We start from the raw sequence: 53,991 nt of genomic DNA on the forward strand, positions 1-53,991 counted from the left end.
TCCCCGCCGGGAGCGCCTGCCTGCGCGAGCTGAATGCCTGCTTGCGAAGAAACGGATGCCGCCAGAACCGGAGCACTCGCCAAAAGCGGCAGCATGGCAATCGCCAGCGTCACTTTCCTCATTGGTTTCCTCATTCCCTTTTGCCCCTGCTAGTTCACCCATCCGGTTCACAATGAACAGGATGATCGAATGCCGCGCCTGAACAGGCGCTGAACATGGTTGCCGCACGCTTTTAGAATATTTCCAGCAAAAGTGCGAAGCGGTTTTGCGTCGGACAATGCGAAAAGCAAGGCCATTTGACGCTCACTATGACAGGCGCGACTTCGGCCAAAGTTTGTCAAAACGGCCAAACAATCGGCCAGAAACGAAAAAAGCGGCTCGAAAGCCGCTTTTCCGTAACACCTGAGCGCATCCCGAAAAGTGTGAAACGGTTTTCGGATCAAGATGCGCGTCAATCAAGAATGGAGCATTTCCGATAATTCGGGAAATGCTCCAGCTGTTGTCAGATCAGCTGCCTGCACCGTTGAGAACGGTGACGGCGCGGCGGTTCTGCGACCAGCACGAGTCGGCATCGCAGACTGCGACCGGACGTTCGTTGCCATAGGAGATGGTGCGCATACGGTTGGTCGGCACGCCGCGCGAAGCAAGGAAGTCGCGGGTGGCGGCTGCACGGCGCTGGCCGAGAGCGAGGTTGTATTCACGCGTGCCGCGTTCGTCGGCATGGCCTTCGATCGTGATCGAGTACTGCGGATAACGCTGCAGCCACTGGGCCTGCTTGGAAAGCGTCTGCTGTGCATCGGCGCGGATCAGCGACGAATCGAGATCGAAGAAGATGCGGTCGCCGACATTGACGGTGAAGTCCTGCGAGGAACCCGGCGTCGCAGCGCCTGCACCGAGACCCAGATCACCGGCATTGTTCGGAAGGTTCTTCTTGGACGCGCAACCGGCAACGGCGAGCGACATGAAAAGGGCAATAGCGATCGGGCTACGTGCAATCGACTGGATACGGCGCATGGGCCGGAGCTCCTTAAGATTTGATGTTCCTGCGTAACCATCCAATAATCATATTGAGGTTAAGACAGGCTCAAGAAGTATGGTTAATATTCTCTTGCTGCCTCAGCCCTTGGGGGCAAAATGCGGCAGAAACACGGCTTTCCGGCAAGGATTGTGGCAATTTGAGCATTTCCGGCAAAAGCGCGAAGCGGTTCTGCGTCAGGATAATGCGACAAAACAACAGGATAGAGCGGTTCCCCGTTTCAGGCCCAACCAAAACCGCTCCATGCATGAAAAAGGCGCGAAACCGGGAGTTTCGCGCCTTCAGCTTTGGTCAGTTTTCGCAAAAGCCTATTCGAGCAGCGGCGACCATGCCGGGTCGGAGGCGAAGTTCGGCGTCTGGATCTGGCGCTCGTTGCGGCCGGTCAGGTCGATGGTGAAGAGTTTTGGACCGCCTGCGCCTGCCGCCTTGCGGAAGAACATCAGCACGCGGCCATTGGGCGCCCAGGTCGGGCCTTCATTGTGGAAGCCGGAGGTCAGCAGGCGTTCGCCCGAACCGTCGGTCTTCATCACACCGATGGAGAACTGGCCCTGCGACTGCTTGGTGAAGGCGATGAGATCGCCGCGTGGCGACCAGACCGGCGTGGAATAGCTGCCGTCGCCCATGGAGATGCGGCGCGGATTGGAGCCGTCGGCACCCATGACATAGAGCTGCGGACGCCCGCCGCGGTCGGAGGTGAAGACGATCTGCGAGCCATCCGGCGAATAGGATGCGCCGGTGTCGATGGCCTGGCTGTTGGTCAGCCGCGTGGTCGAACGATTGCGCAGGTCCATCGTATAGATATTGGCGCTGCCATCGTCCTGGAGCAGGCTCATCACGACCTTCTGGCCATCGGGCGAGAAGCGCGGGGCAATCGTCATGCCAGGGAAATTGCCGACGAGTTCCCGCTGGCCGGTTTCGAGCTGCAGCAGATAGACCTTCGGCGAGCCGCCCTCGAACGACATATAGGTGACTTCCTGACGGTTCGGCGAGAAACGCGGCGTCAGCGAAATGGCGCGACCGTCGGAGATGTAACGCACATTGGCGCCGTCCTGATCCATGATGGCCAGACGCTTCACACGCTTCTGCGCTGGGCCGGATTCGTCGACGAAGACGACGCGCGTGTCGAAATAGCCCTTTTCGCCGGTCAGGCGCTCATAGATCGCATCGGCAATGATATGCGCCACGCGGCGCCAGTTGTCCGGCGTAGTGAAGAACTGCTGGCCGATCATCTGCTGGCCGCCGAACGTATCCCACAGGCGGAACTCGGCCTTGAGACGGCCATCCGGCTGCTTGGTGATGCGGCCCGTGACGAGCGCCTGCGCATTGATGACCTTCCAGTCCTCGAAACGCGGAGCCGCATCCGGATTGGAAATCTTCTCGATGAAAGCGCCCTTGTCGATCGGTGCGAAAAGGCCCGACCGCTCCAGATCGGCCGCGATGACCGATGTGATATTCGACCCAAGCTGATCGGCCGAAAGGAAATCGGTGATGGCGATCGGCAGCGGCTCGATCACACCCTTGTTGATGTTGATTTCCACGACGGCGCGCGCCGGCATGGTGCAGACAAGGCTTGCGGCAATCATACACGCGAAAGCCGAAAAGACCGTCCGGATCTTTGTATTGATGATGCCGATTTTCATGTCTTCTGGGACCTCTTTGTCCTTGCAGTGGTTGGCGACCGGAACCCCGGTCAGAACATTTCGCTCGGGTCGAAGTTGACGATCACTTCCGACCATGAATCATATTTGTCGACTGGCAGATTGTACGGTGCGCAGCGTGCAACAGCGCGCTTGGCGCTTTCGGCCGCGGCGCGCGCCACACCGTCGCCGCCGCCGCCCGATGTCACTTCCGGAACGCCCTGAATGGAGCCATCCTGGTTGAGCCTCATCTTGACGGTCACGACCAGCCCCGGCGCATCCGCCACACCGGCGGGCACGTTCCAGCACTTCGAGATCGCGCCGCGCAGCGCATCCATTTCGCTCTGGCTGAGCTTGGAGCCGCCAGTATTCTTCTTGCCGCCCAGCGACGCCTGATCGGTGGAGCGTTTCGCACCGCCGCCGGACGCCTTCTGCTTGTTGAGAAGGGCTGCAACCTCATCGGCAATCGCATCATTCTTCGACTGCGACGTCTGCGAGGCGCTCTGCGTCTTCTTCTTTTCTTCCGGCTGCTTGCGCTCGTTGGTCTTGGCCGTCTGCGCCTGCGGCGGTTTGGGCTTTGCCTCCGGCGCCGGCACCTTGTCCGGCAGCTTCGGCGCTTCGGCATCCGGTGCTTCGGCCTGTTTTTCGATGGCTTCTGCCACCGGATCAGGCTTCACCTCCTGCTTCGGCTCCGGCTTTGCCTGCATTTCCGTGGCGGGAACCGGCGTCGGTTTTTCTTCCGGCTTCTGTTCCGGTTTCGGATCGGGCTTCGGCTCCGGCTTCTTCACCGGTTCCGGCTGCGCCTTCGGCTCCTCAGCCGCCTCGATCGGCTTCGCCTTGGTGTCGGGCTTTGGAGGCGTGGTGGTGTCTACGTCCTGATCGCCGAAATTCTCGGCGTTTGGAACAGTCTGCGGTTTGGTTGTCGGCACGGGCGCCGACTTTTCCTTCATGGGCGCCTTCTTGTCGCCCTGCTGGATTTGCGTCAGCGACTCGATCGGTACGATATCGACCGGAAATGATTCCGAATCCTGCACGTCGAAAGCCTTCGGCGAGGAAAACGAAACCACTGCCAGCGCAACCGCAACGGCATGCAATGCAACAGAAGATGTCAGGCCAGCCTTCATGATGGCGTCAGCTATCCTGCTCCTGGAGGGTCACGAGGCCGATATTCTTGAAACCGGCGGCGGAAATGCGGGCCATGACTTTCATGACGGTGCCGTAATCGGCAGCCTTGTCTCCACGCACGAAAATGCGCTCTTCATAGCCCGTCTTGGCGATGGCCTGAAGTTTCGGCACCACTTCGTCGATCGGAACTTCGGTTTCCTGCAAATAGATCTTGCCTTCGCTGTTGACCGAAACGGTGATCGGCTGCGTATCGGCATTCATTGCCTTGGCCTGCGTATCGGGCAGGTCGATCGGCACGCCGACGGTGAGCAGCGGCGCGGAAACCATGAAGATGATGAGGAGAACGAGCATCACGTCGACGAAGGGCGTCACGTTGATTTCGCTCATGAGCGCCTTCTTGCGGCCGCGCCTGCGGCGCCCGCCCGACTGCATTCCCTGATTTCCGACCGACATGCCCATTGCAAGATTCCCGAAGGCTGAAATTACACTCGATGCTGATGCCGCTTAATTACGCGGCGTCAGCTTCTCATCAATTTGGCGCGACAGTATGGCGGAAAACTCGTCCGCGAAGCCTTCCAGCCGTCCGCCGATCTTGCCCGCATCCGCCGACAGCTTGTTATAGGCGATAACGGCAGGAATAGCGGCAAGAAGGCCGATTGCGGTGGCCAGAAGCGCTTCCGCGATACCGGGCGCCACAACGGCAAGGCTGGTGTTCTTGGAAGCGGCGATGGCCTGGAACGAGGTCATGATACCGACGACCGTGCCGAACAGGCCGATGAAGGGAGCCGCGGAGCCGATGGTCGCCAGAAAGCCCAGGCGCGAATCGAGCTTTTCACTTTCACGCGCCAGCGCGACATCCATGGCCTTGTCGATGCGCATCTGGAGGCCGATGGGCGAGCGGGCGCCCTTCTCGAATGATTTTTTCCACTCGCGCATCGCAGCCATGAAGATGGACGCCATGCCGGTGGTGCGGCGTTCGCCGAGATTGCGATAGAGTTCCTCCAGCGACTGGCCGGACCAGAAGGTCTGCTCGAAGCGATCAATCGCGCGCCGTGCCCGTCCGTAGGCAATCGTCTTGTCCACGATGATAGCCCAGGTCCAGATCGAGGCGAACAGCAGGCCAAGCATAACCAGCTTGACGACCCAGTTCGCCTGCATGAACAGGCCCCAGAGGGTAACATCGGCGGCGGGGGCCGCTAACGCAACATTTTCCATCGATCCACCATCCTCGAATCCAAACGCCCGGCCACATGACCGGGCGGTATCGCAAATCCGTTACTCAACGTCTGAAAACAGACGCCCCAAACCCGCGCAGCTTTTTACCTGAAGCCGTACCTGCCCGACGGGCGGCCGACACTTCGCACCGCAACCGCCATTCCCGGATTTCAACTTTAAATCCATCAGGCGCTTGTTGCGGTTAATTTTGGTGAAAGGAAGGCGCTGCGCTTTAACCTCGCCTCTCAACCGATTCCGTCAGGGTGATTAATGGAATATTATGGTTAAAGATGCGTTAGCATTTGCCCAGATAGGCATATTTGCCGGTAGAGCGCAGAATTTCGTATCGAACACGCCAGCGGAGATAGTCCGTGGAGCCGTCCTGAATTCAATCCTTGCAGCTGCTGGTAAAGGCTTCCCGCCACTCATCGGGAATGCGGCGCGGATGGCCTTCCTTGGTAATCATCACGGCCTCGACCTTCGCCTCTGAAAGAAGCCGCCCTTCGCAGGTGATCTTCTGCGCCATGATGACCCGCGCGCCGCGAATTTCGCTGACACGCGTTTCAATCAGAATAAGGTCGTCCATCCTGGCGGGCGATTTGTAGTCGATCTCCATGCGGCGAACGACCCAGACCATTTCTTCGCCGAGCGCACCTTCGGCCAGCTCGATATGGTGAACATCCTGCAAGCGCAGGAAATCCGTGCGTCCGCGCTCATAGAATTCCAGATAGCGGCCGTGATAAACGAAGCCGGAAAAATCCGTATCGGCATAATAAATGCGCGCATGAAGCAGATGCGCGCCGTCTTTGAGTTCGCCGGATACGGCCTGTTGCTGCTTGTCGGTCATTCGTCTTCCATGAAGAGGCCGTATTGCGACTGCTGGATGATTTCAGCGGGCGCAGGCAGTCCCAGATGCTGCCAGGCGACAGCCGTGAGCACCCGGCCGCGCGGCGTGCGTTGCAGGAAACCCTGCTGGATCAGATAGGGCTCGATAATGTCTTCAATCGCATCGCGCGGCTCGGACAGGCCGGCGGCGATGGTTTCGATCCCCACCGGACCGCCGCCGAAATTGCGCGCGATGATGTTGAGATAACGCCGGTCAAGCTGATCCAGCCCGCGATTGTCCACCTCAAGCCGCGACAGCGCCTCATCGGCGATCTTGCGGTCAATGACATCGGCGCCGGCGACCAGCGCAAAATCGCGCACGCGGCGCAACAGCCGCCCGGCAATACGCGGCGTGCCGCGTGAACGGCGCGCGACTTCCACCGCGCCATCCGGCGAAATGCCCATCTGCATGATGCGCGCGCCGCGCCGAACGATATATTCCAGTTCCTCAACCGTGTAGAAATTGAGCCGCACCGGAATGCCGAAACGGTCCCGCAGAGGCGTGGTCAAAAGCCCGAGGCGTGTGGTTGCCGCAACGAGCGTGAACTTGGCCAGATCGATCTTGACCGAGCGCGCGGCAGGACCTTCACCGATGATGAGATCGAGCTGGAAATCCTCCATCGCCGGATAGAGAATTTCTTCCACGGCGGGGCTCAGGCGATGGATTTCATCGATGAACAGAACGTCGCGCTCTTCCAGATTGGTCAGAAGCGCCGCCAGATCGCCCGCCTTGGCGATGACCGGCCCGGATGTGGAGCGGAAATTGACGCCCAGTTCCTTGGCCATGATCTGCGCCAGCGTCGTCTTGCCGAGGCCGGGCGGCCCGACAAACAGAACATGGTCCAGCGCCTCGCCGCGCACCTTGGCCGCTTCGATGAACACTTTCAGATTGGCGCGCGCCGCCGCCTGGCCCACAAAATCGTCAAGCGTCTGCGGGCGCAGCGTGTTGTCTTCGTCCACGCGTCTATCGGCATCAATGAGAGGGTTGCGGTCGCTCATGCCACCCTCCTCGCATGAACATCATGTTCAGGCAAGTCTCTCGCCCGGCAGTCCATCATCGGGAAAGTTCCTTCAAACCCAGCCGGATGAGCTTGGCCGAATCGGCGTTCTCGCCCGCTTCCTTCAGGGCGGCTGCAACGGCATTCGCCGCCTGATCGCGCGAATAGCCAAGGTTGGAAAGCGCCGATACCGCATCGGCAACCGGCGCAGGCGCCGCGCCTGCGCCAAGCTCCTGCTTGAGGCCGATGGTGCCGCTCGCCTCCCCGGCAAAGGCGGGAGCCTTGTTCTTCAATTCCGTGACGATGCGCTCTGCAACCTTCTTGCCCACACCCGGCGCGCGCGACACCATGGCAATGTCACGCAGCGCAATTGCATTGGCCAGTTCCGACGGCGACAGCGTGCCCAGCACCGCCAACGCCACCTTGGCGCCCACGCCCTGCACATTCTGCAACAGGCGGAACCATTCGCGTTCAAGCTGATTGGCGAACCCATAAAGGCGGATCATGTCCTCGCGGACATAGGTTTCGATGAACAGCACCGCCGCCTCGCCCGCGCCGCCGAGATTGCCGAGCGTGCGCGCCGAACAAAACGCGACATAACCGACGCCATGCACGTCGATGACGGCATGATCCTCGGCGATTTCATCGATCACACCCTTAAGCTTACCGATCATGGCCACCTACGCGATAAGTTGTTGCAACCGGCGCGCACTGGCGATGCTCTGCCGGTGATGCGCATGACAAATGGCGATGGCCAGCGCATCGGCGGCGTCGCTCGTATCGAACGAAGCACGCGGCATCAGCACTTTCACCATCATATGGATCTGCTGCTTTTCACCATGCCCGACGCCGATCACCGCTTTCTTCACGGCATTGGGCGCATATTCGGCGACGGGCAATCCTGCCTGCGCCGGAGCCAGCAGCGCAATGCCGCGCGCCTGCCCCAGTTTCAGCGTTGCCGTTGCGTCCTTGTTGACGAAGGTATGTTCGACGGCTGCCTCATGCGGCATATAGTCATGCAGGACCTTGGAAAGCCCTTCATGAAGCTGGCAGAGGCGCGATGCCAGATCCATCTCGGCATTCGAGGTCACAGTGCCCGAACCGATGAAATGCAGCGAATTGCCCAGCGATTCGACAATGCCCCAGCCGGTGCGGCGCAGGCCCGGATCAATGCCAATGATGCGAATCGTTTCCTTCATAAGCGAACCCTATCCTCAGACGGATTCACTTGACAGTAGAAAAGTGAACAAAAGAGAAACATGTACCCCATGGGCACAAATATGGTTGCGCCGTTACGAAGCGCCGAAAGCAGTCTTCAGCAATACGATCTGTTCGGAAACCGGATTGCCGCGCGAAACACCTTGCAGCGAAACCACTTCACCATAGACCTCACGGTCCATGCGGCGCACACGGGCCTGAAGGCGCATCGACCGTTCAACCAGTTCCCTGAACGCCGCAGGCAGCTCAGACCAGCCCTGTGCCGCTTCGCCTGCCGAGGGCGTATCAAGACGCACCTTGGCCTTTTCGGCGGCGACCTGCTGGCGGGACATTTCTCCGCTGCGCGCCGCGCGCTGGAGAAGCAGCCAGGAAGCGATCTGCATCAGGCGCGTGGTCAGCCGCATCGATTCGGCGGCATAGAGCGTCGCGGCAATACGTGAAAGATTGCGCGCTTCCTCACGGCCCTCGCTGTCGAGATAGCTCGCCGCTTCCTCGACCATATCCATGCCTTGCGCGTAGATCGGCTTGAACGAATCCGAAAACACCATGCGCTCCGCGAGGCTGATCATATTGCTCGGCATCTGACCCTGTTCGCTAATCACTGCTCTGCCACCTTGCATGACCGCCTCTATCGGCGGCCCATTCCGTTGCCGTATTCGCCAGGCCGGATCCCGGGCGCATACGAATGAAACCATTGAACCGCTGTTCGACCATGGGGGAGGCTGGGACGGAACAGCTGTGCTAAACAAGTCCACGACAAACTGCACCTTCATGCACGGTCGCGCAAGTTTATGTTTAACGTTCGGTTAACATTTTTGCAGGCTTTTGACGAAAATGCGGGCGCGGCAAAAAGCGCATAAAAAAAGAGCCGCGATGGCGGCTCTCAGGAGTTTAACAGGGAGGCGTCAAACAGAGTGGCTAAACCACTCGGTAAGAATCCAGCCGAACTGGATGTAAACCATTTAACATTCTTAAGATTAATGAATGGTTAATTTCAGCCGCGCGCTGTGGATTATTCCGCGCAATCCGGCGTTTTTCACGCAAAGAAAAGCCGCCCGGAATGGGCGGCTGGCTGATGGTTGGTTAATAGCGCTGCATCGCCGGCTTGGCACTTGAGGTAACCTGCATCTTGACGGGTTCGGCAGCCGGAACGGCGGGCTTTGCCGAAGCGGGCGCGCCCTTCTTGCTCCAGCCGATGGTCGGCAGCCATTCAAGATAATAGGCCAGCGCGAACTGCATGACGATGCCGGTTGCGATCAGCAGCGTGTCGTAAGGCAGGCCGCCAGGGTTCACGAGTTTCATCACCTGCGCCACCATTGCCAGCAGCGTACCGGCGATGAAGACCGGCAGCGAATGCTTGCCGAGAATGGCAAGCGGGCTGTCCGGCGCGGTCCGGGCGATGTTGTTCAGCGTCGGGACGACGGCGATAAGATAGGCAATCGCCAGCACGTGCAGGAGGCGCGGGCCCGACAGGAATGTCTTGTCGAAACCGGTGAGAACCATCGGCAGGCCCATCGATGCATCGATACCCCAAAGCGGGATGCGCACCCAGGCAAGCGCCAGCACGAGATAGCCGACGGCAAGACCGATGAGCAGCGGATGCTTCGGCAAAGCGCCGCCGCGGCGCACATGCATCACGCCTGCGATACCGATCGCAAACAGGAACTGCCATGACAGCGGATTGAGGAACCAGACGCCTTCGGTCGGGTAATTGACCGGCGCAACGTGATAGAGGCCCGACAGGAACCAGACCGTGCCGGAAACGCCGAGCATGAGCGGCAGGCTGATGCGTGCCAGCATAAGCAGGATCGGCGTCAGCACCAGCATCACGGCATACATCGACAGGATGTTGTTATAGCCAAGCTGATGGCCCATGGTGACGATGCCGAACAGCGCCTCGACCGGATGCTTGACCAGCGGCGCGATATTGATCTGCGTAAGCAGCTCCGACCGCTTCAGGAAAAGGGCGGCGGAGGCGAAGATGGCGATGGTCGCCATGGTTGTCATGATGTGCGTGGTATAAAGCACGCCGGCGCGGCGCCACATCTTGAGCGAGAGGAGCAGGCGGTTGCCGGGCGCGAATTTCGATCCATAGGCCAGCGCCACCGCCATGCCGGAAATCAGCACGAAAGCCTCGGCAGAATCGGAGAAGCCCAGATTCTTGTGCGTGAAATGCTCGTAGATCGTGCCGGGCACGTGGTTGATGAAGATCGTCAGCAGCGCGAGCGCACGGAACACGTCGATGCGCGTGTCGCGCATTTTCGCGGGTTGTGCGGGCATCGCTTCTCTAGCGGTCGCAATATTCATGTGCCAGTCTGCCTATCGTTGGGGAAAGCACATGCACTTGGGACTGCGCGGCTTTCCAATCTTCTTCGTGTCGTTCCGGCTGGGTGGCCGGAACAGTTCCACACGTTTTCCGGGTTTTCAGCACCCGGTATTGATGTGGCTTATATACGCGTTAATCCCGGCAGAACCGGGTTGGTTCCGATCAACTTTCGTTCCAGTGGATAACATTATGCCAGCCCCGACAGGCGCGAACCGAAGGGTGTTTCGCCAATGAAGACTTGCCGAAGCGCAACTGCGTCGCATAGATGCGACAAAACAAATAGATAGAGCGCTGCTTCCCTTTCCGGTAAACACAGTGCTTCTATTGCCCGAATTCCATCATGTTTTTCCCGTTAGGCTTGGCTCATGAACACGCCCGCTCACCAGACTGAAACCGAACGCTGCCGCATCGTGCTGGTTGCGCCACCGCTTGCCGACGGCGCGGCTCTCGCAAGGCTTTTGACGTCCGCGCTCTCGGGCGGTGACGTCGCAAGCGTCATTCTCGACACCGGCGATCTCGACGAGGCCACCTTCCAGGCCGCGGCCGAAAAGGCCATTCCCGTCATTCAGGAGAAGGGCGCTGCCGCGCTGATCCTCAACGATACGCGCATCGCAGGACGCGTCGGGGCGGATGGCATCCACATCGAAGGCAAGGCCGCAGATCTCGCCGATGCAATCGAAAAACACACGCCGAAGATGATTGTCGGCACGGGCAACCTGCGCGACCGCCATGGCGCGATGGAAATCGGCGAATTGCAGCCCGATTATGTCTTTTTCGGCAAGATCGGCGCGGACAACAAGCCGGACGCCCATCCGCGCAACCTGTCGCTGGCCGGATGGTGGGCGCAGATGGTGGAGATACCCTGCATCGCACAGGCCGGAAGCGCGCTGGAAAGCATTATCCCCGCAGCCGAAACCGGCGCGGATTTCGTGGCCCTCGGACGCGCCGTCTTCGACGCCGAAGACCCCGCAAAGGCTGTCGCGGAAGCCAACCGGCTGCTTGACGAAAAAGCGCCGCGCTTTGAAAACTGATTCCGTCATCAAGGTCTTGCCGATGCCCATGAAGAACAGATTTCTTCTCGCTGCCATTCTGACATTCGCGCTGCCGGTTCTCCCCGCTTTGGCCGCAGGCGAGCCGGCGCACGGTCAGAAAACCAGCCATCAGGGCAATCACAAGGACAAGAAGGCCGACAAGCCGTCAGGGCCGGTCATGCTCCCGCAGCCGGCAACCACGGAACCGATGCCGCCCATCGATCCGAGCCGCTTTGGCGACAAGCCCGCGGACGAGGCTTTCGGCGCGTTTCAGCGCGGCCTTTATCTGACAGCCTTCAATCTGGCCAAGCCGCAGGCTGAAAAGGGCGATCCGGCATCGCAGACACTCATCGCCGAAATTTATGCGCGCGGCCTTGGCGTTCCCGCCAACCAGAAACTGGCGGCGCAGTGGTATGAAAAGGCCGCCAATAACGGTGTTGTCGAAGCGCAGTTCCGTTATGCAGCGCTTCTGCTTCAGGGCACCTATGTCAAGAAGGACCCGGTCAAGGCCGAGGAACTGATGAAGAAAGCGGCCGAGGGCGGCAATGCCATGGCCCAGTTCAACTACGGCCAGATGCTGATGGTGAAAACGCCCGGCAAGCCGGGGCTGGACCTCGCCTTCCCGTGGTTCGAAAAGGCGGCGGAAGCCAAACTGGCTGACGGGCAATATGCGGTCAGCCAGATCTATGCCAATGGCACCCCCACCATTCCCCGCGACGACAGGAAGGCGCGCACCTATCTCCTGCTCGCAGCCGCGCAAGGCTACGACACAGCGCAGTTCGATCTTGGCCGCTGGCTGATCGAGGGGCGCGGCGGCGACCGCGATTACGAACAGGGGTTTGGCTGGATGCGACTGGGCGCCCAGCGCGGCATGGTGATGGCGCAGGCATGGCTCGCCCGCCTCTATCGCGACGGCATCGGCACCGAAGGCGATCTGGTGAAAGCTGCGGCCTGGTATATCGTCGCCCAGCGCGCCGGTTTCCGCGCGCCGGACCTCAATGACATGATGGACGGATTGGCTGACGACCAGATCAAGCAGGCTATCGAAACCGCCAACAATCTGCGCGTTCGCTGATTTTCGGACGATTTTTCAGGCTGGATGACCTCTCTTTTCGCGCTCAGGCTTGCGCAAGACGCCGTTTTATGGTCTTGGAAACCCGATTATCGCGGTTCGATCATAGGGCAGGTGCGCAATCTCTGGAGATTGCCTTTTCGTCGTCGCCGAACCGCACATGGTTTCACATTTTCATTCCGGATCAAGCTCATGAAGATCAATGGTAACGAAATCCGCCCCGGCAATGTCATCGAACATGCTGGCGGCCTGTGGGTTGCGGTCAAGACCAATGCCGTCAAGCCCGGCAAGGGCGGCGCCTACAATCAGGTCGAACTGAAGAACCTCATCAACGGCACCAAGCTCAACGAACGTTTCCGCGCTGCTGAAACCGTCGAGCGCGTTCGTCTGGAACAGAAGGATTTCTCGTTCCTCTACGAACAGGGCGATGCGCTGATCTTCATGGACACCGAATCCTACGAACAGCTTGAACTGGCCAAGGATTTCGTCGGCGACCGTTCCGCCTTCCTGCAGGACGGCATGATGGTCACGGTTGAACTTTATGAAGAAAAGCCGATCGGCATCCGCCTGCCGGATCAGGTCACGCTCGCCATCACCGAAGCCGATCCGGTCGTCAAGGGCCAGACCGCTGCCTCGTCCTACAAGCCGGCCGTGCTTGAAAACGGCATCCGCATCCTCGTTCCGCCATTCATCGAATCGGGCGAGCGCGTGATCGTCGACACCAACGAACTCACCTACGTCAGCCGCGCCTGATCCGCACAAATATGCGGCGTCCCACCGGGCGCCGCATGTCGCCTTTTGCGACCGTTCTTTCTCAGACCGCTCAATTCCCCGACCGTCCAGCGCGCATGTTCGTGGCTGGATGTTCGCTCCCTTTTTATGACTAACTGCGTGATCCCTCTCCAAATCCACGCTTCGGGATCGTGCTTACAAGGACAATGAAATGGCCCGCTCAGCCCTTCTCAACGTTATGGTACAGGCCGCCATGAAGGCCGGCCGCAGCCTCGCCCGTGATTTTGGCGAAGTCCAGAATCTTCAGGTTTCCCTCAAGGGCCCCGGCGATTATGTCAGCCAGGCCGACCGCCGCGCCGAAAAGATCGTCTACACGGAATTGAGCCGCGCCCGCCCGGATTATGGTTTCCTGATGGAAGAATCCGGCGAGGTTGAAGCCAAGGACGGACAGCATCGCTGGCTGGTCGACCCGCTCGACGGCACCACGAATTTCCTGCACGGCATTCCGGTCTTCGCAGTCTCCATCGCGCTTGAGCGCCAGGGACAGATCGTTGCCGGCGTCATCTACAATCCGGCCATGGATGAACTCTACACCGCAGAACGCGGCGGTGGCGCATTCCTGAACGACCGCCGCCTGCGCGTCGCATCGCGCAACAAGCTGGTCGATTCCGTCATCGGAACGGGTATCCCGCATCTGGGCCGCGGCCATCATGGCCGTTATCTGGTCGAACTGCGCAACGTCATGGCCGAAACGGCCGGCATCCGCCGCATGGGCGCGGTCGCGCTCGATCTTGCCTATGTCGCGGGCGGTCGTCTGGATGGCTTCTGGGAAGACGGCATGCACCCCTGGGACCTCGGCGCGGGCATGCTGATGATCCGCGAAGCCGGCGGTTTTGTCTCGGACAAGAGCGGCGGGCAGGATATTTTCGGCACCAAAACCATCGTTGCAGGCAATGAAGTCATCCAGAAAGCCTTGCTGAAGACGATCAACAAGCCGATCTGATCCAGTTCCGGCATTGTCCGCTTTCTATTCAGCGCGCCGTATGAAAGCGGCGCGCTTGGAGCCTGAATCCAAAGACGGCAGGCCGTGGCGAAAATGGTGATGTTCGAGTACCGGAGCGGAATGTACTTAAAGCATAGCTCCGAAAAGTTGCAGACTTTTCGGAGCTATGCGCCAGAGAATGCTACATGAGTACCGAAACGCAGAAAAGCGCCATTTGCAGACCGGCATGGAGACTTTTGGAACAGGCTCTGAAGCATTTTTGCCTTCATTATTTCGTATCCAGACGATTCCGCTTCATGAATTAATGAAGTAGGCTCCAGTTCAAACACGCGACCATGGAGCGCAGCGCATGAGCGATTTGAGACTTTCCCGGGACCGTCTGGATGAGGGACGCGATTACGACCCCTACCGCCTGTCGAGCCCGCGCATCGTCATTCTCTCCATGGTGATCTTCATCCTTATCGTGGCCTTTCTGGCTGCGATCCTGATGCGGCAGATTCATACTTTCTTCGTCACCAATCCCGGTCTCAACGGGCTTATTCTCGGCGTTCTGCTGGTCGGCATCCTGCTGGCTTTCGGGCAGGTGCTGCGGCTTCTGCCGGAAATCCGCTGGGTCAACTCGTTCCGCGACGGCGACCGCGAAGGCACCACGCGCCCGCCCGTCCTGCTGGCGCCGATGCGCGCTTTGATCGGCCGCCGCCAGTCGATGGCGCTGTCGACCTCATCCATGCGGTCGATCCTCGATTCCATCGCGACACGCCTTGACGAAAGCCGCGATATATCGCGCTACCTGATCGGGCTTCTGGTGTTTCTGGGCCTCCTTGGCACTTTCTGGGGCCTTCTGGAAACCGTCGGGTCCATCGGACGCACCATCCAGACCCTCGACCCCAGTTCCGGCAGCACCGGCGATGTTCTCGATGCATTGAAAGCGGGGTTGCAGGCTCCGCTCTCCGGCATGGGCACGGCTTTCTCGTCATCGCTGTTCGGCCTTTCCGGCTCACTCATTCTCGGCTTTCTCGATCTCCAAGCGGGCCGTGCGCAAAACCGCTTCTATACGGAACTGGAAAACTGGCTTTCCTCCGTCACCGACCTCGGTTCCGATATCGGCGCAGAGCAGACCGGAAGCACTGAAGAAATCCGCGTTCTGGCCGACCGGTTGCAGCATCTGCATGGCGGCGAGGCATCCACGCAGCGCACCACGGCAGCGCTCGCCAATCTTGCCGAAGGCATACAGGGCCTCGTCAAGAACATGCGCAGCGAACAGCAGATCATGCGTGACTGGGTGGAAAAACAGGCAGACGAGCAGAAGGCGATCCGCCAGACGCTCGACCGCCTCACCAAGGCCATCGGCGAGCGCCCGCATGACCGCAAGCCAGACCGACCGGACAAGGCGGAGTAAGACGCCATGGCTCTTGCCCGCAACCGCCGCTCCCAAAGGCATGTCGATTACTGGCCCGGCTTCGTCGATGCGCTGACGACGCTGCTCTTGGCAATCATGTTCCTGCTCACCGTCTTCGTGCTGGCGCAATTCCTGCTCAGCCGTGAGGTCAACAACAAGGACAGCGTGCTTGCGCGCCTCAACAGCCAGATACAGGAACTGACGCAGCTCCTGTCGCTGGAGCGCAGTAATTCGCAGGACATGCAGGACACCATCGCCAATCTGCAAGCGTCGCTTTCCACTGCCGAGAGCGAACGTTCGCGCCTGCAAAGCCTGTTGAACGAAGGCAGCGGTGCGGGTGCGGCAGCCGAAAAGCGCGCCGGTGAACTGTCCGAAAGCCTCAATGCCGAAAAGCAGGTCAGCGCCCGCGCGCTCAGCCAGGTGGAATTGCTCAACCAGCAGATTTCGGCGCTTCGCCGCCAGATCGCAGCACTTGAAGATGCGCTCAATGCTTCTGAAAGCCGTGACCGCGAATCGAACGCCAAGATTGCCGATCTCGGACGCCGCCTGAATGTGGCGCTGGCCCAGCGCGTGCAGGAACTGAACCGCTACCGCTCCGACTTCTTCGGGCGTTTGCGGGAAATCCTGTCGGACAGGGAAAATATCCGCATTGTCGGCGACCGTTTCGTCTTCCAGTCGGAAGTGCTGTTCCCGACAGGTTCAGCGGATATCAATCCGGCCGGTCAGGACGAGATGAAGAAACTCGCCGATGCGGTGATCCAGCTCAATCGGGAAATCCCCGACGACATCAATTGGGTGCTGCGCGTCGACGGCCATACCGATAACGTGCCGCTGGCAGGCACGGGACGCTTCCGCGACAACTGGGAGCTTTCGTCAGCCCGCGCCACCGCCGTCGTCAAGTTCCTGATCGCCAATGGCGTCCCGGCCAACCGGCTCGTCGCGGCGGGCTTCGGGGAATATCAGCCGCTCGATGCCTCCGACACGCCGGATGCCCGCGCAAAAAACCGGCGCATCGAGCTGAAACTGACCGAACGATAGGATGAGAACGGGAAGGCAAAGCCCTTCCCGTCATTTCATGGCAAAGGCTCCCGCGCCCGCCTCGAATTGCAGCTTGGCGAGACGGGCATAGATGCCGCCCTTTTCGACAAGGCTTTGATGTGTGCCTTCTTCGACGATACGGCCATGGTCGAGCACGAGAATGCGGTCGGCCTTGAGCACGGTTGCAAGCCGGTGCGCGACCACAAGCGTCGTGCGGTCAGCCATCAACCCGTCCAGCGCCTTTTGCACCAGCATTTCGCTTTCGGCATCGAGCGCCGATGTCGCCTCGTCGAGCAGCAGGATGGGCGCGGCGCGCAGGATTGCCCGCGCGATGGCGATGCGCTGGCGCTGCCCGCCTGAAAGCGTCACACCGCGTTCGCCCACTTCCGTGTCATAGCCCTTGTCGAGCGCCATGATGAAATCATGCGCCAGGGCTGCCTTTGCCGCCGCCACGATTTCCGCATCGCTCGCTCCCGGCCTGCCGAAGGCGATGTTTTCGCGCACGCTTGTTGCGAAGATCGCCACATCCTGCGGCACGGTCGCAATACGCGCGCGAACGGCCTGCGGGTCCGCATCGGGCAAGGCCACGCCATCAATCAGGATATTGCCCGACTGCGGATCGTAATAGCGCATGACAAGCGCGAAAATCGTGCTCTTGCCTGCACCGGACGGACCGACGATCGCAACCGTCTCCCCCGTCTTCACCGTGAAGCTGACGCCGTTTAGCGACGGTGCATCGGGCCGCGTCGGATAGGAGAAGTGCACGCAATCGAACACGATCTCGCCGCGCGGCGGCACCGGCATGGCAACAGGTTTCAGGGGGGCTGCGATGCCCGGCTGTTCGTCCAGAATTTCGACGAGCCGCTCCGTCGCGCCGGCTGCCTGCGCAAGCTCGCCGCCCACTTCCGACAAGGCCCCGAAGGAACTGCCCGCAAACACCGCATAAAGCACGAACTGGCCGAGCGTACCGGCCGTCATCGTGCCCGCCAGCACATCGCGCGAACCGAACCACAACACGGCAACGATGCTGGAGAAGATCAGGAAAATAGCGAAAGCCGTCAGGATGGCACGCGCCTGAATGGAGGAGCGTGCGGCCTGGAAGGCTTTTTCCACCGCGCTGCCGAAACGCCCGACCACCATGTTCTCATTGGTGAAGGCCTGCAGCGTGCGCATCGCACCGATCTGTTCGCTGGCATAGGCATTGGCGCTTGCAAGCATGTCCTGCGTCATGCGGGAGCGGCGACGCACCGAGCGCCCGAAGGCGATCAGCGGAATAACGATGATAGGGATGGCGGCAATGACCAGAGCGGAAAGCTTTGGGCTTGTGACCACCATCATCGCCAGCGCGCCGACACCCAGGATCATGTTGCGCAGAGCGACCGAGGCTGTGGCCCCCACCACAGACTTGATCTGCGTCGTATCGGAGGAGAGGCGCGACACGATTTCGCCCGACTGCGACCGGTCGAAGAATTCCGGCGAAAGCGCCGTCACATGCGAAAAGACCGCATTGCGCAGGTCTGCCACCACCCGCTCGCCAAGCGAGATCACGAAGAAATAGCGCAGGCCCGAAGCCAGCGCGAGGATAAGCGCAAGCAGCACCAGCATGCCGAAATAATTATTGACGAAGATCGCGTTCGAGCCGGTAAAGCCATGGTCGATCATACGCCGCAGCGCAACGGGCACGGCAAGGGTCGTCATCGCGGCCAGAACCAGCGAAAACAGCGCGCCCGCAACCAGTCCCTTATAGGGTGCCAGAAACGGCATCATTCTTTTCAGAGGCTTCAGCGAGCGGCGTTTGCGGCTTTCTTCTGTAGTCAATGCGTGATTCATATCAATTTCAGTATCCCGGTCGGCCATTCTTATGATTGCGCCCTTGTTATTGCCGTGCGCCTGATGTATAGGCTCGCCAACCCTTTTGGAAGCCGTTGCCTGTCGGTAATGGGTCTTCATATCTGCCATTGGGCGAAAGTGCCGCAGTTTCGATAGTCAAGGCTGCGCTTTTCTCCCCAGACTTTCAGGATTGAGAAGATGAAAGCCAATATCCATCCCGACTACCACACCATCAAGGTCGTGATGACCGATGGCACCGAATACATGACCCGCTCGACCTGGGGCAAGGAAGGCGATACGATGAACCTCGATATCGACCCGACCACCCATCCGGCCTGGACGGGCGGTTCGCAGACCCTGCTCGATCGCGGCGGTCGCGTTACCAAGTTCAAGAACCGTTTCGGCAATCTCGGCATCTAATCCGGTTTGCATGGTTCAAAAGGCCCCGCTTCGGCGGGGTTTTTTATTGCCTGAATTTGCGAAGACCGGCAGCGCCCTGTATTTCTGTGCTTTTGCAGCGGAAAGCACGATGGAACAAGCGCAAGGCAGCCTGTTGATTGCCGGAACATCGCATGTCGGGAAAACCACATTCGCGGCAAAGCTGGCGAACGCCCTTGGATGGCATCTTGATTCCACCGACCGGCTTGCGCGCCATCCGGGGCGTCCCTGGCCCGCGCCGCCGCCCGCCGTCATGGAATTTTACACATCCCTTTCCTCCGAAACCATTCATTGGTTCCTGAGGGTTCATCACGCGAACATGCGGCCTCTCCTGCAACGGAGAATCGAGGACATGCACCGTACCCACAGGGGCTTCATCCTCGAAGGCTCGGCCCTGCGCCCGGAATATATCGCGAACCTTGCGCCGGCATCGGCAGTCAGCGTCTTCCTTCATGCGGAGGCAGGCTTCCTGCGCGAGCGAATATGCCGCGAGGCGGATTATGATCATGCCGATGCCCATACCCGCACCGCCATTGACCGGTTCATCGAACGTTCGCTGCGCGACAATATCGAGCTGGAGGCCGCTGCACGGCGGCACGGGATGAAACGGGTGAATGTCGCTGATCGAAATGCGCTGGACGGCTTGTACGAAGAACTGTTGCAGCGGTTTGCCGACGAGAACAATGCGCAATAAAAAAACTCCCGGATGACCGGGAGTTTTGCAGCATTGTTGCGAGCGCGAGAAATCAGGCGCTCAGCTTTTCCATCACTTCGTCGCTGACTTCGAAGTTGGTGTAGACGTTCTGCACATCGTCATCGTCTTCGAGCACGTTGAGAAGCTTGAGAACCGAACGGGCCTTTTCCTCGTCCAGTTCGGTATTGGTCTGCGGCTTCCAGATCGTCTTGATCGATTCGGCTTCGCCGAGCGAAGCTTCCAGAGCCTTCGACACGTCGCCGATATCCTCGAAGGCGCAGATGATGACGTGTTCTTCTTCGCCGGACTGCACATCGTCGGCACCGGCTTCGATGGCCGCTTCCATGACCTTGTCGGCATCGCCGACGGAAGCCTTGTAGACGATTTCGCCAACGCGGTCGAACATGAACGACACCGAGCCGGTTTCGCCCAGCGCGCCGCCCGACTTCGTGAAGGCTGCGCGCACGTTGGAGGCCGTGCGGTTGCGGTTGTCCGTCAGCGCTTCCACGATGACCGATACGCCGCCGGGGCCGCGGCCCTCATAGCGCACTTCATCGTAATTCTCGCCGTCATTGCCGGCGGCCTTCTTGATGGCGCGCTCGATATTGTCCTTCGGCATGGACTGCGCCTTGGCGTTCTGGATCGCCAGACGCAGGCGCGGGTTCATCGCAGGGTCAGGCAGACCCTGCTTGGCGGCGACGGTGATTTCGCGCCCGAGCTTGGAAAACATTTTCGACCGCACCGCATCCTGACGGCCCTTGCGGTGCATGATATTCTTAAACTGTGAATGGCCTGCCATGGCACCCCTGTTCTGTTTAAAATGCTGCGCACGGAGAAAGCGTCACGCATGAAACAGAGATCAAGCAGAGAAGGGCCGCATGTCGGGCCACAGTGCTTTCCGTGCAGAATGGCGGCGTTATAAGGAATTCAGGCCCATTCGTCCAGCAAAAGCGCCACAGGCATCGATTCCCTGTCAATAAAGGCAATATCGCTCGACCGGGCAGACAAAGAAGATTATCTATAAATTCATGATTCAGCCCGCCCAGAACACGCCCGGCGAAACCATCGCCGCCCGCATCAGCCGCATTCTTGCCGACCGCATCATTGCGGGCGAGATCGAGCCCGGCACGAAATTGCGACAGGATCACATTGCCGAAGAATTCGAGACCAGCCATGTGCCGGTGCGCGAAGCATTCCGGCGGCTGGAGGCGCAAGGCCTTGCCGTTTCCGAGCCGCGGCGCGGTGTCAGGGTCGCGTCGTTCGATATAGGCGAGATCCGGGAAGTGGCGGAAATGCGGGCCGCCCTGGAGGGGCTGGCGCTGCGCCATGCCGCGCCGCACATCACGCAGGCAACGCTCGATGCCGCCGAACAGGCAACACTGGAAGGCGACAAGTCCCGCGATGTCAGAAGCTGGGAAGACGCCAACCGCCGCTTCCATCGGCTCATCCTCGAACCGTGCAACATGCCGCGCCTGCTGGCCGCCATCGATGATCTTCACGCCGCCAGCGCCCGGTTTCTCTTTGCCACATGGCGCTCGGAATGGGAAACCCGCACCGACCACGACCATCGCGCCATATTGCGGGCGCTGCGCGAGAGCGATGTGGAGAGCGCTGTCACCATACTTGCCCGCCATGTGCAATGGATCGGACATCGCCCGGTCAAGACGGCCTCCGGCAAGACGCGCGATTCGTTTGCGATCGTGGGCTGATGCTGGCGCAACGCACCGTTCCGTTTGCGCCGCCTCTTGCGTTTATCGTCAGGGACGCTACAAAGATATAGATCGTGTCCCGATTTTATCTATAATTTGAGGAAGCCATGACGACCATCACCCAGACACGCCCATCCTTCAGCCCGCTCAACCTGGAATCCCGCTCCCCTGTGATGCGCCTTGCAGCCGTTGCGCTGGGCACGCTGGTTCTCGCTGTCTCATCGCAGATCGAAGTTCCAATGATTCCGGTTCCGATCACGTTGCAGACCCTGATCGTTCCGCTGATCGGCGCGCTCTACGGCTGGCGTCTTGGCATGGCCACGGTTCTGGCCTGGCTCGGCGAAGCCATGCTCGGCCTGCCGGTTCTGGCTGGCGGCGCCGGTGGTCTTGCCCATTTCGCAGGCCCGACCGCAGGCTATCTCGCTTCCTTCCCGATCATTGCCGCGCTGACCGGCTATCTGGCCGAACGCGGCTGGAACGGTTCCCGCGTCGGCCTCGCCTTCGTTTCGTTCCTTGCCGCCAATGTGATCTGCCTTGCGCTTGGCGCCGTCTGGCTGTCGGGCATCATCGGCGTTGAAAAGGCCGTTGCCCTTGGCGTGACGCCGTTCCTCATCGGCGCTCTCATCAAGTCGGCTCTCGGCGCTGCCACCCTCAAGGCCATCGCCCGCGACGGCAAGGCCTGATCGGTCCCGTGACCATACGCCTGCGCGGCCATCACCTCCTTTGCATGCTGACCTATGTCGGCAAAGGCTACAGCCCGGCTTTCGTCGAAAACTACGACAGGATTGCCGGGCGGCTGAGCGAAGGGGAAGATATTCTTCTGGTCGATGGTCCTGACGATATTTGCGCGCCCCTGCTCTGCGGGGGCGATTGTCATTGCCACGAAGCGAGCATCCGTGAGCGCGACCGGCTGGCAATGGAGGCCGTGGGCGATCTTCTCGGCCTGACGCTTTCCACACAAAGCCCTTTCGCACTCGACACGGAGCGGCTTGCCGCAATGCGCGGCGCCTTTGCAGACGGCATGGTGCGCAAAGCCTGCGAGCGCTGCGAATGGTCCGACCTCTGCACGCGCATTGCCACGACGGACCGGTTTCACGGCGTCAAAATAACAAGGCCACCCAGCTCGGCATGAGATGGGTGGCTTTTTTACAGAGCCTTACTGCTGGCTCTTGCGCTTTCGCCGCGCCAGCATGTTGAGCGCCTCGACCAGCGCCGAGAAACCCATGGCGGCATAGATATAGCCCTTCGGTACATGAAAGCCGAACCCATCGGCAATCAGCGTCATGCCGATCATCAGCAGAAAGCCCAGCGCCAGCATGACGATGGTGGGGTTCGCCGCGATGAAGCGCGACAGCGGATCGGCTGCGAGCAGCATGACGGTAACGGCAGCGATCACGGCAATGACCATGATGGCGATCTCGTCCGTCATGCCGACGGCGGTGATGATCGAATCGACCGAGAAAACCAGATCGAGAATGAGAATCTGCACGATGGCGGCACCCATGGTGAGTTGCGCCACCTTGCCGCCGATATTTTCCTTGCCGTCATCGGGATCGACCGTGTGGTGAATTTCCTTGGTCGCCTTCCAGACAAGAAACAGACCGCCGGCAATCAGGATGATATCACGCCACGAAAAGCCGTGTCCGAACGCCTCGAAGATCGGGTCCTTGAGCTGGACGATGATCGAGATCGTGAAAAGAAGCGCCAGACGCAGAATGAGCGCCGCACCGATACCGATGCGCCGCGCGCGGGCCTGCTGCGAAGCGGGAAGCTTGTTGGTGAGGATCGAGATGAAGATCAGATTGTCGATACCGAGGACGACTTCCATCGTCACCAGCGTAACCAGCGCGGCCCAGCCGGCGGGGGTCGAAAGAAATCCCAGATATTCGGCAAAAAAATCCATTGCGTTGCGTCCCCTTGCGAAAAAACTCGTTGCAAGGAGATAGGAACGCCAAAAGCCCGTTCAACCGGCAGAAAGCTGCGGGACGACAATAGAGCGTCGCCAACAGATAACATCATGCTTCGACTGAAAATAAGACGTTATCGCCAGAATGCCGGAATGGTTTCTTCCAGATGCGGGCCGATGCGCAAGGGAGCGGCCTTTTCGGCCAGCCCCGTGCGGTCGGAAATCTCCATGCCGACACCGCAGATGGTCGCCGGACCATTTGCCGCCTCGAAACGCCCTTTCGGCACTTTCGACAGGAAGCGGTTGAGCGGCTCTTCCTTGTCCATGCCGAGCGAGGAATCGTAATCGCCGCACATGCCTGCATCGGACATATAGGCCGTGCCGTTGCGCAAAATCTGGCAATCGGCGGTCGGGACATGCGTATGCGTGCCGACAACGGCGCTGGCGCGGCCATCGACGAAATGACCGAAGCACTGCTTTTCGCTCGTCGCTTCGGCATGGAAATCGAAGAAGACGGCATCGGCCTGTTCGCCAAGCGGACAGGCTTCGAGGATTTTCTCGGCCGCGATGAACGGATCATCGAGATCGGGATGCATGAACACGCGGCCCATCACATTCGACACCAGAACGCGCGCGCCGTTTTTGGCGATGTAAAGCCCCTCCCCCTTTCCGGCGGTGCCTTTCGGAAAGTTGGCCGGGCGCAGAAAGCGGTCTTCGCGCCTGGAGAAATCCAGCGCCTCGCGCTGGTCCCAGACGTGGTTGCCGGTCGTGACGACATCGGCGCCCGCACGAATGGTATCGTGGAAAATCTCTTCCGTAATGCCAAAACCGCCCGCGGCGTTTTCACCGTTGACGATGACGAAGTCCAGCTTCAGATCGGAAATCAGCCCCGGCAGTTTTTCATATACTGCGGTGCGGCCCGACCGGCCCACCATATCACCAAGAAAAAGCAATCTCATGAGATTGCCTTATAAACCTGCGCCGAGCGAACGCAAGCCGCTCTCGGTCAGTATCTGGTTGAGCGCGATATCATGCGGCTCATCGGGCACGTGCTCGACCTCCTGGCAGTCGAAGGCCATGCCGATCAGAAGCGGTTGCAGGCCCCGCTCGGTGAAACGCGCCAGCGCACGGTCGTAATGTCCGGCACCATAGCCGAGCCGATACCCGCGCCGGTCGAAGCCCGCAAGCGGCATCACCATGAGCGCCGGATCGACCACCGGCGCATCGTCTCCCGGCCCCATCGTGCCGAAACCCGTCTGGCGCAACCTGGCGTCAGGCAGATATTCGCGAAAGACGATTGTTTCCTTGTCCAGAACGACAGGAAGACAAAGCCGCGCGCCCTTGGCGCGAAGCGCCGACAATAATGGGCGCGGATCGATTTCGGAGCGGATCGGCCAGTAGCCCGCAATCAACGTGCCTTTGGGAACATTGATTGCCGCCTCGCCCTTTTTGGCGGCGGCCAGCGAAGCCTCGTAATGAAAGCGCGGATCGAGCGCATCGCGAACCGCCAGGACCTTGCGTCTAAGCTCCTGCTTTTCCAGACCGGGGCTGCGCTCCGTTGCCGTCATTCCAAGCCTCTTCCTGATGTCGCGTTGCATCATGCAGTGGAACCGCAAAGGGCCGATCCGTCAAGTGATCGATGGGTGCATTGCACCGGCCGGGACAAGATCGCCCCGCCGCAGGCACAGATTTTGCAGGAGAAGGAAGAAAGCGGCGACCACGACGACCGATGGTAGTGATTGATCCCGGGAACCTACAAAGTAGGTGGGCGCCATATGCGAAAGCCCGCAAGCCTTCACAGGGACAGCTCCCTTAGAGATCAATAAGGCCCCGGGGATGCTGTTACACCTGTCGGGAAGCGCAGTTCGCCAAGCGCCAATATAGTACCTGCCTGATGCGAACACCAGTGGCTTGGACGGGCTCAACAGGAAATCTTTTCGGAAAAACGCGAACAGGATCAGCTGTTGCGGGGGGCGATGCGCGACGCCACCTGTTCCAGGCGCGACGCCACATCCGACAGCATGCCGGTCAGGGCGGCATCGTTGCTGTCGGCCCGGCCAAGCGCCTCATCGCGCGCGCGGCGCAGCGTCTCGACCTCCCTCTCCAGGCCGCTGATGCGCTTTTGCATTTCCGCCATCTCGTCCATCACCATGATCCCGGCCATGACGGTCAGGCGCAGGTCGCCGATCTCGCCGAAGGCGGTTTTCAGATGCGTGACATATTGATCGAAACGGTCGGCGAGCCCGGACAGATGCTCTTCCTGTCCTTCGTCGCAGGCCATGCGGTAGGCCTTGCCATCGATGGTAACGGTTACGGTCGCTATGGTAGCCTCCTATCGGTCCAGAACGGCGCGGATTGTCTCCATCGCAGTCACGAGGCGGCGCGAAACCTCTCGGTTTGCGGCTTCCAGCCGCTCGGCGCGCGCTTCCGACTGGTCGAGTTCCTGGGCGAGACGGCTGCGATCCGCATTCATACGCTGCACCTCCTCCTCGGCCTCGGCGAAATCGCCTTCCTTGTCCAGCCGCAGATCGACCGCCTGTTCAAGCGTATTGAGTGCCTTTTCCAGCCGTTCCAAGACTTGCCTGAGGGTCGTATCGGGTGCCATCCATATCCTTTCCAATGCCAATTCGCGGACCAATTCGCGCGCCAGACCTGGGTATCGAATCGCGCCTGCGGGACGGGCATCTTTGAAAAGATTGTAATAATCGCCCGTCCGATAAGCAACAAATGAGGGGCTTATGTGAACGTTCATGCACCGTTATCGATGCAAAAACGGCTTTTCAGTGGTTGTCCAACAGCTTTTCGCACAACTCAATCGATTAGTCGCGGACAGTTTATTGCCCAAAACTCATCGGTTTATTGACTCCTTATACGCAGGTGCTATGTGTCCCGGTGCCTTCTGGAGCATGATCCCGAAACGCATGACGCCGTTTTGGACACGCATCGTGCTCAGGCAAAAGGCATCGCCGCAACCCCGTTAACCCCTCCCAAGGAAAGACGGCTGAGACCATGACCAATTCCGACAAACAAAACCAGATGGCCAACGCAATCCGCTTCCTGTCCATGGACGCGGTCGAGAAGGCCAATTCGGGCCATCCCGGACTGCCAATGGGTGCAGCCGATATAGCGACGACGCTTTATACCCGTTTTCTCTCGCACGACCCGCAGAACCCGCACTGGCCGGATCGTGACCGTTTCGTGCTTTCCGCCGGCCACGGCTCGATGCTGCTCTATTCGCTGCTCTATCTTTCGGGCTACGAAGACATCACCATCGACGAGATCAAGAATTTCCGCCAGCTTGGCAGCCGCACCGCAGGCCACCCGGAATACGGGCACGCCGCCGGCATCGAAACCACGACCGGCCCGCTCGGACAGGGCATTGCCAACGCCGTCGGCATGGCGCTTTCCGAACGCATCCTCAATGCGCAGTTCGGCGACAGCCTCGTCAACCACTACACCTATGTGATCGCCGGTGACGGCTGCCTCATGGAAGGCATCAGCCAGGAAGCCATCGCGCTTGCGGGCCACCTGAAGCTCAACAAGCTGATCGTGTTCTGGGACGACAACAACATCTCCATCGACGGCCCGATCACGCTTTCCGACAATACCAACCAGCCTGCCCGTTTCGCCGCTTCCGGCTGGAACACCATGGCGGTTGACGGCCACGACCAGGATGCGATCGCCAAGGCGGTTGAACTGGCCAGGGTTTCGGACCGCCCGACGCTGATCGCCTGCAAGACGACCATCGGCTTCGGCGCACCGAACAAGGCCGGCACCAACAAGGTGCATGGTTCGCCTCTGGGCGCGGAAGAAATCGCCGCCACCCGCAAGGCGCTTGGCTGGAGCGCGGAACCCTTTGTCGTTCCGGCTGAAGTTCTCGATGCATGGCGCGTGGCCGGCCTCAATGCAGCCAAGAAGCGTCAGGAATGGGAAAAGCGCCTGGCCGCCGTCGACGCGGAAACCCGCGCCGAATTCGAGCGCCGCATGCGTGGCGAACTGCCTTCCAATTTCGATGCCGCCATCGTCGAATACAAGAAGAAGCTTTCCGCCGACAAGCCGAAGGTCGCAACCCGCAAATCTTCGGAAATGGCTCTGGAAGTCATCAATGGCGTCGTGCCGGAAACCATCGGCGGTTCCGCCGATCTCACCGGCTCGAACAACACCAAGACCAGCCAGACCAAGGCGATTACGCCGGAAGATTACGGCCAGCGTTACGTCCATTACGGCATCCGTGAGCACGGCATGGCCGCGGCCATGAACGGCATGACGCTGCATGGCGGCCTGATCCCTTACGGCGGCACTTTCATGTGCTTCTCGGATTATTGCCGTCCGGCCATGCGTCTTTCCTCGCTGATGGGCATCCGCGTCGTCTATGTCATGACGCATGATTCCATCGGTCTTGGTGAAGACGGCCCGACCCACCAGCCGGTCGAGCATCTGGCTGCGCTGCGCGCCATTCCGAACCACAATGTGTTCCGTCCGGCCGACGCTGTCGAGGCGGCGGAGTGCTGGCAGATCGCCCTGCATTCGAAGACGACCCCCTCGACGCTGGCGCTCACCCGCCAGAACCTGCCGACGGTGCGCACCGAGCATCGCGACGAGAACCTTTGCGCATTCGGCGCCTACGAGCTTGCCGCCGCGAGCAACGACGCCAAGGTGACGATCTTCGCGACCGGCTCGGAAGTGGAAATCGCGCTCAAGGCCCGCGACCTGCTGGAAGGCAAGGGCATTCCTGCCCGCGTTGTTTCGGTGCCTTGCTTCGAGCTTTTCGAACAGCAGAGCGATGCCTACAAGGATGCCACCATCGGCGATGCGCCGGTCAAGGTGGCGATCGAAGCGGCCATCTCGCTTGGCTGGGAACGCTTCATCGGCGAAAACGGCATATTCATCGGCATGAAGGGCTTCGGCGCTTCGGGCGAGATCAACGATCTCTACAAGCATTTCGGCATCACGGCGGAACATGCCGCCGAAGCTGCGGAAAAGAAGCTCAACGCCGCATGATTTTGAAAACGCCGGCGCGGCAAAGCGCCGGCGTTTCTTGTTTTGGACCTATCAGTCCGGTTTAGAGCGGTTCCAGTTGAAACGGAGTCGCTGGAACAGCTCTAAACATTTATTTCGTCGCATTATCCTACGCAAAACCGCTTCGCACTTTTGCTGGAAATGCTCTGAACGCATCGCAAGGTGCAGAACCCTATCGGGAGATTAAGAGAAAATGGCAGTTCGCGTCGCAATCAACGGTTTTGGCCGCATTGGCCGCAACATCCTTCGCGCTATCGTCGAGTCGGGCCGCACCGACATTCAGGTCGTGGCCATCAACGACCTCGGCCCGGTCGAAACCAATGCGCATCTTCTGCGTTATGACAGCGTTCATGGCCGTTTCCCCAAGGAAGTAAAGGTTGCAGGCGACACGATCGACGTCGGCTACGGCCCGATCAAGGTTCACGCCGTCCGCAACCCGGCCGAACTGCCGTGGAAGGAAGAAGGCGTCGATATCGCGCTCGAATGCACCGGCATCTTCACCGCGCGCGACAAGGCAGCCCTTCATCTTGAAGCCGGCGCCAAGCGCGTCATCGTTTCGGCGCCTGCCGACGGCGCTGACCTCACGGTCGTCTATGGCGTCAACCACGACAAGCTGACCAAGGACCATCAGGTCATTTCGAACGCTTCGTGCACCACCAACTGCCTTGCGCCGGTGGCCCAGGTTCTCAACGATGTCATCGGCATCGAAAAGGGCTTCATGACCACGATCCACTCCTATACGGGCGACCAGCCGACGCTGGACACCATGCACAAGGATCTCTACCGCGCCCGCGCAGCCGCCCTTTCCATGATCCCGACCTCGACGGGCGCAGCCAAGGCTGTCGGCCTCGTTCTGCCGGAACTGAAGGGCAAGCTCGATGGCGTCGCCATCCGCGTGCCGACCCCGAACGTCTCGGTCGTCGATCTCACCTTCATCGCCAAGCGCGAAACGACTGTCGATGAAGTCAACAATGCCATCCGCGAAGCCGCCAATGGCCGCCTCAAGGGCATCCTCGGCTACACGGACGAGCCGCTTGTCTCGCACGACTTCAACCACGACCCGCATTCCTCCGTCTTCCACATGGACCAGACCAAGGTCATGGAAGGCACCATGGTGCGCATCCTGACGTGGTACGACAATGAGTGGGGCTTCTCCAACCGCATGGGCGATACCGCTGTCGCCTTCGGCAAGCTGATCTAAGCCTGCAACCATGTTTCGCGCCCTTCTCCCCACCGTTGCGCGCTGGCGTCCGCTGGAAGGAGAAGGGCTCGAACATCTCAATATCGGCCCCACCGGCCGCACCATCCGCGCTGAAAGCGTGGTGATTGGCGACCGCGGCGGCAACCCCTACGGCCTGCGCTACAGCATCGATTGCAGCAGCGCCTGGCATGTCCTCCATTTCCTCATCGAAACCACATCCGGCCAGCGGCTGGAGCTCGTTTCCGATGGCGATGGCCGCTGGAACACGATGGCGGGCGATCCGTTGCCGCAGTTCGACGGCTGTATCGATATCGATCTGGCGGGGACGCCCTTCACCAACACGCTGCCCATCCGCCGTCTTGGCCTCACGCCCGAAAGCGGCACGGTGCAGCTCGAAATGCTATACGTGCCGTTTGACAGTTTTCGCCCGTTCCGCGACACGCAGCGTTACACCTGCCTTGAGGAAGGGCGACGCTATCGCTACGAGGCAGCCGACCGCACCTTCACCGCCGAATTGCCTGTCGATGAAGACGGGCTCGTCACCGATTATCCAACCCTTTTCCGGCGGGTGCCTGTCTGAGCAAGATTGCTCGATGGCTGCCGGAACAATGTTCAGGGAGAAAACTCATGGGTTTCCGCACTCTCGATGATGCCGACGTCAAGTCCAAGCGCGTGCTGGTCCGCGTGGACCTCAACGTGCCGATGGCCAATGGCGAAGTCACCGACCTTACCCGCATCGAGCGCATCGTTCCGACCATCGCGGAACTGTCGAAGAAGGGCGCGAAAGTCATCCTGCTTGCCCATTTCGGCCGTCCGAAGGGCGTTGCCTCGGATGAAAACTCGCTGAAGCATGTCGTGAAGCCGCTGTCCAAAGTTCTGGGTCACGGCGTTCATTTTGCCGAGGACTGCATCGGCGACAAGGCCAGGGCCGCCGTCGATGCGCTCAAGGACGGCGATGTCCTGCTTCTGGAAAATACCCGTTTCCACAAGGGCGAGGAAAAGAACGATCCTGAATTCGTGCAGGCGCTTGCCGCCAATGGCGATCTCTATGTGAACGACGCCTTTTCCGCCGCGCACCGCGCCCATGCCTCGACGGAAGGCCTGGCCCATGTCCTGCCCGCCTATGCCGGCCGCGCCATGCAGGCCGAACTGGAAGCACTCGAAAAAGGCCTTGGCAATCCGGCCCGTCCGGTCGTCGCCATTGTCGGCGGCGCCAAGGTTTCGACCAAGCTCGACCTTTTGTCCAACCTGATTGAAAAGGTCGATGCGCTCGTCATCGGCGGCGGCATGGCCAATACCTTCCTTGCAGCCAAGGGCCACGATGTCGGCAAGTCGCTCTGCGAGCATGAGCTGGCCTCGACCGCACGCGAAATCATGGCCAAGGCCGAAACCACCAAATGCGCGATCATCCTGCCGGTGGATGCAGTCGTGGGCTGGCACTTTGCCGCCGACACACCGCACCAGACCTATGGCGTGGATTCGGTGCCGAGCGACGGCATGATCCTCGATGCGGGCGCGCTTTCGACCGATCTCATCGCCTCGGCCATCGACGATGCGGCAACGCTGGTCTGGAACGGCCCGCTTGGCGCCTTCGAACTGCATCCGTTCGATGCGGCGACGGTCAAGACCGCAAAGCATGTCGCAGCCCGCACCAAGGCAGGCAAGCTGGTTTCGGTCGGCGGCGGCGGCGACACGGTCGCAGCCCTCAACCATGCGGGCGTGGCCGACGACTTCACCTATATCTCGACCGCTGGCGGCGCTTTCCTCGAATGGATGGAAGGCAAGCCGCTTCCCGGCGTCGATGTGCTGAAGAAATAATGCGATAAATCATGCCCACATAGCCCGGCTGCCGCCGGGCTTATTTTTTGGGCGTCAGTTTCAAAAGCCGCCCCGGATTATCATCCTCGATCAGCCAGATGGCGCCATCCGGCCCGACAGTCACATCACGGATACGGTTTTCCATTTCAAAGCGCCCGGCCTCATCCGCCTTGCCATCCTTGTCGATCTCGACCCGCACCAGCGCCGTGGAGGCAAGCCCTCCGATCAGCGCCGAACCGCGCCAGTCGGGAAACATGTCCCCCTCGTAGAAGGCCAGCCCTGCCGGGGCGATCACCGGCGTCCAATAGACCAGCGGCGGCTCGAATTCGGGCCGCGTCTTGTGGCGCGGGATCGGCCTGCCGCTGTAATTGTCGCCATTGGAGACCAGCGGCCAGCCGTAATTGAGACCGGGCTTGATGAGATTGAACTCGTCACCGCCACGCGGCCCCATCTCATGCTCCCAGAGCTTTCCGTCGGGGCCGAAAGCCAGCCCGTACGGGTTGCGGTGGCCGGTCGACCAGGTCAGCGCACGAATACCGCCTTCGCTGGCATGGGGATTGTCCTTCGGCACCGAACCATCCGGATTCATACGCAGGATTCTCCCCATCGGAGCCGCATCGTCCTGCGCTGTCGCCGGCTGCATACGATCGCCGACGGAAAAGAACAGATGCCTGCCATCGGGTGCAAATGCGATAATGCCGCCCGGCTGACCGCCGCGAGCCGCCACATCCTGTTTCCAGATCGTCGTCCTGTCCTTCAGCGCGGCCTTGCCGTCGCCTTCCTCCAGCACGCCACGCGCCAGCACCACGCTGCTGCCATTCTTCGCCGGTTCGTTATAGGAAAAATAGACCGCCCTGCTCTTCTTGAAGTCCGGTGCAGGCGCGATATCAAGCAGGCCGTTCTGGCCGCCAAAGGCGACTTCCGGCACGCCGCTCACGGCGGTCTTCTCACCCGATTGCGTGACGATGAAAATCCTGCCCCCCTTCTCGGTCAGAAGGAGCCTCCCATCCGGCAGGAAGGCGATCGCCCACGGCGTATCGAATTCGCCAACCGGCGTTACCGTAAATGGAACGTTTGTTTCGGCCTGTCTGTCTCCGGCATTGATGCTCTCAGCCGAAGCGCCCGGCACCGGCAGGCCAACCATCGATGCCGCCAGAACGAGCGGCAGGCTCAAAAGGGCGTGTCGCATATCTCCTCCTCATACTCGAAAACGGGCAGAGTTACCTCGCTGGTTTCTTACATGGGGTCGATTGGCGAATATCAAGACGCCTTTTGCCGGAAACGGCGGAAAGACGATCGGATAATGGCTAAACCGTTTGAAAAATATTTCAACCGTTTCAATGACTTGTGCTTGCCACAGTTTTACCCGACACTTTCCGCATCTCTGACAGAAGGAGCATTGCGAATGACCGAACGTCTTGAAGATATTGCGATTTCTCTGGTGGCGAAGGGCAAGGGCATTCTGGCCGCGGACGAAAGCTCCGGCACCATCAAGAAGCGCTTTGACGCGATCAACCTTGCCTCGACGGAGAACACACGCCGCGACTATCGCGAGATGCTGTTGCGCGCCGACGATGCGATGAAGAACTATATTTCAGGCGTCATTCTCTATGATGAGACTATCCGGCAGAAGGCCCGCGACGGCACGCCGCTTGTTGACATCATTCGCAGGGCGGGCGCCATTCCCGGCATCAAGGTGGATGCGGGTGCAAAGCCGCTTGCAGCTTTCGAGGGCGAAACCATCACCGAGGGGCTCGACGGCCTGCGGGAGCGGCTGGCCGAATATTACGGCCTTGGCGCGCGTTTTGCAAAATGGCGCGCGGTAATTTCCATTTCGGACGGCCTGCCCACATGGTGCGCGGTGAAACAGAACGCGCAGGCCCTGGCCCGCTATGCAGCGCTCTGTCAGGAAGCGACCATCGTCCCCATCGTCGAGCCGGAAGTGCTGATGGACGGCAAGCCGGGCAACCATACCATCGACCGCTGCTATGACGTGACGGAATGGGTTTTGAAAACCGTCTTTACCGAACTCTATGACGCGCGCGTCAGGCTGGAAGGCATGATCCTCAAGCCGAACATGGTCATCGACGGGAAGAACGCCCGCAAGGCTTCCGTCGAGGAAGTGGCGGAAAAAACCGTGCGCTGTTTCCGCAACACGGTTCCGGCAGCGGTTCCGGGCATCGCCTTCCTTTCCGGCGGACAAACGGGCGAAGAGGCCACAGCCCATCTGTCCGCGATGAATGCGGGCTTCGACATGCCATGGAAAATGACCTTCTCCTATGGCCGTGCATTGCAGGCAGCAGCACTGGAGGCCTGGGGCGGCAAGGACGAGAACATCGCGGCCGGCGAGCGTGCTTTCGCGCACCGGGCGAGGATGAACGGCCTTGCCGCTACCGGCGGCTGGAAGAAGGATATGGAAAAGGCGGCTGAAGCGGCTTGAGCCGCCTTTTCACCCCTCATGCAGGTGGAAGCCCACCGCCAGCGCCATGGCCAGGATGGAAATCACACCGATTTTCCAGAAATCGCTGCGCCGCTTCAGCCCCGGCAGGCCGAATGGTTTGATGATGTGCAATCCCATCAGGAGAACCAGCAATAGGGGCAGGATTTTGGTCACAAGGCACCTCTCTGCCTCCTTGTGGCCCAGCACTGGGGATACTGCAAGGCGAGGACGCAAAATGTCGCCGCTTTCTACCGGGGCTGCGATCTTCATCTTAAGTTCCATGGACGAAGTTTCCCTGCTGGGCTTAAACTGTCGCATGGAGGCGATGAAAAGCGCATGGAGGAGATGGGCCGCAAACAGGCCGATCTGGCGCTTTCATCCTGAGACTAATCACGACGCAACAGCGCCTTATCGATAAGGCCTTGCGCGTGTTTCTGGGAGGAACAGCATGACTTCGAAATATGCCGAAACCTATGCCGCATGGCAGAACGATCCCGAAGGCTTCTGGGCGGATGCCGCGGCGGCAATAGACTGGTTCAAGCCGTGGGAACAGGTTTTCGCAGGCGACGAAGGCGTCTATGGCCGCTGGTACGCCGGGGCTGAATGCAACACCTGCTACAATGCGCTCGACCGCCACGTCGCCAACGGGCGCGGCGATCAGGTCGCGCTGATCTATGAAAGCCCGGTCACGGCCACGCTGCGCAAGTTCACCTATCGCGCGCTTCTGGAAGAGGTTGAGGCGCTGTCCGCCGTCATGCTGGATAACGGCGTGAAGAAGGGCGACCGCGTTCTCATCTACATGCCGATGGTGCCGGAAGCAGCCGTTGCCATGCTCGCCTCGGCGCGCATCGGGGCCATTCATTCCGTCGTGTTCGGCGGGTTTGCCGCCAATGAACTTGCCACCCGCATTGACGATGCAAAGCCCGTGATGATTATTGCCGGTTCCTGCGGCATCGAGCCGACGCGCGTGGTGCCCTATCAGGCTATGCTCGACAAGGCGATTGCGCTTGCCCGCCATAAGGTCGGCCATTGCATCATTCTCCAGCGCGAGCAGCATGGCCACGAGCCGGTGGCCGGACGCGACATCGATTATCGCGAAGCCGTCGATGCCGCGCGTGGCCGCCATGTCCCTTGCGTGCCGGTGGCCGCGACAGACCCGCTCTATGTGCTCTACACCTCCGGCACGACCGGCGAGCCGAAAGGCGTCGTGCGCGACAATGGCGGGCATATGGTGGCGCTCGTCTGGTCGATGAAACATGTCTTCGGCGTCGAGCCCGGCCAGGTGTGGTGGGCGGCATCCGATGTGGGCTGGGTCGTCGGCCATTCCTATATCGTCTATGCGCCGCTTCTCCTTGGCGCGACCAGCATTCTCTTTGAAGGCAAGCCTGTCGGCACCCCGGATGCGGGCGAATATTGGCGCATCATCGAAGAACATGGTGTCGAGGTGATGTTCACCGCGCCGACGGCGCTGCGCGCCATCAAGAAGGAGGACGCCGACGGGCATTTCGTGCGCCGCCACGATCTTTCCGGATTCCGCGCCCTTTATCTTGCCGGCGAGCGCGCCGATCCCGACACGATCCATTGGGCCGAAAACCTGCTTGGCCGTCCGGTGATCGACCATTGGTGGCAGACGGAAAGCGGCTGGCCGATGGTCGCCAATCCGCTCGGCCTTGGCCTTCTGGAAACAAAATACGGCTCGCCTGCCGTCTGCCTTCCGGGCTATGACATTCGCGTGCTGGACGATGAGGGGCATGAAGTGGAACGCGGCACGCTCGGCAATATCCTCATCAAGCTGCCGCTGCCGCCCGGCTGCCTGCCGACGCTGTGGAACGCCGACGAGCGGTTCCGCAAGGCCTATCTCAACGAGTTTCCGGGTTACTACAAGACCGCCGATGCGGGCTATATGGACGAGGACGGCTATCTCTATATCATGAGCCGCACCGACGACATCATCAATGTCGCCGGGCACCGCCTCTCCACGGGCGCGATGGAAGAGGTTCTCTCCAGCCATCCCGATGTGGCGGAATGCGCGGTGCTTGGCATATCCGACCCACTCAAGGGACAGGTTCCCTGCGGTTTCCTCGTGCTGAAATCCAATATCGACCGCGATCCCAAGGAGGTCGAGAAGGAATGCGTCAGCATGATTCGCGACGCCATCGGCCCGGTCGCCGCCTTCCGTCTGGCGCTCACGGTCAAGCGTCTGCCGAAGACCCGGTCCGGCAAGATCCTGCGCTCCACCATCCAGAAAATCGCCGACGGCCAGGAATGGAAGCTGCCCGCGACCATCGACGATCCGGCCATTCTGGACGAAATCAGCGCCGTCCTGCGCGAGCGTCACACCGGCCTCGCCTTTGTCTGACCGCCTGACCGACTGACCGAGTGAGGCCGAAGCGATTGACCGGCGATTTTCGCCGGTCCACGCTCCATGCAGTGCAACTCCGGCTATATGGCAGCGCCCCGCTATGAGGGGTGAGGTTGCGATCCCGCATCATCAGGCAGATAATAAGCCAGACATTTGCTCCTGACAGATAGCTGTCAGGAGGGGTGTGCGATATTGCGTATCCAAGGATGAGGGAGTTATCACCATGGCACTCGCAATCGCACCACTGATCGCAGTTTTGAAGGCATACAGGCGCAGGCAGGATGAACGCCGCCGGTTTGTCCGCACGCAGCGCGCCCTCGACGGTCTGCCGAAGGACCTGCGCAAGGATCTGGGCTGGCCGGACCGCTATCTGGAACAGCGCAAAACCAGCTATTGTAACGGAGAGTAAGACCGGGATGCGCCGCGCGGACCGCCTTTTCCAGATTGTCCAGCACCTGCGTGGTGGCAGGCTTGTCACCGCGCGCCAGCTGGCCGAACGGCTGGAAGTTTCCGAACGCACCATCTATCGCGACATTTCCGATCTGCAATCCACCGGCGTTCCCATCGATGGCGAAGCCGGGGTCGGCTATATTCTGCGGCAGGGTTTTGAACTCCCGCCCCTCATGTTCACGCGCGACGAGATTGTCGCGCTCGTCGCCGGTGCACGCCTTATCCGCGCATGGGGCGGCGTTTCCATGGCGCGCGGCGCGGAAGAGGCTCTGGTCAAGATCGAGGCCGTTCTGCCGAAGGAAGAGCGCGCCCGCATCACCGGCACCCAGATTCATGCGCCGACGGCCAGCATCAGCATGGACGAACGCCGCATCATCGATGCGGTGGAGCGCGCCGTCGATCGGGGCAATGTGCTCAATATTCGCTACCGCGATCTGGAATCGCGCGAAAGCGAGCGTGATATTCGTCCGCTCGGCCTGTGGTTCTGGGGCAAGGTCTGGACGGTGATCGGCTGGTGCGAATTGCGCAATGCTTTCCGCACATTCCGCACGGATCGGATCATGGAAGCAAATGATGCGGGCCGTCTCTTCCGGGCCGAACGCGGCAAGACGCTCGCCGATTTCTATCGCCTCATGGAATTGAGCGAATACAACGCCTTCAAGGACTGAAGCATGATCCAGCCGGCCTCAATCGAAAGCGGGAAAAGCCGCGGATCGGGCCGGACATCCTTTCCGCGCTCCTGAGCCAGCCAACACAGCCAGGCTCCGTCTCCCGCTCCCTCCAATTCGGCTTCCCCAAAATTTACTTTTACGTCAATGTAAAATTATCTTCTCCTGCCAGGCATCCTTCATTATCTTCGCCCCGTAATCCGGGAGAAGACCATGAAAGACATTTTCAAAAATCTCGTGCCGCCGCCCACCGCGCAACTGCTTGGCTGGGAACTGATCGACGTCAATGAGGAGAAGGGCACGATCAGGCTTGCTTTCCATCCTGACGAGCGGATGCTCAACCCGCGCGGCACGGTTCAGGGCGGGATCGTTGCTGCCATGCTCGACGATACGATGGTGCCGGCACTTTATGCGCTGACCGGCGGGCAATATCTGGCCTCGACCATTGATCTCAATGTGAGTTTCATCCGCCCGGTGCAGCCCGGACGCGTCATCGCCGAAGGACGAGTGGTCAATCGTGGGCGCTCGGTCGTTTTCATGGAAGCCGAGCTTCTGAGCGAGGATGGCAAGCTTCTGGCACGCGCCACCTCATCCGGCATCCCTATCGAACTTCCCAAATAAAAACCCGGCCTGCGCCGGGTCAGATTGATGACAAACCCCTCGATTTTTGGCCGCAGTCAAAAACGAGGGGTTTTGATTCCGATCTGTTCACGTTTTGAATCTGTGACGTTCCGTGAATCTGAGCCCATTTTGACCCTGCCGGAGGTTTGTCAGCAGCCTGACCCGGCCTGCGCCGGGTTATCTGTAACGCCGAAGCACAGTCCGCCCGCTGGATCACAGGCGGACTGGTTTCGATTATTCTTCGTCGTCTTCGTCGTCCGTGTTGGAACCCTTGAGCGAGGAAAGCTTGGCAAAAACCTTGTCTGCGTCCAGCTCTTCTTCGGCAGGCTGCTCGTCGCGATAATCGAAATTTTCGGTCGCGGAAGCAGGCAACAGGGTGCTGTCCGATTCCGGTGCGGCCGGACGGTTGCGCGCGGCGCGTTCGACTTCGATATCGAGATCGATCTGCGAGCAGAGGCCGAGCGTCACCGGGTCCATCGCGGTCAGATTGGCCGAATTCCAGTGCGTGCGGTTGCGAATCTGCTCGATGGTCGACTTGGTCGTGCCGATCAGGCGCGAAATCTGCGCATCCTTCAGCTCCGGATGGTTACGCACCAGCCACAGAATCGCATTCGGGCGATCCTGACGCTTGGAAAGCGGCGTGTAACGCGGGCCCTTGCGCTTGGCTTCCGGCACACGCACCTTCGGCTCGGAAAGCTTCAGGCGGTAATAAGGGTCCTTTTCGCCTTTCGCGATCTCTTCACGCGAAATCTGGCCGGTGATGACCGGGTCCAGACCCTTGATGCCCTGAGAGGCTTCACCATCGGCAATAGCCTTCACTTCCAGCGGGTGCAGCTTGCAGAAAGCGGCAATCTGGTCAAACGACAGCGCCGTATTATCGACAAGCCAAACGGCCGTTGCCTTCGGCATAAGAAGCTGGGTGGCCATTAGATATAATCCTTCTGTTCGTCCGCTCCGGTGGCGCGGGACGTGGGCAAAACCACAATTTCCGGGAAATCACGGCCTATATATCGTTTTTTTGTCGCGAGGGCAAGAATGGCTCTGGAGCTTAAGCAATATCAAGCACGATCTTGCCAATATGCTTCCCCTCCTCCATGCGCTCATGCGCGCGCCAGGCGTCCTTGAGCGAAAAGATCATGTCCATCACCGGCGCAACACGGCGCTGCGCCAGAAGCGGCCAGACCTTCGCCTCCAGTTCTCGCGCGATGCCGGCCTTGAAGTCAACGGCGCGCGGACGCAGCGTGGAACCGGTATGGGTCAGGCGCTTGGTCATCAACAGCGCGAAATTGGCCGTGGCCTTCGCGCCATTGAGAAACGCGATCTGCACGATGCGTCCGTCCTCGGCGGCTGCCTTGTAATTGCGTTCGACATAATCACCGCCGACCATGTCGAGAATCACATTGGCGCCTTTGCCCCCGGTCATTTCCCTGACGACCGCGACAAAATCCTCTTGCCTGTAATTGACGGCGCGATCCGCGCCGAGCTTCACGCAGGCATCGCATTTTTCCTTCGATCCTGCGGTGGCGATCACCGTCGCGCCAAATGCCTTTGCAAGCTGGATCGCCGTCGTGCCGATACCGGACGACCCGCCATGAACCAGAAAAACCTCTCCCTTCTTCAGCCCGCCGCGTTCGAACACATTGTGCCAGACGGTGAAGAAAGTTTCGGGGATCGCCGCCGCCTCGATATAGCCATAGCCGGAAGGCAGCGGCAGCGCATTGGTTTCATGCACGACGGCATATTCGGCGTAGCCGCCACCGGCCAGCAGCGCGACCACCTGATCGCCAATCTTGAAGCGCTTGACGCCGCTGCCGACCGCGACGATATCACCGGCAATCTCCAGCCCTGGAATATCCGACGCGCCGGGCGGCGGCGCATAGTGGCCCTGTCGCTGCAACACATCGGGCCGGTTGACACCGGCCGCACGCACCCGCACCAGAATTTCCCCTTCCTTCGGGTCCGGCACCGAGCGCTGCACGGGACGCAGCATATGCGGTCCGCCCGGCTCGGAGATTTCGATCGCGGTCATCCGGGAAGGCAAGTCGGACATCATGTTCAAGACTCCATTCAGATTTCTAGAGCGGTTCCTGTTTTAGCGGAATCGTTGGAACCGCTCTATCTATTTGTTTTTGCCGCATTTCCGAACGCAAAACCGTTTCACACTTTTGGCTCGAAAATGCTCTAGCCCCACGCACCGTCGCAGAAATGCCGCATGGCGGATGCAAGACATGGCATTAGGGAAATGGTCATCGATTTTCCCGAATATATATGCGACGATTCAAGGTGTTAAATCTTTTCTGAGCCATCATTGACCACGGAGGACGGCTATGAGCGGTTTTGATGAGGATGTGGTGAAGCCCCGCAACAGCGTGGCATTGAGCGAGGAGGAACTGTCTCTGCTTTCGGTCACGGAGATCGACCAGCGCATTGCCCTGCTGCAATCCGAAATAGAGCGATTGAAGACAGAACGCCTCAAGAAGGGTGACAGCCGCGCTGCGGCGGAAGCATTGTTTCGATGAGGCAATCCCGGAAATGGAAACCGGTCGGGAACCATTTCCGGGCAAAATGCTTTGGACTCTGATCGGAATCCGATTTCAAAACCAGCCCCAGCCTTGAGAAGCCTATGGAGGCTTCCGCAAATTTGGCCATGATCGCGGCCTCCAGATTTCGGGAATGAAATTTTGCGTATTTATATCCAGGTTCTGGCCCTTCTCTGCGGCACAGCCTTCCTCCTCATCGCTTCGGGACTTCATGGCCTTCTGCTGCCGCTGCGCGGTGGCGCGGAGGGCTTTTCGGTCACATCGCTCGGCATGCTCGGCACCACCTGGGCCGGCGGGTTTGTGGCTGGCTGTCTTTTCGCCCCGCGCCTTGTGCGGCGCGTCGGCCATGTGCGGGCATTTGGCTGTTTTGCGGCGTCGGCGGCGATCATCGCCCTTCTGTCCGGCATTTTCGTGGATGCAACGATCTGGGTGTTGCTGCGCGCCTTCACCGGTTTTTCCATGGCCGGTGCCTTCATGGTCATCGAAAGCTGGCTGAACGAGCGCGCGACCAACGAAACGCGCGGCAAGATTTTCGGCATGTATATGATGGTCAATTATGGGGCCACCATGACCGGCCAGATGCTGGTGGCGGCAGGCAATGTACGCTCGGACCACCTGTTCATGATCTGCGGCGTGTTTTTCTGCCTGGCCCTTATTCCAACCGCGATCTCCACCGCCGTGAGCCCCAAGCCGCTGACCGAGGTGCAACTCGATCTCAAGGCGCTCTATCGCAACTCCCCTGCGGCTTTCGTGGGCTGCATCCTGATCGGCATCGCCAATGGTGCCTGGGGGACGCTGGGTGCTGTTTTCGGGGCAAAGTCAGGCATTTCGACCACCGAAATCGCCGTGATGGTCAGCGTCACCATAGCAGCCGGTGCCCTGATGCAGATTCCGATCGGGCGCATTTCCGATCTGGTCGACCGGCGTTTCGTGCTGGCAAGCGTAGCGGCGCTGGCGGCCCTGGTCGGGCTCACAGCCTTTCTTCTCGCGCCTTCCAGCGGCCCCGTCATCATCGCGATGACCGGCTGCTATGGAGCGCTCGCCTATGCGCTTTACCCCGTTGCCGTCGCCCATGCCAATGATCACGCAACATCGGAAAGCTTTGTGAAAGTATCAAGCGGGCTGCTGCTGCTTTATGGTTTCGGCACCATGCTCGGGCCGCTGCTGGCGGCGGCGGCCATGGATATCTTCTGGCCGTCCGGCCTCTTCGCCGTCACCATGCTCGCGCATATCTCCATCACCGGCTACGCCCTGTTCCGCTCCCGCAAGCGCGCTTCCGTTCCAAAGGAAGACAAGGATCAGTTCAAGAGCATGCCTTCCGAACGCGGTGCAACACCCGAAGCGCTGAACCTTGACCCCAGGGCAGAGACGGAAGGATGACGGACGTTGAAAAATAGAGCTGATCAAAGAGTTTAATCAATCTGTTTGGCGGCTGAGGCACAGCCGCCAAGACTGCATTCCGGCATCTCACCCGATGCGAACGGCCCTGCCATTCATAAAGCATGCCGTAGTCCCGACAAGAACGCGCACGGCTCGTCAAAGCCGTTCGGCCTCCTGTATCGATGGCTTGAGACGCCTTGTCGAACCGCGATCGAAGCGCGGCTTCCCTGTCAGTGACGTGTTACCTGGGATCTCAGTTTTTCAATCTGGTCCTTGAGCATAAGCTTCTTGCGCTTGAGAGATGCAACGTGCAGGTCGTCCATCGCCGGTGACGCCATGGCTTCGGAAATTTCCTGCTCCAGAGCGCCATGCTTCTTTTCGAGCGTGGCAAGATGGGACTCGATGGCCATCATCAGATCTCCTTTGGTTGATTTCCCTGGTTTTACGGAACAGCGCGAACCTCGTTTGTCCGTTTGTCCGCCATCCCGCCATTCAACCTGCATGAAACGCCCGGCACACCTCCTGTATTCCGGGCCAGACACGCAGTCCCGGCTGCCAAGGATGCGGTGTTGTTGTCGCCTTCTACAGCCGCCGTCCATGACAGAACCATGACAGTTTGGCACGAGTTGGATGCAAAGTCGATTTTGTCGTGGTAGCATTTTCCTGACGCGAAAAATGTGATAAGGGCTTCGCCGGAAACGGGCTGACGCCGCACCTTTCATGGTTTGGCGCGGCCCGTAAAACTATTCAACAGAACGGGGCACCGCATGTCCGATCAGGAACAGGCCGAAATCAGATTGGCCGTCGCACGACTGAAACAGGAACACGCGGATTTCGATGCTGCCATCAACGCCATGATAGCGGTTGGCTGCGACCAATTGCGCGTCCAGCGCATGAAGAAGAAAAAACTCGCAATCAAGGACAAGTTGCAGGAGATGGAAGATCGGGTCATCCCCGACATCATCGCCTGAATGCCCACAATGATCCAGGACAGAGCCGGGGTTCACCCGGCTCTGTCATTTTCATATCATCCCGAACACATATGAAAGAAGCGGAGCAGGAAGATCAATGAGCGTTACGGCCGATGTCGCCATCATCATGGGAAGCCAGTCCGACTGGGAAACCATGCGCCATGCAGCAGACACACTGGAAGCACTCGGCATTTCCTTCGATGCCCGGATCGTTTCCGCGCATCGCACGCCTGATCGGCTCGTTGCCTTTGCCAAGGGCGCCAAGGCGGAAGGGTTCAAGGTCGTCATCGCAGGCGCGGGCGGCGCGGCCCACCTGCCCGGCATGGCCGCAGCCATGACGCCGCTGCCTGTCTTCGGCGTCCCGGTCCAGTCCAAGGCGCTTTCGGGCCAGGATTCGCTTCTGTCCATCGTGCAGATGCCAGTCGGCATTCCCGTCGGAACGCTCGCCATCGGCCGCGCTGGCGCAGTCAATGCCGCCCTCCTCGCCGCAGCCGTTCTGGCGCTTTATGATGAAGCGCTTGCCGCCCGCCTTGACGAGTGGCGCACGGCGCAAACGGAAAGCGTGGCCGAGCGCCCTTCGAACGAGGCCTGACATGAAAAATTCTCCACTTCGGCCCGGCGCAACCATCGGCATTATCGGCGGCGGCCAGCTTGGCAGAATGCTTGCCATGGCTGCGGCACGCCTGGGCTTTGAAACCGTAATCCTGGAACCACAGGCCGATTGTCCGGCAGCACAGGTCGCCAATCGCCAGATTGTGGCCGCCTATGACAATCCGAAGGCGCTCGCAGACCTTGCGGCAGGCTCCGACGTCATCACCTACGAATTCGAGAACGTGCCGGTCAGCGCCGCCGACAGGCTGGCCGAAACGGCGCTGGTCTTTCCGCCGCCTGCCGCACTCGAAGTTTCGCAGGATCGTTTTACGGAAAAGCAGTTCCTCAACGAAAGCGATATCGCGACAGCGCCCTGGCGCCTTGTGGACGACGAAGAAACGCTGATCGCGGCTCTCGGCGCGCTTGGCGCGCGCGGCATCCTCAAGACGCGGCGTCTGGGCTATGACGGCAAGGGGCAGGTCCGCCTGACATCGCTTGACGAGACGGAAGCCCACAAGGCGCTTCTCGCGATCAATCGCGCCCCTGCAATCCTCGAAGGCTTCGTCGATTTCGAGCGCGAAGTCTCGGTCATCGCAGCGCGTGACCGCAACGGCACCATCGCGATCTTCGATATTGCCGAAAACGTGCACAAGGACGGCATTCTTGCAACGTCGACTGTCCCCGCCGCCATTTCCGATAGCACGGCGGAAGAAGCCCGCAAGGCCGCCACAAAGCTTCTGAACGCGCTTGATTATGTCGGCGTGCTGGGGCTTGAATTCTTCGTCCTGGCCGATGGCACGCTTCTGGCAAATGAATTCGCCCCGCGCGTCCACAATTCGGGCCACTGGACGGAAGCAGCCTGCGCCATTTCACAGTTTGAACAGCACATCCGCGCTGTCGCCGGATTGCCCTTGGGCAACACCGACCGGCATTCGGATTGCGTGATGGAAAACCTGATCGGCAACGATATCGAAAAGGTGCCTGCGATTCTCTCCGAAAAGAACGCAGTGCTGCATCTTTACGGTAAAAAGGAAGCACGTCCGGGCCGCAAGATGGGCCATGTGACGCGTATCCACACCCGTACGAAATAGGGTTTACCGGGAATCCTGTCGATTCCCGGTGAATCTTCTGCCGCCTGCCACGAATTTCAACTCCGGCGCCTTGAATCTGCGGCTCAGGAGTTGACATTTGCCTGAAACCTTGTGTATTTCGGCCGACCCTTCGGGCATCTAACAGTGCCTGTAACCAATTGGCGCCTCGGGCGCCTGTTTTTATGAAGCCCCGCGGCATCTGCACGTCAACGGGCCAACAAGACCGGTGATTGACATGAAGATCAAGAACTCGCTTAAAGCGCTCAAGGCCCGTCATCGCGACTGCCAGCTGGTCCGCCGCAAGGGCCGCGTTTATATCATCAATAAGACCGCCCCGCGCTACAAGGCTCGTCAGGGCTAATCTTATTTCTGATTTTGCATTTGACGTTTCGCTGCGCATGATAAAATCTATGCGCATGCGGAACGTTTTTGCATGTCTCATTTATTTTTCTGTGCTCGCATCGCTTGGTGCGACGATGCCATCGGCTTTTGCCGAAATGGCGCCCGGCAAAGTGCCGCTTACAGCACCTGTGGCGCCCGTTCAGACCGGCCCGGACAGCGACCAGAAGCCCGCCCCGGAAAAACCTGCGCCAACCGCGGCGCAGACACCTGAAGAGCGCCTGGACACGCTTTTCGCCGACCTGCGCCGCACGACGGATGAAGCCAAGGCGCGGCGCATTGCATCACAGATCAATACGCTATGGGCGCAATCCGGCAGCGCCACGGTCGATCTTCTGATGCAATGGGCCAATGCGGCCATGCTTGAGCGGCGTTATCCGTCGGCAATCGATTTCCTCGACGAGGCCATCGCGCTCGACCCTGAATATGCGGAAGCCTGGAACCGCCGCGCGACGGTCTATTTCCTGCAAAAAGACTATGCCCACGCCATGTACGACATCAATCGTACGCTGGAGCTGGAACCCCGTCATTATGGCGCCCTGACGGGCATGGCGGCCATCTTGCGCCTGCGCGGCCTCAAGGAACAGGCACTGAAAGCCTATGAGCAGGCGCTCATCGTCTATCCGATGATGCGCGACGCCCAGAAAAACTTCAATGATCTGGCGGACGAACTGACCGACACGCGCACTTAGATCCTGCTCCAGAAGTCGCCCCTGCGTAGCTGCAAATGACAATTTGTCTGCACTTCAGTGCTCGAAAATCACCAATTTCGCAGACACATGACGCTTTTTGATTCAGGCTCTTAAAGCAGCCCCCCGCCTCCTCCAATTCATCTTTATCCAAAGCAAAAAACGCGCCCGAAGGAGCGCGTTTTTTGGGATGCCGGGCGCCATGGCTGGATGAGATTCTGGCTGTGACGAGTCGAAAATGGTGGGGTTTGAGAACCGGAGCGGAATGTACTTTTGGGTACATGAGCACCGGAAGCGCGAAACAACGCCATTTGCAGGCCGTCACGGCCGGAATATCGCCAGTCTAGATGCCTGATTTGCCGTCGGGACCTATATAGGCGATGCGGAGCATGTTGGTCGCACCGGGGGTTCCAAAGGGAACACCGGCGGTGATGATGACGCGGTCGCCGGCCTTGCCGAATTCCTCATGGAAGACGATCTCGCAGGCATGGTTGACCATGTCTTCCAGATCATGCGCATCGGCGGTCACGACGCAATGCAGGCCCCAGACGAGGGACAGCTTGCGCGCGGTATCGACGACCGGCGAGAGGGCAATGATCGGCGTGCGTGGACGCTCACGGGCGGCACGCAGACCCGTCGTGCCGGAAGCGGTATAAGTGACGATGGCCGAAAGTTTCAGCGTCTCCGCGATCTGGCGCGCAGCGAGCGAAATGGCGTCGGCGCCTGTCGGCTCAGGCATGGCGCGCTGGGCGTCGATGATGGTCGAATAGGTCGGTTCCTTTTCCACCTGCTCGGCGATGCGGTTCATGGTAGCGACAGCTTCGACCGGATACTGGCCCGAAGCCGATTCCGCCGAAAGCATGATCGCGTCGGCGCCTTCGAACACGGCGGTTGCGACATCGGACACTTCGGCGCGGGTCGGGACCGGAGCCGTAATCATCGATTCCAGCATCTGCGTCGCGACAACGACCGGCTTGCCCGCGCGGCGGGCCTTGCGGGTGATCTGCTTCTGGATGCCCGGAACGCTTTCAAGCGGCATTTCAACGCCGAGATCGCCACGCGCGACCATCAATGCGTCGGAAAGCTCGATGATTTCATCAAGACGTGTCACAGCCTGCGGCTTCTCGATCTTCGACATCAGACCGACCTTGCCGCGCGAAACCTTGCGCACTTCGGCCAGATCTTCCGGGCGCTGGATGAAGGAAAGCGCAACCCAGTCGATTTCTTCCTTCAGCACGGCATCGAGATCGCGGCGATCCTTCTCCGTCAGCGCGCCGACGCCAAGCGTCGTATCCGGCAGGCTGACGCCCTTGCGGTCCGAAATCCGTGTGCCCGAAATCACCTTGCAGCGGATCGACTTGCCGTCGCTCGCCTCGGCCACCAGATGCAGCTTGCCATCATCGATCAGCAGGCGATGGCCCGGCTCGACAGCTTCCAGAATTTCCGGATGCGGAAGATAAACGCGGGTTTCATCCCCCAGCGCTTCATTATTGTCGAGGGTGAAGGTCTGGCCGGGAACGAGATCGACCTTGCCATCCTTGAACTTGCCGACGCGCAGCTTGGGTCCCTGAAGGTCAGCCAGGATGCCGATGGGACGGCCCAGTTCCTTTTCCACATTACGAATGCGCTTGACCAGGGTTCGCATCAGATCATGGTCGGCATGACTCATATTGATGCGGAACACATCCGCGCCTGCCTCAAACAGCTTGCGGATGACGGCTTCCTCACCCGATGCCGGACCTAGCGTGGCGAGAATCTTGACCTTGCGGTTGCGCTTCATTGACTATTCGTTCCTGTAACGGTGGGGTTTTCTGTCGGCGTTTCATCGGTGAGCTGAACCATCCAGCTCGATTGTTCCCCGGTGTCGTATTCCTGGAAGCCGTTGCGCTGGAATCCCCGCGCGAAGCAATCCTGGACGCCAGTAATACGGAATTCCTTCTCGGCCACGCACATATTGACCTTGCCCTCCCAGCGTCCGCCGCCCTGGGCGTCTTCGGCATAGAGGTAATAATAGCGCGAGGTCAGCGGCCCTTCGATCAGGGTCTTGCAACTCGATCCGTCGATGTGCCACCAGCCTTCTGTCACCCAGCCGGTCTTGGCCCGGTAGCCGATAGCCACACCGACCAGGTTCTGGGTTGCATTGCATACGCGGAAATCCGCACGAGCCTCTATGGATGTCATGCCGAGCGCCGTCATCAGCACACCGGCAAACAAGACTAGAGAGAGTGGAAGTCGCATACGCAGAACCCCTTCAGCCCGCTATCGGGTTTATCGAACAACTTGTATTGCGCAGGAAAATCCCATCGCCGGGAAATCCCTTTTCGGGTTGCTCTCTTTTCGGCAGTTTCGCCTTTGATGTCAACGCAATCCCGTTGAGAACAACCCCATTGACCCAAGAATGATCGTTGCAATCCGGGCTTTCTCGTGACAGACCTGAAACAGCTTCCCGCACAACGCAGAAATAATCCCCTAATTTAGTCTCGGGATTCCGCCCCATGCTGCTTCAATCCGAACCGACCAATTCGATATCATTCTCGCCGGCGCATAATATCGACGGCGACTTCACTCTCGGCCTGTTGCTGACTGCCGATCACGCACGGCGCGATGTTCCGCCTGAATATGGCACGCTTGGTTTGCGAACAAGTGAATTCGACCGGCATATCGCCTATGATATCGGCGTCGAAAACCTGACCCGCAGGCTTGCAGACCGTCTGAATGCGCCGGCGGTCCTCGGCGGGTTTTCGCGACTGCTGATTGATCCCAATCGCGGCGAAGACGATCCGACACTCATCATGCAACTATCCGATGGCGCGGTCATTTCCGGCAATTATCCCATGTCGGCAGGCGAGCGCGAGGAGCGGCTTGAACGCTTCTACCGCCCCTATCACGACGCTGTGGCGCGGGCGAGCGCGCGTGTGGCGGCGCAAAGCGGGGCTGCGCCCTTCATCGTTTCGATCCATTCCTTCACACCACGCTGGAAGGACAGGGCGCGGCCGTGGCATGTCGGCCTGCTCTGGGACAAGGACGATCGCGCCGTAAAGCCGCTTTTGTCGCTGCTGCGGGAGAATCCCGATCTCACGGTCGGCGATAACGAACCCTATGACGGGGCGCTCAGGAACGATGCCATGTATCGCCATGCGACGGCCAGGGGCTTCGCCCATGTCCTGATCGAGGTGCGGCAGGACCTGATTGCCGATGACGAGGGAGCGGCTGAATGGGCCGGGAGGCTCGCGCCGATGATTGCCCATATCAACACACTCGACGGCATTCACACGATCCGCCATTTCGGCTCCCGGACGGATTTTGCGGATTGAGCGTCCACTTTGCCCGCTATCCACAGGGCTTGACCCGGCAAATCGGGTCAGGCAACGAAAAAGGCTCTTAATTTTGCCTGCGACTCGCGGGAAAAACGGTCCAGACATTCGACAGGCGGTTTTCGCGCAATGCGTGTCCGCATCCATTACAGATCTTGAATTGGAGAAACCCTCGTGAGCGACGACATTACCAGCGAAGCCCAGACGATTGCCGTCGGCCAGTTGCGCGCTTTCATCGAGCGCATCGAGCGCCTGGAAGAAGAAAAAAAGACCATCGGCGACGATATCAAGGAAGTTTATGCGGAATTGAAGGGTTCGGGGTTTGACAGCAAGGTCGTGAGGACCATTATTCGTTTGCGTAAAAAAGAAGACCATGAACGTCAGGAAGAAGAAGCCATGTTGCAGCTTTACATGGATGCACTTGGCATGAGCTAAGCCCCCTCCCAAGGGCCTGCTCCCCTTCCTGAAATCGTAACCCGACGGATTGCCCGCAATCCGTATTCAGAGGAAGGGGATAGGGTCCATGGAATTTAGGAGGCTCGGACGTACCGAACTCAATGTTTCGCCGCTGTGCTTCGGCGGCAATGTATTTGGATGGACGGTCGATGAAGCGACTTCGTTTTCGCTTCTCGACCGTTTTGTCGATGCGGGTTTCAATTTCATCGACACGGCGGATGTCTATTCCGCCTGGGCGCCCGGCAATGTGGGCGGTGAATCCGAAACCATCATCGGCAACTGGCTGAAATCCCGCGGCCTGCGCGACAAGGTCGTCATTGCCACCAAGGTCGGGTCGCAAATGGGGCCGGATGAAAAAGGGCTTTCGCCCGCTTATATCCGCAAGGCCGTCGATGCCTCCCTCAAGCGGCTGCAAACGGACTATATCGACCTCTATCAATCGCATATCGACGATCCCGACACACCCTTCGCGGATGTGCTTGGCACCTATAAGGAATTGATCGAGGCGGGTAAGGTGCGCGCCATCGGCGCTTCCAATCTGACGCCCGAGCGGCTGACGGAAGCCCTTGATGTCGCCCGGACCAACGATCTGCCGCGCTATGAAAGCCTGCAACCGCTTTATAATCTTTATGATCGCGCCACATTCGAGGACGAACTGGAGATTATCTGCCGCGAGAACGGGCTTGGCGTCATTCCCTATTATGCGCTGGCAGCGGGTTTCCTGACCGGCAAGTATCGTTCCGCTAACGATCTGGGACAAAGCGCGCGCGGCAAATCGGTCGAGAAATATCTGACGGACCGGGGTTCGCGGATCATTGCCGCACTTGATGACGTGGCCCGCAATCTCGATGTCACGCCGGCACAGGTCGCTATCGCGTGGCTGATCGCGCAGCCGTCAATCACAGCCCCCATCGCCAGCGCCACACGCTCGGCCCAGCTCGGCGAACTGATTGCCGCAGCCGAACTGAAACTCAGCGACGATGAAATCGCCCTGCTGAACAAGGCCAGCAGTTAAATTTCAAGACATCGAAGGGCAGATTTACCCTTCGATTTCCTCTCGCAGCATTTCAAGCTCCAGCCATTCTTCTTCCATAGCGGCATTTTCGGCGCGCTTCTTCTCAAGAAGATCGGCAGTCTTGGCAAAAAGCGCCGGGTCCTTGGCATAAAGCTGCGGATCGGCAAGCTTGCCTTCCAGCACCGCGATTTCCTTGGCCAGCGCATCCATCTTGCCCGGCAGGGTTTCGAGCGCGAATTTCTGCTTGTAGGAAAGCTTGCGCTTTTCCTCGCGCTTCTGCTGCGGTGCATCCTCGTACGGCTTTTCATCACTTTTGCCGCCGGAGGCCTTGACCGAGCGCCGGTTCAAAGCCTGTTCCTTGCGCTGCGCCATCATGTCGGCATAGCCGCCCGCATATTCCAGCCAGCGCCCGTCGCCTTCCGGTGCAATCACCGAGGTCACAGTGCGATCCAGAAAATCGCGGTCGTGGCTGACCAGAATGACCGTGCCGGGAAAACCTGCCACCAGTTCCTGCAACAGATCGAGCGTTTCCATGTCGAGATCGTTGGTGGGCTCGTCGAGGATGAGGAGGTTTGCTGGCCGCGCCAGAACGCGAGCCAGCATCAGGCGGGCACGTTCGCCGCCGGAAAGCTCGCGAATGGGCGTGCGCGCCTGTTCGGGCTGGAACAGGAAGTCCTTCATATAGGACACGACATGGCGCTGCTCGCCGTTGACGACAAGGCTTTCGCCGCGCCCGTCGGTCAGATAATGCGCCAGCGTCTCATCCAGATTAAGGCTTTCGCGCTTCTGGTCGAGTTCGGCCATTTCGAGATTGACGCCAAGCCGCAGCGTTCCGGAATCCGGCGCAAGCTTGCCGGTCAAAAGCGACAGAAGCGTCGTCTTTCCGGCGCCGTTCGGCCCGACAAGACCGATACGGTCGCCGCGCTGCACACGGATCGAAAAATCCTTGACCAGGACACGCTCGCCATAGGCCTTGTTGAGCCCCTTGGCTTCGATCACCAGCTTGCCGGATTCCTTAGCGTCGCTTGCCGCCAGAACCGCCGTTCCTTGTGCCTTGCGGTGATTGCGAAAATCGGCGCGCATGGAATGCAATTCACCGAGACGGCGCATATTGCGCTTGCGCCGCGCCGTCACACCATAGCGCAGCCAGTGCTCCTCGCGCGCAATCTGGCGTCCAAGCTTGTGGTGATCGCGCTCTTCCTCTTCCAGCACCTTGTCGCGCCATTCCTCGAAATGGCCAAAGCCCTGCTCCAGACGGCGCGTGATGCCCCGGTCGAGCCAGACGGTTGCCCGGCTGACATTTTCCAGAAAGCGCCGGTCATGCGAGATCAGAACGATGGCCGAGCGGATCTGGCGCAACTCGCCTTCCAGCCATTCGATGGTGGTGAGGTCCAGATGGTTGGTCGGCTCGTCCAGCAAAAGCACATCAGGCTGCGGCGCAATCACACGTGCAAGAGCAGCGCGGCGCGCCTCGCCACCGGACAGATGATCGGGCTTTTCCTCTCCGGTCAGCCCCAGATGTTCCAGCAGATAGGTCACACGATGCGGATCGTCGGTCGGCCCCAGCCCCGCCTCGACATAGGCGCGGACATTGGCAAAGCCGTCCATATCCGGCACCTGCGGCAGGTAGCGCACCGTTGCGCCCGGATGCTTGAACACGTCGCCCGAGGTCGCTTCCACCATTCCGGCTGCGATTTTCAGCAAGGTGGACTTGCCCGAACCATTGCGCCCCACCAGCGCGATGCGGTCGCCTTCGCTCACCGAAAGGCTGGCATCCTCCAGAAGCGGTGTGCCGCCAAAGGTGAGCTTGATCTGGTCGAGGCGAAGGAGTGGTGGAGCCATGGTTCTCTTCGATAAACAGGGATTGAAAATTCCGCCCTGCTTGTCCGCGACAAAAGCCGTTCTGTCAAATGGAACGGCACGAAAAGACCCATGAAAAGCAAACAGGCCGGGTTTCCCCGGCCTGTCGGCAAACTGATTATCCAGCGATTACTGGCCCAGTTATTATTGGCCCAGCTATTACTGGCAAGGCGCTTCGTAGACGCGGCCATACGGATCGCGATAGCGGCAATACTGCACGCCATTGCGGGTCTGGGCTGCACCCAGCAGCGTACCGGCAACCGCGCCGATCGCAGCACCCGTCAGAGCGCCGCGGCCATTGCCGCCGATTGCGCCACCGGCGAGAGCGCCGAGAGCCGCGCCGCCAACGCCATAACCGGCCGTGCGCTGTTCATTCGTCGTGCATGCAGCTGTAGAGAACGCAAGCACGCCGGCAACAGCAATCATCGTAAGACGTGATTTCATTGAAACATCTCCTACAAGAGTTGAACTAATCACCGACTTTGCGTCCCCAATTTCGGCGTAAGCAGATGACACCCGCTTGGCTCATTTACAATACGTTTCGCCTGCCAGCGTCAAGCTCTTTCGATTGATAAGGTTAGCAGCTACAGTTCGGTGTTTCCTCCATCACCAAGTTGGCGATAAGTATCGCCAATCCAGAATGCGCAGTAACGCGAAGTGTTCCACGCACAACGTTGGAAACTGTCCATGAAGAGCCGAATGGCAACGTCACATTATCTAACGGCCACTCTGCATTTGTGATCGAAAGGCCTTCGACAGTGCTGAAATTAATCACGCTGAACGGCGTTCCGTCCGGAAAGTCATACACATAATCTCCAGGCGGCAAGGGCCAGGCTTCCTCGGCTCCGCTGGACAGAAGCACATTCCGCCCTTTTGCGGCCTGCGCGGTCGCCATGGTCAGATGCAGAAGCGTGTGATCGGTGCGCTGCCCGCCGAAGGCGCCGCAAAGGATCACCCGGTCCGCCCCCCGCGCATAGGCCTCCTCGAAGGCCAGTTCCCCGTCCGTCATGTCCTTGGCGGATGGAAATCGCTGCTGCGGCACGTGTTCATACTGCACCCGTAGCTCGGCCGAGGCCGAATCGAAATCGCCGAGCCACAATTCCGGTTCGACGCCAAGCGCCGCCGCATGGCGAATACCGCTATCGGCAGCCAGAACCCGCGCGCCCGCGATCTGGCGCTTGAGGCGATCGGTCACGGTGAGATCGCCGCCGAGAAGAATGACGAATGTGCTCATAAGCCGCTCATAACACGGGCAAATCCCCGCAGGAAGCCTGCATTCGTTGCCATTGCCTCCCCCCGAAAGATTATTGCCCTTGCCGTTGCGAAAGATTATTGTCGCAACCGCTCTAACGGGGTGCCGTCTGCTTGCGCGGATGGCTGAGAGGCCCAAAGGCATTTCCAGCAAAAGTGTGAAACGGTTTTGCGTCCGGAAATGCGTCAAAAACGGCCAACCCGCTGAACCTGATCCGGTTTGCACCGGCGGAGGGATTAGATGCTCCATAAACGGCGCTCGATCCTCTTGTAGTACAAAGAAAGGAAGTGCCGTGATGCGGCTTTTATCTTTGCTGGCTTTTTCGTTTTCCGCGGCCATCGCTTTCACACCTTCGGCGCAGGCGAAGGACAAGCTCACCGTCTATACCTATGACAGTTTCGTTTCCGAATGGGGACCGGGACCGAAGGTCAAGGAAAACTTCGAGAAGGAATGCGGCTGCGAAGTCGAATGGGTTGCCTCCGCCGACGGTGTGGCCCTGCTCAACCGTCTCAAGCTTGAAGGCAGCAATAGCAAGGCCGATATCGTCCTCGGCCTCGATACC

General features: G+C 59.8%; 60 protein-coding genes, 1 other RNA gene and 1 riboswitch (2 of these 62 running past the window's edge). Of the genes, 31 read left to right on the forward strand and 30 right to left on the reverse strand.

All coding sequences use genetic code 11. From position 1 onward, the window contains the following. The 12 genes from ybgF to AVM02_RS05265 form a co-directional block, all read right to left on the reverse strand. On the reverse strand, positions 1-134 hold the 5' end (the start) of the coding sequence (ybgF, locus tag AVM02_RS05210; RefSeq protein WP_411505932.1) for a tol-pal system protein YbgF. Its footprint begins 1,348 nt before the window's first position; 134 of the gene's 1,482 nt are visible here — the first part of the coding sequence; the start codon lies at positions 132-134; the stop codon falls past the left edge of the window. A gap of 373 nt (positions 135-507) precedes the next feature. Beyond that, on the reverse strand, positions 508-1,014 hold the full coding sequence (gene pal / locus AVM02_RS05215; protein WP_104753864.1) for a peptidoglycan-associated lipoprotein Pal: 507 nt from the start codon (positions 1,012-1,014) through the stop codon (positions 508-510). Positions 1,015-1,344: 330 nt separating this feature from the next. Next, positions 1,345-2,676, reverse strand: a complete 1,332-nt coding sequence (gene tolB / locus AVM02_RS05220; protein WP_411505933.1) for a Tol-Pal system beta propeller repeat protein TolB — start codon at positions 2,674-2,676, stop codon at positions 1,345-1,347. 50 nt (positions 2,677-2,726) lie between these two features. Further along, positions 2,727-3,797, reverse strand: a complete 1,071-nt coding sequence (locus AVM02_RS05225) for a cell envelope integrity protein TolA (protein WP_411505934.1) — start codon at positions 3,795-3,797, stop codon at positions 2,727-2,729. A gap of 7 nt (positions 3,798-3,804) precedes the next feature. Next, complete coding sequence (tolR, locus tag AVM02_RS05230; protein ID WP_411505935.1) at positions 3,805-4,257, reverse strand: protein TolR; 453 nt, start codon at positions 4,255-4,257, stop codon at positions 3,805-3,807. Between the two features lie 45 nt (positions 4,258-4,302). Beyond that, a complete protein-coding gene (gene tolQ, locus AVM02_RS05235) occupies positions 4,303-5,013 on the reverse strand; it encodes a protein TolQ (protein ID WP_010661376.1) in 711 nt (236 codons plus the stop codon). Between the two features lie 388 nt (positions 5,014-5,401). Further along, the gene (locus AVM02_RS05240; protein WP_411505936.1) at positions 5,402-5,860 is read right to left on the reverse strand and encodes a YbgC/FadM family acyl-CoA thioesterase; all 459 of its coding nucleotides are present in this window, start codon (positions 5,858-5,860) and stop codon (positions 5,402-5,404) included. After that, positions 5,857-6,897 (reverse strand): Holliday junction branch migration DNA helicase RuvB, encoded by a 1,041-nt coding sequence (gene ruvB, locus AVM02_RS05245; RefSeq protein ID WP_411505937.1) that lies wholly within the window; start codon positions 6,895-6,897, stop codon positions 5,857-5,859. The genes AVM02_RS05240 and ruvB overlap by 4 nt, the downstream gene beginning before the upstream one ends. 55 nt (positions 6,898-6,952) lie before the next feature. After that, positions 6,953-7,570 carry a Holliday junction branch migration protein RuvA gene (ruvA, locus tag AVM02_RS05250; RefSeq protein WP_411505938.1) on the reverse strand — a complete coding sequence of 206 codons (618 nt, stop codon included), beginning with the start codon at positions 7,568-7,570 and terminating at the stop codon, positions 6,953-6,955. Positions 7,571-7,576: 6 nt separating this feature from the next. Beyond that, complete coding sequence (gene ruvC, locus AVM02_RS05255; protein ID WP_112591408.1) at positions 7,577-8,095, reverse strand: crossover junction endodeoxyribonuclease RuvC; 519 nt, start codon at positions 8,093-8,095, stop codon at positions 7,577-7,579. Between the two features lie 93 nt (positions 8,096-8,188). Continuing rightward, a complete protein-coding gene (locus AVM02_RS05260; RefSeq protein WP_411506013.1) occupies positions 8,189-8,695 on the reverse strand; it encodes a DUF1465 family protein in 507 nt (168 codons plus the stop codon). Between the two features lie 502 nt (positions 8,696-9,197). Next, a complete protein-coding gene (locus tag AVM02_RS05265; protein WP_411505939.1) occupies positions 9,198-10,394 on the reverse strand; it encodes an OpgC family protein in 1,197 nt (398 codons plus the stop codon). Positions 10,395-10,805: 411 nt separating this feature from the next. On the opposite strand from AVM02_RS05265, the gene AVM02_RS05270 reads away from it, so the two are divergent. The 6 genes from AVM02_RS05270 (at position 10,806) to AVM02_RS05295 (ending at position 16,715) form a co-directional block, all read left to right on the forward strand. After that, entirely contained in the window at positions 10,806-11,471 is a 666-nt protein-coding gene (locus AVM02_RS05270; RefSeq protein ID WP_411505940.1) for a thiamine phosphate synthase, read from the forward strand. Positions 11,472-11,499: 28 nt separating this feature from the next. Next, positions 11,500-12,546, forward strand: a complete 1,047-nt coding sequence (locus AVM02_RS05275; protein ID WP_411505941.1) for a tetratricopeptide repeat protein — start codon at positions 11,500-11,502, stop codon at positions 12,544-12,546. A 189-nt stretch (positions 12,547-12,735) separates the two neighbouring features. Then, a complete protein-coding gene (gene efp / locus AVM02_RS05280) occupies positions 12,736-13,296 on the forward strand; it encodes an elongation factor P (RefSeq protein WP_411505942.1) in 561 nt (186 codons plus the stop codon). 190 nt (positions 13,297-13,486) lie between these two features. Beyond that, positions 13,487-14,278: an inositol monophosphatase family protein gene (locus tag AVM02_RS05285; protein ID WP_411505943.1), complete on the forward strand. Its 792-nt coding sequence runs from the start codon at positions 13,487-13,489 to the stop codon at positions 14,276-14,278. Between the two features lie 349 nt (positions 14,279-14,627). Then, positions 14,628-15,677 carry a flagellar motor protein MotA gene (locus tag AVM02_RS05290; RefSeq protein ID WP_411505944.1) on the forward strand — a complete coding sequence of 350 codons (1,050 nt, stop codon included), beginning with the start codon at positions 14,628-14,630 and terminating at the stop codon, positions 15,675-15,677. Between the two features lie 6 nt (positions 15,678-15,683). Beyond that, positions 15,684-16,715, forward strand: a complete 1,032-nt coding sequence (locus AVM02_RS05295; RefSeq protein WP_411505945.1) for a peptidoglycan -binding protein — start codon at positions 15,684-15,686, stop codon at positions 16,713-16,715. 30 nt (positions 16,716-16,745) lie between these two features. Here AVM02_RS05295 and AVM02_RS05300 read toward each other — a convergent pair whose 3' ends face one another. Next, on the reverse strand, positions 16,746-18,674 hold the full coding sequence (locus AVM02_RS05300; RefSeq protein WP_411505946.1) for an ABC transporter transmembrane domain-containing protein: 1,929 nt from the start codon (positions 18,672-18,674) through the stop codon (positions 16,746-16,748). Between the two features lie 69 nt (positions 18,675-18,743). Here AVM02_RS05300 and rpmE point away from each other — a divergent pair, with 69 nt between their 5' ends. Together rpmE and AVM02_RS05310 are read left to right on the forward strand one after the other, a co-directional pair. Further along, on the forward strand, positions 18,744-18,965 hold the full coding sequence (gene rpmE, locus AVM02_RS05305) for a 50S ribosomal protein L31 (protein WP_002964804.1): 222 nt from the start codon (positions 18,744-18,746) through the stop codon (positions 18,963-18,965). Between the two features lie 109 nt (positions 18,966-19,074). Continuing rightward, on the forward strand, positions 19,075-19,677 hold the full coding sequence (locus AVM02_RS05310) for a hypothetical protein (protein WP_411505947.1): 603 nt from the start codon (positions 19,075-19,077) through the stop codon (positions 19,675-19,677). A gap of 52 nt (positions 19,678-19,729) precedes the next feature. Here the strand turns inward: AVM02_RS05310 and AVM02_RS05315 are convergent, their stop codons facing one another. Further along, on the reverse strand, positions 19,730-20,476 hold the full coding sequence (locus AVM02_RS05315) for a YebC/PmpR family DNA-binding transcriptional regulator (protein ID WP_411505948.1): 747 nt from the start codon (positions 20,474-20,476) through the stop codon (positions 19,730-19,732). Between the two features lie 229 nt (positions 20,477-20,705). Between AVM02_RS05315 and AVM02_RS05320 the strand changes: the two genes are divergently transcribed. From AVM02_RS05320 to AVM02_RS05330, 3 genes are all read left to right on the forward strand, one after another. Next, on the forward strand, positions 20,706-21,386 hold the full coding sequence (locus tag AVM02_RS05320; protein ID WP_411505949.1) for a GntR family transcriptional regulator: 681 nt from the start codon (positions 20,706-20,708) through the stop codon (positions 21,384-21,386). Positions 21,387-21,493: 107 nt separating this feature from the next. Continuing rightward, a complete protein-coding gene (locus AVM02_RS05325) occupies positions 21,494-22,069 on the forward strand; it encodes a biotin transporter BioY (protein WP_411505950.1) in 576 nt (191 codons plus the stop codon). A gap of 8 nt (positions 22,070-22,077) precedes the next feature. Further along, positions 22,078-22,518, forward strand: a complete 441-nt coding sequence (locus AVM02_RS05330; RefSeq protein WP_411505951.1) for a DUF1284 domain-containing protein — start codon at positions 22,078-22,080, stop codon at positions 22,516-22,518. 24 nt (positions 22,519-22,542) lie between these two features. Here AVM02_RS05330 and AVM02_RS05335 read toward each other — a convergent pair whose 3' ends face one another. From AVM02_RS05335 to AVM02_RS05360, 6 genes are all read right to left on the reverse strand, one after another. Further along, entirely contained in the window at positions 22,543-23,289 is a 747-nt protein-coding gene (locus tag AVM02_RS05335; RefSeq protein WP_411505952.1) for a TerC family protein, read from the reverse strand. A gap of 137 nt (positions 23,290-23,426) precedes the next feature. Continuing rightward, complete coding sequence (locus AVM02_RS05340; RefSeq protein WP_411505953.1) at positions 23,427-24,251, reverse strand: TIGR00282 family metallophosphoesterase; 825 nt, start codon at positions 24,249-24,251, stop codon at positions 23,427-23,429. Between the two features lie 9 nt (positions 24,252-24,260). Continuing rightward, positions 24,261-24,860, reverse strand: coding sequence for a 5-formyltetrahydrofolate cyclo-ligase (locus tag AVM02_RS05345; RefSeq protein WP_411505954.1), 600 nt, complete (start codon positions 24,858-24,860; stop codon positions 24,261-24,263). 143 nt (positions 24,861-25,003) lie between these two features. Then, positions 25,004-25,162, reverse strand: a non-coding RNA gene (gene ssrS / locus AVM02_RS05350) — 6S RNA. Positions 25,163-25,249: 87 nt separating this feature from the next. Then, the gene (locus AVM02_RS05355) at positions 25,250-25,615 is read right to left on the reverse strand and encodes a cell division protein ZapA (protein ID WP_411506014.1); all 366 of its coding nucleotides are present in this window, start codon (positions 25,613-25,615) and stop codon (positions 25,250-25,252) included. Between the two features lie 9 nt (positions 25,616-25,624). After that, complete coding sequence (locus tag AVM02_RS05360; protein WP_094540354.1) at positions 25,625-25,897, reverse strand: DUF4164 domain-containing protein; 273 nt, start codon at positions 25,895-25,897, stop codon at positions 25,625-25,627. A 404-nt stretch (positions 25,898-26,301) separates the two neighbouring features. On the opposite strand from AVM02_RS05360, the gene tkt reads away from it, so the two are divergent. From tkt to AVM02_RS05380, 4 genes are all read left to right on the forward strand, one after another. Next, positions 26,302-28,293 (forward strand): transketolase, encoded by a 1,992-nt coding sequence (gene tkt, locus AVM02_RS05365; RefSeq protein WP_411505955.1) that lies wholly within the window; start codon positions 26,302-26,304, stop codon positions 28,291-28,293. A gap of 211 nt (positions 28,294-28,504) precedes the next feature. After that, entirely contained in the window at positions 28,505-29,512 is a 1,008-nt protein-coding gene (gene gap, locus AVM02_RS05370; RefSeq protein WP_411505956.1) for a type I glyceraldehyde-3-phosphate dehydrogenase, read from the forward strand. A gap of 10 nt (positions 29,513-29,522) precedes the next feature. Continuing rightward, positions 29,523-30,092: a putative glycolipid-binding domain-containing protein gene (locus AVM02_RS05375; protein WP_411505957.1), complete on the forward strand. Its 570-nt coding sequence runs from the start codon at positions 29,523-29,525 to the stop codon at positions 30,090-30,092. A gap of 47 nt (positions 30,093-30,139) precedes the next feature. Next, on the forward strand, positions 30,140-31,330 hold the full coding sequence (locus tag AVM02_RS05380; protein ID WP_411505958.1) for a phosphoglycerate kinase: 1,191 nt from the start codon (positions 30,140-30,142) through the stop codon (positions 31,328-31,330). A 40-nt stretch (positions 31,331-31,370) separates the two neighbouring features. On the opposite strand, the gene AVM02_RS05385 is transcribed toward AVM02_RS05380, so the two are convergent. Next, on the reverse strand, positions 31,371-32,519 hold the full coding sequence (locus tag AVM02_RS05385; protein WP_411505959.1) for a PQQ-dependent sugar dehydrogenase: 1,149 nt from the start codon (positions 32,517-32,519) through the stop codon (positions 31,371-31,373). Between the two features lie 216 nt (positions 32,520-32,735). Between AVM02_RS05385 and AVM02_RS05390 the strand changes: the two genes are divergently transcribed. Beyond that, a complete protein-coding gene (locus AVM02_RS05390; protein ID WP_411505960.1) occupies positions 32,736-33,770 on the forward strand; it encodes a class I fructose-bisphosphate aldolase in 1,035 nt (344 codons plus the stop codon). Between the two features lie 9 nt (positions 33,771-33,779). Here the strand turns inward: AVM02_RS05390 and AVM02_RS05395 are convergent, their stop codons facing one another. Then, positions 33,780-34,040: a hypothetical protein gene (locus AVM02_RS05395; RefSeq protein ID WP_411506015.1), complete on the reverse strand. Its 261-nt coding sequence runs from the start codon at positions 34,038-34,040 to the stop codon at positions 33,780-33,782. A gap of 178 nt (positions 34,041-34,218) precedes the next feature. On the opposite strand from AVM02_RS05395, the gene AVM02_RS05400 reads away from it, so the two are divergent. From AVM02_RS05400 to AVM02_RS05415, 4 genes are all read left to right on the forward strand, one after another. Continuing rightward, complete coding sequence (locus AVM02_RS05400) at positions 34,219-36,129, forward strand: propionyl-CoA synthetase (protein ID WP_411505961.1); 1,911 nt, start codon at positions 34,219-34,221, stop codon at positions 36,127-36,129. 226 nt (positions 36,130-36,355) lie between these two features. Continuing rightward, positions 36,356-36,541, forward strand: a complete 186-nt coding sequence (locus tag AVM02_RS05405) for a hypothetical protein (protein WP_411505962.1) — start codon at positions 36,356-36,358, stop codon at positions 36,539-36,541. A gap of 7 nt (positions 36,542-36,548) precedes the next feature. Beyond that, positions 36,549-37,250 carry a helix-turn-helix transcriptional regulator gene (locus AVM02_RS05410; RefSeq protein ID WP_411505963.1) on the forward strand — a complete coding sequence of 234 codons (702 nt, stop codon included), beginning with the start codon at positions 36,549-36,551 and terminating at the stop codon, positions 37,248-37,250. 213 nt (positions 37,251-37,463) lie between these two features. Beyond that, on the forward strand, positions 37,464-37,871 hold the full coding sequence (locus AVM02_RS05415; protein ID WP_411505964.1) for a PaaI family thioesterase: 408 nt from the start codon (positions 37,464-37,466) through the stop codon (positions 37,869-37,871). Positions 37,872-38,105: 234 nt separating this feature from the next. Here AVM02_RS05415 and AVM02_RS05420 read toward each other — a convergent pair whose 3' ends face one another. Beyond that, positions 38,106-38,798 (reverse strand): DUF1013 domain-containing protein, encoded by a 693-nt coding sequence (locus AVM02_RS05420; RefSeq protein WP_411505965.1) that lies wholly within the window; start codon positions 38,796-38,798, stop codon positions 38,106-38,108. 121 nt (positions 38,799-38,919) lie between these two features. Continuing rightward, the gene (locus AVM02_RS05425) at positions 38,920-39,924 is read right to left on the reverse strand and encodes an NAD(P)H-quinone oxidoreductase (RefSeq protein WP_411505966.1); all 1,005 of its coding nucleotides are present in this window, start codon (positions 39,922-39,924) and stop codon (positions 38,920-38,922) included. 274 nt (positions 39,925-40,198) lie between these two features. On the opposite strand from AVM02_RS05425, the gene AVM02_RS05430 reads away from it, so the two are divergent. Next, positions 40,199-40,390 (forward strand): DUF1192 family protein, encoded by a 192-nt coding sequence (locus AVM02_RS05430; protein WP_278526752.1) that lies wholly within the window; start codon positions 40,199-40,201, stop codon positions 40,388-40,390. A 162-nt stretch (positions 40,391-40,552) separates the two neighbouring features. Next, positions 40,553-41,791, forward strand: coding sequence for an MFS transporter (locus tag AVM02_RS05435; RefSeq protein ID WP_411505967.1), 1,239 nt, complete (start codon positions 40,553-40,555; stop codon positions 41,789-41,791). Positions 41,792-42,021: 230 nt separating this feature from the next. On the opposite strand, the gene AVM02_RS05440 is transcribed toward AVM02_RS05435, so the two are convergent. Next, positions 42,022-42,204 (reverse strand): YdcH family protein, encoded by a 183-nt coding sequence (locus AVM02_RS05440; RefSeq protein ID WP_411505968.1) that lies wholly within the window; start codon positions 42,202-42,204, stop codon positions 42,022-42,024. A 354-nt stretch (positions 42,205-42,558) separates the two neighbouring features. Between AVM02_RS05440 and AVM02_RS05445 the strand changes: the two genes are divergently transcribed. From AVM02_RS05445 to AVM02_RS05465, 5 genes are all read left to right on the forward strand, one after another. Next, positions 42,559-42,762: a YdcH family protein gene (locus tag AVM02_RS05445; protein ID WP_006471281.1), complete on the forward strand. Its 204-nt coding sequence runs from the start codon at positions 42,559-42,561 to the stop codon at positions 42,760-42,762. A gap of 97 nt (positions 42,763-42,859) precedes the next feature. Beyond that, entirely contained in the window at positions 42,860-43,354 is a 495-nt protein-coding gene (gene purE / locus AVM02_RS05450; RefSeq protein WP_411505969.1) for a 5-(carboxyamino)imidazole ribonucleotide mutase, read from the forward strand. Position 43,355: 1 nt separating this feature from the next. Further along, positions 43,356-44,444: a 5-(carboxyamino)imidazole ribonucleotide synthase gene (locus AVM02_RS05455; protein ID WP_411505970.1), complete on the forward strand. Its 1,089-nt coding sequence runs from the start codon at positions 43,356-43,358 to the stop codon at positions 44,442-44,444. Positions 44,445-44,679: 235 nt separating this feature from the next. After that, positions 44,680-44,805 (forward strand): type B 50S ribosomal protein L36, encoded by a 126-nt coding sequence (ykgO, locus tag AVM02_RS05460; RefSeq protein ID WP_006467766.1) that lies wholly within the window; start codon positions 44,680-44,682, stop codon positions 44,803-44,805. A gap of 37 nt (positions 44,806-44,842) precedes the next feature. Further along, positions 44,843-45,535 carry a tetratricopeptide repeat protein gene (locus AVM02_RS05465; protein WP_411505971.1) on the forward strand — a complete coding sequence of 231 codons (693 nt, stop codon included), beginning with the start codon at positions 44,843-44,845 and terminating at the stop codon, positions 45,533-45,535. Between the two features lie 340 nt (positions 45,536-45,875). On the opposite strand, the gene pyk is transcribed toward AVM02_RS05465, so the two are convergent. Both pyk and AVM02_RS05475 read right to left on the reverse strand, forming a co-directional pair. After that, positions 45,876-47,312, reverse strand: coding sequence for a pyruvate kinase (pyk, locus tag AVM02_RS05470; RefSeq protein ID WP_411505972.1), 1,437 nt, complete (start codon positions 47,310-47,312; stop codon positions 45,876-45,878). Continuing rightward, positions 47,309-47,770, reverse strand: coding sequence for a DUF1036 domain-containing protein (locus AVM02_RS05475; RefSeq protein ID WP_411505973.1), 462 nt, complete (start codon positions 47,768-47,770; stop codon positions 47,309-47,311). Before AVM02_RS05475 ends, pyk begins: the two co-directional genes overlap by 4 nt. A gap of 257 nt (positions 47,771-48,027) precedes the next feature. On the opposite strand from AVM02_RS05475, the gene AVM02_RS05480 reads away from it, so the two are divergent. From AVM02_RS05480 to AVM02_RS05490, 3 genes are all read left to right on the forward strand, one after another. After that, positions 48,028-48,846 carry an N-formylglutamate amidohydrolase gene (locus AVM02_RS05480; protein WP_411505974.1) on the forward strand — a complete coding sequence of 273 codons (819 nt, stop codon included), beginning with the start codon at positions 48,028-48,030 and terminating at the stop codon, positions 48,844-48,846. A gap of 174 nt (positions 48,847-49,020) precedes the next feature. Continuing rightward, complete coding sequence (locus tag AVM02_RS05485; protein ID WP_002964837.1) at positions 49,021-49,281, forward strand: DUF2312 domain-containing protein; 261 nt, start codon at positions 49,021-49,023, stop codon at positions 49,279-49,281. Between the two features lie 88 nt (positions 49,282-49,369). Then, a complete protein-coding gene (locus AVM02_RS05490) occupies positions 49,370-50,317 on the forward strand; it encodes an aldo/keto reductase (RefSeq protein WP_411505975.1) in 948 nt (315 codons plus the stop codon). A 24-nt stretch (positions 50,318-50,341) separates the two neighbouring features. Here the strand turns inward: AVM02_RS05490 and AVM02_RS05495 are convergent, their stop codons facing one another. From AVM02_RS05495 to AVM02_RS05505, 3 genes are all read right to left on the reverse strand, one after another. Beyond that, entirely contained in the window at positions 50,342-52,159 is a 1,818-nt protein-coding gene (locus tag AVM02_RS05495; RefSeq protein ID WP_411505976.1) for an ABC-F family ATP-binding cassette domain-containing protein, read from the reverse strand. 177 nt (positions 52,160-52,336) lie between these two features. Further along, positions 52,337-52,621, reverse strand: a complete 285-nt coding sequence (locus AVM02_RS05500) for a glycine zipper 2TM domain-containing protein (protein ID WP_121983360.1) — start codon at positions 52,619-52,621, stop codon at positions 52,337-52,339. Positions 52,622-52,754: 133 nt separating this feature from the next. Then, a complete protein-coding gene (locus AVM02_RS05505; RefSeq protein WP_411505977.1) occupies positions 52,755-53,411 on the reverse strand; it encodes a thiamine diphosphokinase in 657 nt (218 codons plus the stop codon). A 106-nt stretch (positions 53,412-53,517) separates the two neighbouring features. Beyond that, a riboswitch (TPP riboswitch) is annotated at positions 53,518-53,682 on the forward strand. A 42-nt stretch (positions 53,683-53,724) separates the two neighbouring features. Between AVM02_RS05505 and thiB the strand changes: the two genes are divergently transcribed. Next, a protein-coding gene (gene thiB, locus AVM02_RS05510; RefSeq protein WP_411505978.1) for a thiamine ABC transporter substrate binding subunit crosses the window boundary here: on the forward strand, positions 53,725-53,991 show its 5' portion. Its footprint extends 738 nt past the window's final position; only the first 267 of its 1,005 coding nucleotides appear in the window; the start codon lies at positions 53,725-53,727; the stop codon falls past the right edge of the window.

This window comes from Brucella anthropi (assembly GCF_046630315.1).
GTDB lineage: Bacteria > Pseudomonadota > Alphaproteobacteria > Rhizobiales > Rhizobiaceae > Brucella > Brucella anthropi_A.

Excerpts from the sequence above, each read along its gene's own strand:
- AVM02_RS05410 (WP_411505963.1), top strand. The coding sequence starts at position 36,549 with ATGCGCCGCGCGGACCGCCTTTTCCAGATTGTCCAGCACCTGCGTGGT.
- pyk (WP_411505972.1), bottom strand. The coding sequence starts at position 47,312 with ATGAAGCGCAACCGCAAGGTCAAGATTCTCGCCACGCTAGGTCCGGCA.
- AVM02_RS05385 (WP_411505959.1), bottom strand. The coding sequence starts at position 32,519 with ATGCGACACGCCCTTTTGAGCCTGCCGCTCGTTCTGGCGGCATCGATG.
- tolR (WP_411505935.1), bottom strand. The coding sequence starts at position 4,257 with ATGGGCATGTCGGTCGGAAATCAGGGAATGCAGTCGGGCGGGCGCCGC.
- AVM02_RS05270 (WP_411505940.1), top strand. The coding sequence starts at position 10,806 with ATGAACACGCCCGCTCACCAGACTGAAACCGAACGCTGCCGCATCGTG.
- AVM02_RS05295 (WP_411505945.1), top strand. The coding sequence starts at position 15,684 with ATGGCTCTTGCCCGCAACCGCCGCTCCCAAAGGCATGTCGATTACTGG.
- AVM02_RS05225 (WP_411505934.1), bottom strand. The coding sequence starts at position 3,797 with ATGAAGGCTGGCCTGACATCTTCTGTTGCATTGCATGCCGTTGCGGTT.
- AVM02_RS05265 (WP_411505939.1), bottom strand. The coding sequence starts at position 10,394 with ATGCCCGCACAACCCGCGAAAATGCGCGACACGCGCATCGACGTGTTC.
- AVM02_RS05390 (WP_411505960.1), top strand. The coding sequence starts at position 32,736 with ATGACCGAACGTCTTGAAGATATTGCGATTTCTCTGGTGGCGAAGGGC.
- AVM02_RS05400 (WP_411505961.1), top strand. The coding sequence starts at position 34,219 with ATGACTTCGAAATATGCCGAAACCTATGCCGCATGGCAGAACGATCCC.
- AVM02_RS05300 (WP_411505946.1), bottom strand. The coding sequence starts at position 18,674 with ATGGCAGATATGAAGACCCATTACCGACAGGCAACGGCTTCCAAAAGG.
- ruvA (WP_411505938.1), bottom strand. The coding sequence starts at position 7,570 with ATGATCGGTAAGCTTAAGGGTGTGATCGATGAAATCGCCGAGGATCAT.
- AVM02_RS05345 (WP_411505954.1), bottom strand. The coding sequence starts at position 24,860 with ATGACGGCAACGGAGCGCAGCCCCGGTCTGGAAAAGCAGGAGCTTAGA.
- AVM02_RS05425 (WP_411505966.1), bottom strand. The coding sequence starts at position 39,924 with ATGATGTCCGACTTGCCTTCCCGGATGACCGCGATCGAAATCTCCGAG.
- AVM02_RS05420 (WP_411505965.1), bottom strand. The coding sequence starts at position 38,798 with ATGGCCACCCAGCTTCTTATGCCGAAGGCAACGGCCGTTTGGCTTGTC.
- AVM02_RS05430 (WP_278526752.1), top strand. The coding sequence starts at position 40,199 with ATGAGCGGTTTTGATGAGGATGTGGTGAAGCCCCGCAACAGCGTGGCA.
- rpmE (WP_002964804.1), top strand. The coding sequence starts at position 18,744 with ATGAAAGCCAATATCCATCCCGACTACCACACCATCAAGGTCGTGATG.
- pal (WP_104753864.1), bottom strand. The coding sequence starts at position 1,014 with ATGCGCCGTATCCAGTCGATTGCACGTAGCCCGATCGCTATTGCCCTT.
- tolB (WP_411505933.1), bottom strand. The coding sequence starts at position 2,676 with ATGAAAATCGGCATCATCAATACAAAGATCCGGACGGTCTTTTCGGCT.
- AVM02_RS05325 (WP_411505950.1), top strand. The coding sequence starts at position 21,494 with ATGACGACCATCACCCAGACACGCCCATCCTTCAGCCCGCTCAACCTG.
- ruvC (WP_112591408.1), bottom strand. The coding sequence starts at position 8,095 with ATGAAGGAAACGATTCGCATCATTGGCATTGATCCGGGCCTGCGCCGC.
- AVM02_RS05375 (WP_411505957.1), top strand. The coding sequence starts at position 29,523 with ATGTTTCGCGCCCTTCTCCCCACCGTTGCGCGCTGGCGTCCGCTGGAA.
- AVM02_RS05320 (WP_411505949.1), top strand. The coding sequence starts at position 20,706 with ATGATTCAGCCCGCCCAGAACACGCCCGGCGAAACCATCGCCGCCCGC.
- AVM02_RS05290 (WP_411505944.1), top strand. The coding sequence starts at position 14,628 with ATGAGCGATTTGAGACTTTCCCGGGACCGTCTGGATGAGGGACGCGAT.
- AVM02_RS05395 (WP_411506015.1), bottom strand. The coding sequence starts at position 34,040 with ATGAAGATCGCAGCCCCGGTAGAAAGCGGCGACATTTTGCGTCCTCGC.
- AVM02_RS05380 (WP_411505958.1), top strand. The coding sequence starts at position 30,140 with ATGGGTTTCCGCACTCTCGATGATGCCGACGTCAAGTCCAAGCGCGTG.
- AVM02_RS05505 (WP_411505977.1), bottom strand. The coding sequence starts at position 53,411 with ATGAGCACATTCGTCATTCTTCTCGGCGGCGATCTCACCGTGACCGAT.
- AVM02_RS05275 (WP_411505941.1), top strand. The coding sequence starts at position 11,500 with ATGAAGAACAGATTTCTTCTCGCTGCCATTCTGACATTCGCGCTGCCG.
- AVM02_RS05465 (WP_411505971.1), top strand. The coding sequence starts at position 44,843 with ATGATAAAATCTATGCGCATGCGGAACGTTTTTGCATGTCTCATTTAT.
- tkt (WP_411505955.1), top strand. The coding sequence starts at position 26,302 with ATGACCAATTCCGACAAACAAAACCAGATGGCCAACGCAATCCGCTTC.
- AVM02_RS05240 (WP_411505936.1), bottom strand. The coding sequence starts at position 5,860 with ATGACCGACAAGCAGCAACAGGCCGTATCCGGCGAACTCAAAGACGGC.
- AVM02_RS05455 (WP_411505970.1), top strand. The coding sequence starts at position 43,356 with ATGAAAAATTCTCCACTTCGGCCCGGCGCAACCATCGGCATTATCGGC.
- purE (WP_411505969.1), top strand. The coding sequence starts at position 42,860 with ATGAGCGTTACGGCCGATGTCGCCATCATCATGGGAAGCCAGTCCGAC.
- tolQ (WP_010661376.1), bottom strand. The coding sequence starts at position 5,013 with ATGGAAAATGTTGCGTTAGCGGCCCCCGCCGCCGATGTTACCCTCTGG.
- AVM02_RS05495 (WP_411505976.1), bottom strand. The coding sequence starts at position 52,159 with ATGGCTCCACCACTCCTTCGCCTCGACCAGATCAAGCTCACCTTTGGC.
- AVM02_RS05260 (WP_411506013.1), bottom strand. The coding sequence starts at position 8,695 with ATGCCGAGCAATATGATCAGCCTCGCGGAGCGCATGGTGTTTTCGGAT.
- ruvB (WP_411505937.1), bottom strand. The coding sequence starts at position 6,897 with ATGAGCGACCGCAACCCTCTCATTGATGCCGATAGACGCGTGGACGAA.
- AVM02_RS05315 (WP_411505948.1), bottom strand. The coding sequence starts at position 20,476 with ATGGCAGGCCATTCACAGTTTAAGAATATCATGCACCGCAAGGGCCGT.
- AVM02_RS05445 (WP_006471281.1), top strand. The coding sequence starts at position 42,559 with ATGTCCGATCAGGAACAGGCCGAAATCAGATTGGCCGTCGCACGACTG.
- AVM02_RS05405 (WP_411505962.1), top strand. The coding sequence starts at position 36,356 with ATGGCACTCGCAATCGCACCACTGATCGCAGTTTTGAAGGCATACAGG.
- AVM02_RS05475 (WP_411505973.1), bottom strand. The coding sequence starts at position 47,770 with ATGCGACTTCCACTCTCTCTAGTCTTGTTTGCCGGTGTGCTGATGACG.
- ykgO (WP_006467766.1), top strand. The coding sequence starts at position 44,680 with ATGAAGATCAAGAACTCGCTTAAAGCGCTCAAGGCCCGTCATCGCGAC.
- AVM02_RS05310 (WP_411505947.1), top strand. The coding sequence starts at position 19,075 with ATGGAACAAGCGCAAGGCAGCCTGTTGATTGCCGGAACATCGCATGTC.
- AVM02_RS05500 (WP_121983360.1), bottom strand. The coding sequence starts at position 52,621 with ATGAAATCACGTCTTACGATGATTGCTGTTGCCGGCGTGCTTGCGTTC.
- AVM02_RS05440 (WP_411505968.1), bottom strand. The coding sequence starts at position 42,204 with ATGATGGCCATCGAGTCCCATCTTGCCACGCTCGAAAAGAAGCATGGC.
- AVM02_RS05340 (WP_411505953.1), bottom strand. The coding sequence starts at position 24,251 with ATGAGATTGCTTTTTCTTGGTGATATGGTGGGCCGGTCGGGCCGCACC.
- AVM02_RS05490 (WP_411505975.1), top strand. The coding sequence starts at position 49,370 with ATGGAATTTAGGAGGCTCGGACGTACCGAACTCAATGTTTCGCCGCTG.
- efp (WP_411505942.1), top strand. The coding sequence starts at position 12,736 with ATGAAGATCAATGGTAACGAAATCCGCCCCGGCAATGTCATCGAACAT.
- gap (WP_411505956.1), top strand. The coding sequence starts at position 28,505 with ATGGCAGTTCGCGTCGCAATCAACGGTTTTGGCCGCATTGGCCGCAAC.
- AVM02_RS05335 (WP_411505952.1), bottom strand. The coding sequence starts at position 23,289 with ATGGATTTTTTTGCCGAATATCTGGGATTTCTTTCGACCCCCGCCGGC.
- AVM02_RS05285 (WP_411505943.1), top strand. The coding sequence starts at position 13,487 with ATGGCCCGCTCAGCCCTTCTCAACGTTATGGTACAGGCCGCCATGAAG.
- AVM02_RS05415 (WP_411505964.1), top strand. The coding sequence starts at position 37,464 with ATGAAAGACATTTTCAAAAATCTCGTGCCGCCGCCCACCGCGCAACTG.
- AVM02_RS05480 (WP_411505974.1), top strand. The coding sequence starts at position 48,028 with ATGCTGCTTCAATCCGAACCGACCAATTCGATATCATTCTCGCCGGCG.
- AVM02_RS05360 (WP_094540354.1), bottom strand. The coding sequence starts at position 25,897 with ATGGCACCCGATACGACCCTCAGGCAAGTCTTGGAACGGCTGGAAAAG.